Raw genomic sequence first — 57,671 nt, forward strand, 5'->3', positions numbered from 1 at the left:
GCCGGGGCCGTACCGGGCCCCGGCCGGTCAGTGCTCGAAGATGCTCAGGTCGGTGTCCACCACCGGCAGGTTCTCGGGGGCGTCACCGCCCGTGTAGAGGAGCTGGTGGCGGTTGGCCGGCATGAACGTCTCGGTGAAGCGCAACGGGCGCTGTCCCTCGTAGGACACCCGTTCCTGGACGAGCAGGGGGGTGCCGGGGCCCAGCCCGAACGCGTCGGCCTCCTCCTGGGAGGGCATGCGCGCGCCCACGAGGTCCCGGTTCCACTCCTCGTGGAAGCCGAGCGCGCGCAGGGCCCCGGCGATACCGCCCGCCAGGTGCTCCGGGGTCATGAGCGCCGTGTTGTTGGCGATACTGAAGGGGAAGTAGGTGATCTGGGTCTGCCACAGGCCGCCGTCGACGAGGTGTTCGGAGGCGCGGATCACGACGAGCCCGGCGTTCGGGCTCTGCTGTTCGGGGCCGTTGATCAACCGTTTGGCCACACGCGGGCGCATGGTGTCCAGGCTGACCCTGACCCTCTCGTCGACGTCGCCGTGACCGGCCTGCCTCAGGCGGGAGCTGTAGCCCGACTCGAGGCTGCCGGGATCGCCGTCCGCGGTGACCGGTTCCGCCAGGTGGGTGATCGGCTGGTGGTTCGCGACGAACGCGCCCCGCCCGACCTGGATGGCGATCCGGCCCTCGTCCTGGAGGATGCGCATGCCCAGGCGCGCGGTGGCACGGGAGACGTCGAGCTCCTCGGCGAGCTCCTCCTCGCCCGGAAGCCGTTCTCCCGGCCGGTAGGCGCCTCTGGTCAGCGCGTCCCGAAGGTAGTCGGCGACCACGGTCTTCTTCGTCGTGCTCATGGTCTGGTCAGTCCCGGTGGTAGGCCGTGAGGTCGCCGTGCTCGAACTGGTAGCGGATGCTGTGTCCCGCGTGCACGGTGTGCACCAGCCGGATGGGGCGGTCCTGCGAGTAGTCGGTCCGGTTGACGTTCAGCACCGGAACGCCCGGGGGGAGTTCGAGCTGGGAGGCCTCCTGGGGCGTGGGCATCCGGGTCTCCAGCTCGTCCACGTACCCGACCTGTCGGTGGCCGTGCTCCAGGAGCACGGCCAGGGCGCTCTCCACGTCCTCGGGCACCATGAGCGGGGTGGACTGGACCAGGTCCATCGGGTAGTAGGCGGAGCTGATCGAGCCGGAGCGCTCCCCGGAGAAACGGTGCATGCGCCGGACCACCGTCATCTCGCCCTCGGGGACGCGCAGACGGCTGGCGATGTCGGGTGTGGCACCGAGGAGTTGGAGCTCCTCCAGGGTCAGCCCGCTCATGTTGGACTCGTTGAGCCCGTCGGGGCCGCCCTTGGTACGGGTCGCGTAGAAGGTCTCGGGGACCACGTCCTGCACGAAGTGCCCGCGTCCGGGCCTGCTGACGATGAGCCCCTGGTTTCGCAGCATGCCCAGCGCCAGACGGATCGTGTTGCGGGAGGCCTCGAACCGGTCCTCCAGCTGCTTCTCCGAGGGGAGTTGCCCGCCCAGGGGCAGGCTTCGCTCCTGGATCTCCCGTCGCAGCACTCGGGCGATCTGTCGGTATCTGCTTTCTGCCCGCATAAGTCCGCCCTCTGGGGGGTACAAGACCAACAACTTAGCTTGTACCAACAAGCTGAGTGGTACACCAGTCAAACAGGTACAACCGGTTTCATTGAACCCATCTTAGTTGAAGCACGCTCCCGGTACAGGACGGCTCCACCGTCCGGGCACCGGAAACGGAGAACACGAACCCCTCGGGGCCGATCCCGCCCCAACCCCGCACCGCCAGCAGAAACCGGACCTCATGCGACACATCCCGCCGCCCCCTCCAACGACCGGGGGGCCGATCAGGACCTGACCGCCCACCACCACAGAGGACCCGCCATGGAAACCACGTTCGTCATCCTCTCGTTCGCCGGGCTCGCACTCATGGGGCTCGCCACGGGACTCCTCCTCACCGTCTCCATCGGTATCCGGCGCCAGGACAGCCGCGGCAGCTACCGTTCCCTGCGCAGGGGCGGCAACGACAGCGCCCTGGACCGCTCCGGCCGGGCCGTATGCGGCCTGCGCTTCCGCGAGGACCGGAGCGAACTCCCGGACCAGAGCCGCACGCCCACCGCGGTCTGACCCGGACGAGGCCCGGACCCGACGGTCCGCAGCCCCGCCCGACACCGATGAAAGGCCGCGACGGGCCCGGCAGTGCGGCCGGAGAGCCCGCGCGGCGGCGCAGCACGGCCCCGGGGCCTCCGCGGAATCAGCCCTCCAGGGCCTGCAGCAGGTCCGCGACCAGGTCGTCGCCGGACTCGATACCCACGGAGATCCGCACCAGGTCGGCCGGAACCTCCAGCGGGGAGCCCGCTGTCGACGCGTGCGTCATCCGCCCGGGGTGCTCGATGAGGGACTCCACCCCGCCCAGGGACTCCCCCAGGGTGAAGATCCTGGTCCGCTCACACAGCTCCAGAGCGGCCTTCTCCCCGTCGCGCAGAGCGAAGGAGACCATCCCGCCGAAGGAGCGCATCTGCCGCTCGGCGGTCTTGTGGCCCGGGTGGGAGTCCAGCCCGGGGTAGTAGACGCGCCGCACCGCGGGGTGGGCGTCCAGGGCGGCCACGACGCGCTCGGCGTTCTCGCTGTGGCGGTCCATCCGCACCCCCAGGGTCTTGGCCCCGCGCAGGGTCAGCCAGGAGTCGAAGGGACCCGGGACGGCGCCCATGGTGTTCTGGTGGAAGGCCAGCCGCTCCCCCAGTTCGGCGTCGGACACGACCAGCGCTCCCCCGACCACGTCGGAGTGCCCGCCGACGTACTTGGTGGTGGAGTGCACGACCACGTCGGCGCCCAGTGTGAGCGGCTGCTGGAGGTAGGGGGAGGCGAACGTGTTGTCGACGACGTGCAGGGCGCCCGCGTCGTGGGCGACCTGCGCGACCGCCTCGATGTCGGTGATGCCCAGCAGCGGGTTGGTGGGCGTCTCCGTCCACACCACCCTGGTGTTGGGGCGCACGGCCTCACGGACGGCGTCGACGTCGGTCTGGTCGACCGCGTCCCAGCTGACACCCCAGCGCTCGACCACCTTGGAGATCAGGCGGAAGGTGCCCCCGTAGGCGTCACCGGGGATGATGACGTGGTCGCCGGGGGAGAGCACCGTGCGCAGCAGGGTGTCCTCGGCCGCCATTCCGGAGGCGAAGGCCAGGCCTCGCACCCCGGACTCCAGGGCCGCCAGGCACTCCTCCAGCGCGGTGCGCGTGGGGTTGGCGGTGCGGGAGTACTCGTATCCCTGTCGCATCCCGCCCACGCCGTCCTGGGCGTAGGTACTCGTCTGGTAGATCGGCACAACCACGGCACCGGTGCCGGCGTCCGGCTCCTGCCCCGCGTGGATGGCCAGCGTTTCAAACCCGTCGAACTTCATGTGGCCACAATAGTGCCCGTGGACCGCCCCGAACCCGTTGTCAACAGGGAGGTCTCAGGATCCGGACAGGGATCAGGCCGGCGGGAAACGGGTGGACGAACCCGGCTCCGGGGGGTCGGCGGGCACCTCGGGCGGCAGCCCGGCCACGGGGGTGGGGACGCGGGTGGGCGTCCCGGTCTCGCGCAGCGGCGGGTCCCAGCCCAGTTCGGGGTCGTGGGTGCGCACGACCTTGCCGGGGATGCCCGCGATGACCGCGTGGTCGGGGTACGTGCCGGGCCGGACCACGGTCCCGGCGGCGACCACGGAGTTCCTCCCCAGGTGGACGCCGGGCAGGATCACGCTGTTGGCACCGAGCCAGCTGCCGGCGCCGATGCTCACCGGGTCGTCCACCGGCCACTGGAGGCCGACGGGGATCTCGGTGTTGGCGTAGGCGTGGTTCTGGTCGGTGATGTAGACGTAGGGGCCCGTGTAGACGTGGTCGCCGATGTCCACGGACCGGTGGGCGACGATGTGCGACCCCCGACCGATGGCGCAGCCGGAGCCGATCCGCACGACCGTGCCCTCGCCGAGGTCGTAGTCGGGCCCCATCCCGGCCGCCAGGGTCATGTCCCCGCCCAGGACGGTGTGCACGCCGATCTCGATCCACGGCTCCCCGTAGAGCGTGGCCGTGGGGAAGGCGATCGCCGATCCGGCGCCGAAGCGCGCGAACTTCCGGGCGGCCTTGGAGTCGGCTCGGATCTCCGCGTGGCTCCGTGCGTACGACCAGACGGAGCGAATCATCCAGGACAAAAGCCGCGACACGCCTGCACCCACTTATTACCCGGCAGTAACACTGATATCGAACATTAGCAGTGTCCGAGTATGCGGCACCGTGTCCGGTAAGCGAACAGCGGGGCCCGAACGACGCTCGGTACGGGCGCCGTCCGGGCCTCGGGGCGGGCCTCAGCCCGAGAGGTGGGCCAGCAGGTCCTGCCTGGTGAGAATCCCCACCGGCTTGCCGTCGCGCAGCACCACCAGGGCCCCGGAGGTGCGCAGCAGGCGGACGCAGTCGCTGACCGGGGTGCCCGTGCCCACCGTGGCCAACGGCTTGCCCATGTGCGTCTCCACCAGGTCGTCCAGCTCGGCCCGGCCGTCGAAGAGGGCGTCCAGGAGATCGCGCTCGGCGATGGAGCCGACCACCTCGGCCGCCATGACAGGAGGCTCCTCCTTCATCACCGGCAGCTGGGAGACGCCGTACTCGCGCATGATCGCCACGGCGGTGCCGACCGTCTCGTCGGGGTGGCTGTGCACGAAGTCGGGCATCTCGCCCTCCTTGTCCGCGAGGACCTGGCCGGCCGTGGCCTCCTCGGTCTCGGCGGACAGGAAGCCGTAGTCGGCCATCCACTCGTCGTTGAAGATCTTGCCGAGGTAGCCGCGGCCGCCGTCCGGCAGCAGGACCACGATGACGTCGTCGGGTCCCGCGTCCCGGGCCACCCGCAGGGCCGCCTCGACCGCCAGGCCGCAGGAGCCGCCCACCAGGAGGCCCTCCTCCTTGGCCAGGCGGCGGGTCATCAGGAACGAGTCCTTGTCGCTGACCGCCACGATGTCGTCGCAGATCGCCGTGTCGTAGGTGCCGGGCCAGATGTCCTCGCCCACGCCCTCGACCAGGTACGGGCGGCCGCTTCCGCCCGAGTACACCGAACCCTCGGGGTCGGCTCCGACGACCTGCACGCCGCCCTTGGAGACCTCCTTGAGGTACCTGCCGGTACCGCTGATGGTGCCGCCGGTGCCGATACCCGACACGAAGTGGGTGATCCGGCCCTCGGTCTGGTCCCAGATCTCCGGGCCCGTGGAGTGGTAGTGCGACTCCGGGTTGTTCTCGTTCTCGTACTGGTTGGGCTTCCAGGCGCCGGGGATCTCGGCGGCCAGCCGGTCGGAGACCGAGTAGTAGGACTCGGGGTGCTCGGGAGCGACCGTGGTCGGGCAGACCACGACCTCCGCCCCGTAGGCCCGCAGCACCGACAGCTTGTCCGGGCCGACCTTGTCCGGGCAGACGAAGACGCAGCGGTAGCCCTTCTCCTGCGCGACCAGGGCCAGACCGATGCCGGTGTTGCCGGAGGTGGGTTCGACGATCGTGCCGCCCGGCTTGAGCTCACCGCTCTTCTCGGCTGCCTCCACCATCCGCAGCGCGATGCGGTCCTTCACCGAACCGCCCGGGTTGAAGTACTCGACCTTCGCCAGGATCGTGGGGGCCAACCCCTCGGAGACCTTCCGAAGACGGACCAGCGGGGTGTCCCCGACCAGGTCGATGAGTGAGTCGTGTACCCGCAACTTCGCTCCTTCGCATAGTGGCGACCGGGTCTTCGGCCCGCCGGTGTCGCTTCCCCGGTGACACCCGGGGCAGGTGGGACCGGTCCGGTCCCCCACATCCTGACTCTAACCTCACCAACCAGCGTATTCGCCGCGCCAGCAGGCGGTGTGGACCGGTCCGCCCCGTGCCCGGAGGGCTCGTTCTCGGTGTCCTCGGGGCCCCGATTGTCTGCCGCCGGGGTACGTGACCCGGAAGTTCCCCGCCGGTAACGTCGGGTGGGAGTGTTCCGCGGGCGTCCCGGGCGGGCACGGGCCGGCGACGGCCCCGGGAGCGGCCCGGAGGAACCCGGCCCACAGCGGCCCGCCTCCGGGCGGGCCCGACGCTTCGGGGAGTACCGATGCTGCGAGCCGTCCGAGCGCGGCGCATCGCCGCCGCCACCGCGTTCGGCGGGGGCGGACTCACACTCGTGGGCGGGGGCACCGTGGCCCTGCTCTACCTCCAGGCGAAGTTGGCCAAGAACGCGATCGGCCACACCGACTGGCGGCGCCCGCAGGCGGACGGGACCTACGGTGACGGCGAGGGGCCGCCCCTGCGGCTCCTCATGCTGGGCGACTCCACCGCCGCCGGTTTCGCGGTGGCCCAGGCCCGGCAGACCCCCGGGGCCCTCCTCGCCGCCGGGATCGCGGCCGCGGCCGACCGGCCCGTCCGGCTGCGGTGCACCGCCACCCCCGGTGCCACCTCCGCGGACCTGGCGGCACAGGTGGAGCGGTCCGGGGCCGCCATGCCGGGATCGGGCTACGACGTCGCGGTGGTCTTCATCGGCGCCAACGACGTCATCCGCCGGGTCCGCCCCAACGACGCGGTGGCCGCGCTCCGGGACGCCACCCGGGGCCTGGTCGGCCTGGGCACCCCCGTGGTCGTGGCGACCTGTCCCGACCTCGGCACCGTACGCCCCATCGGCTGGCCGCTGCGCTCGGTCGCGCGGCGGGCCTCCCGGCAGCTGGCGGCCGCGCAGACCATCGCGGTGACGGAGGTCGGCGGCCGGACGGTATCGCTGAGCGACATCCTTGCTGAGGATTTTCAGTCAGATCCAGTTTCCATGTTTGGGCCCGACCGTTTTCATCCGTCAGCTCGCGGGTACGCACAGGCCGCGTTCGCCGTGCTGCCCTCCGCCTGCGCGGCCCTGGACCTGCTCCCCGAACTCGACGAGGGCGAACGCACCAGGGGCGTCCTGCCCGTGGACCGCGCCGCGGTGGTAGCCGCGCAAACTCCGGGTACGGAGGTCTCGCGGGCCGCTGACCAGGCACCCGCCGGAGCCCGGGGCAGCTGGGCCGCGCTCGTCCGCGGTCCCTTCCGGCCCCGGGCCGCACGGCGGTCCGCACCCTCCGGCACCACCTCCGACGACGGCACACGCCAGGACTCGCCAAGGCCGACCCCGGGTGGCGCCGGAGAGCACCGGACGGGTTAACTGGTCAGTAACAAGTCTTGCCGTGACCCGAACAAGGACGAAGAACATGCCCGAAGCAGTCATCGTCGCCACCGCGCGCTCCCCGATCGGCCGAGCCTTCAAGGGCTCCCTGAAGGACATGCGCCCGGACGACCTGACCACCCAGATCGTCGGCGCGGCCCTGGCCAAGGTCCCCGGGCTCGACCCGAAGAGCATCGACGACCTCATGCTCGGCTGCGGCCTGCCCGGCGGTGAGCAGGGCTTCAACATGGCCCGCATCGTCGCCGTGCAGCTCGGCCTGGACACCGTCCCGGGCACCACCATCACCCGGTACTGCTCCTCCTCCCTCCAGACCACCCGGATGGCCTACCACGCCATCAAGGCGGGCGAGGGAGACGTGTTCGTCTCCGCGGGTGTGGAGACCGTCAGCCGCTTCATCAACGGCAACAGCGACAACCCGCAGAACCAGAACCCGCTCTTCGCCGACGCCACGGCGCGCACCGAGAAGCGCAAGGAGGGCGGCCAGGGCACCTGGACCGACCCGCGCGAGGACGGCAACCTGCCCGACGCCTACATCGAGATGGGCCAGACCGCGGAGAACGTCGCCGAGATCACCGGCGTCTCCCGCCAGCGCCAGGACGAGTTCGCCGTCCGCTCGCAGAACCTCGCCGAGAAGTCCCTCGACAACGGCTTCTGGGAGCGCGAGATCACCCCGGTGACCCTGCCCGACGGCACCGTGGTCAGCACCGACGACGGCATCCGCCGCGGCACCACCTACGAGAAGGTCTCCCAGCTCAAGCCGGTGTTCCGCCCCGACGGCACCGTCACCGCGGGCAACGCCTGCCCGCTGAACGACGGCGCCTCCGCCCTGGTCATCATGAGCGACACCAAGGCCAAGCAGCTGGGGATCACCCCGCTGGCCCGCATCGTCTCCACCGGTGTGACCGGCCTGAACCCCGAGATCATGGGCCTGGGCCCGGTCGAGGCCTCCAAGCAGGCCCTGGCCCGCGCCAACATGGCGATCGGCGACATCGACCTCGCCGAGATCAACGAGGCCTTCGCCGCCCAGGTGCTGCCCTCCGCCGACCAGCTGGGCATCGACGTCGACAGCCAGCTGAACGTCAACGGCGGCGCCATCGCCGTCGGCCACCCGTTCGGCAGCACCGGTGCCCGCATCACCGGCACACTGATCAACGGCCTCCAGTTCCACGACAAGACCTTCGGTCTGGAGACCATGTGCGTCGGCGGCGGCCAGGGCATGGCCGCCGTCTTCGAGCGCCTCAGCTAGGCGCTCCCCGCCCTCGGGCGGACCGAGCAGGCAGGCGAGGGGTCCCGGGTGCCGCCCGGGGCCCCTTTCTCCGTGTCCGGGCCCGTTCCGGGTGGTTCGCGAACAGTGTTCCCAGCCCGCCGGAACACGTGCGGACCGCCGTGACCGCGATCCGGTTCGGCTACGGAGGGGGCAGGGGGAAACGTTCTCGCACGGGCAAGGTAAAAGCTGGTGACCGGGGCTTGTCCAGAAGGTGATCCTGATGCAGGGTCGCAGGTAAGTGCCACACACCGAACGCACTGCGGAGGTGCCTATGTCGGTAACCCACTCGCCGGAGATCCACGCAAAGCTCATCGAACGCATCCCGGCCGTCACCGGCCGCGGACTCCACGAGTGGTTCGACTCGCTCGACAGGGGCCCCGGACTCCTGCGCACCGCGGACCGGTCGTACTGGCTGGCTGACGAGTACGACCTCACCCACGGCTACGCCCAGGCCATCGTCACCGAGTACGACCGCCGCCGCAGGAACCGCTCCATCCCGGCGCCGCGCCGGGAGACCTCCTGACCGCCGGACTCCCGAACTGACCGACCGCCGACGACGGCGGAGGGGCCGCCCCCGGGAGAACCCGGGCGACGGCCCCTCGTCGCGCGAAGGCGCGCCTGGAAGGCGCGTGTCCGCGAGGCTACTCCGCGAACATCGTCTTGATGATCCAGAGCAGGCGCAGGATCTCGATGTACAGCCAGACCAGGGAGACGGTCAGACCGAAGGCGAACTGCCAGGCGAACTTGTTCGGGATGCCGGCGTTGACGCCCTCCTCGATGCCGCGGAACTCGATGGCCAGGGTCAGGGCGGCCAGGACGACGAACACGATGCCCACGCCCAGGCCCAGCCAGGTGGGCTCGCGCAGACCGATGCCGCCGGCGATGAAGAAGCTGAGCACGAAGTTGACCAGCATCAGCGCGGCCGCGCCGAGCACGGCGTAGGAGACGGCCTTGACGAAACCGTCGGTCACCTTGATGACGCGGAACTTGTACAGCGCGAGCATCACGGCGAACACCGCGACGGTGCCGATCACGGCCTGGGAGACCAGCGAGGTCCCGGCCGAGTCGTCACCCATCTGGATGGAGAGCATGTTGCCGAGCAGGGCCGAGAGGCCGCCGACGAGCAGGCCCTCCAGCCCCGCGTAGACCAGGATGGCGGCCGGGTTGGTGATCTGCTTGAAGGCGATCACCAGACCCATGACGAGCCCGCCGAGCATGCCCAGGATCATCAGGCCCAGGGCCAGGCCCGGGTTGGCCGAGAAGAGGAAGTAGTTGACGACGCCGAAGAGGGCGACGACGCCCAGGGTCATCCCCGTGCGCACGACGACGTCGTCGATGGTCATCGGCTGGTCGCCGGCGGCCTGCTGGGGGTAGCCCTGCTGGGGGTAGGTCTGCTGGCCGTAGGGCTGCGACGGGTACGGCTGTCCGTAACCCTGCTGCCCGTAACCGGGTTGACCGTAGCCCTGCTGGGGACCGGACTGCTGTTGTAGCGCCCGCTTGAGGACGGGGTTGGAACTCCGCATCCGCATGTCTAGTAAAGGCCTTTCACGCGTGGATTGCTGCCCACAAGGTAACGTACGGCGCTGGTCACCGGTTCCGCCGCCCAGGTCACCGTTGCGAAACGGCTTCGGGTCCTCCCCGGCCGCATGTCCCGGCCGTGGCGCCGGTCACGTTCCGCGAAAACGGAAAGGGGCCCGCACCCGTGTCAGGCGGTGCGGACCCCTCACGCTCGGGCCGGGGGCGCGTCCGGCGGACACGCCCCCGGCGGACGACCTCAGTTGCGGGTCATCAGGGAACGCGCGAGGAAGAGCATGTTGGCCGGGCGCTCCGCCAGGCGGCGCATGTAGTAGCCGTACCACTCGTCGCCGTAGGGGACGTAGACGCGCATGCGCTTGCCCTCGGCGGCCAGGCGGACCTGCTCGCCGTCCCGGATGCCGTACAGCATCTGGTACTCGTAGTCGTCCGCGCCGCGGCCGTTGGCGGCGGCCAGTTCACCCGCGATGGTGACCATACGCGGATCGTGCGAGGCGACCATCGGATAGCCCTCGCCCGCCATGAGGACACGCAGCGCCCGCACGTAGGCCTTGTCCACCTCGTGCTTGTCCCGGAAGGCCACGGACTCGGGCTCGTCGTAGGCGCCCTTGCACAGACGCACACGCGAGCCGGCTCCGCTGAGGTCGTGGCAGTCGGCCACGGTGCGGCGCAGGTAGGCCTGGAGCACCGCGCCCACGAACGGGAAGTCCTCGCGCAGCTCGCCCAGGATGCCCAGCGTGGAGTCGACGGTGGTGTGGTCCTCCATGTCGAGGGTCACCGTGGTGCCGACCGCCTTGGCGGCCTCGGCGATCCGGCGCGCGTTGTCCAGGGCGATCTTCTCACCGTCCTGGTTCAGGAACTGGCCCACGGCGGAGAGCTTGACCGACACCTCGACCCGGTCGCCCAAGCCGGCCTCGCCCAGGGCAGCGAGCAGGTCCTGGTAGGCGGTCACCGTGGCGGTGGCCTGTGCCAGGTCCGCGGTGTCCTCACCCAGGAAGTCCAGGGTGGCGTACCTGTCCCTGGCGAGTTCCTCGACGGCCGGAAGAGCCTCGTCCAGGGTGGACCCCGCGACGAAGCGGGAGACCATGGCCCGGGTCATGGGAGTGCGCTCGACGATCTTGCGGCAGGTCGCGGACCTGGCGGCGAGCAGCAGGGGTTTACGAAGCATGGAGACCTCGAAGAAGACGTGCGCGAGCCGGTGGGCTGGCGCGGACGATGGGCGCGACCGGGTGTGCCGACCGCGCCGGTGGGTTCCTCGGGGGGTAGGCGAGCGCCCCTCCGGATCCCGGGGGCGCTCCCCGGGGACCCGCCCCGGGCCCTCGGGCACCGGGGAGCGGGTCCCGCGGTGGCGGCGCACCCCTCAGGACGGAGGAGGGGGCGCCGCCGGTGACTACCCCTGGTGGGGATAGGAGGAGCTCGTCGGCGCGACGAAGGTCTCCTTGATGGCGCGCGGGCTGGCCCAACGGGACAGGTTCTGGGCGGAGCCGGCCTTGTCGTTGGTGCCGGAGGCGCGAGCGCCGCCGAAGGGCTGCTGACCGACGATGGAGCCGGTCGGACGGTCGTTGACGTAGAAGTTGCCGGCGGTGAAGCGCAGGGCCTCGGTCGCCTTGGCCACCGCGGCGCGGTCGTTGGCCAGGACGGCACCGGTCAGGGCGTAGGCGGAGCCCTCGTCGACGACCTTGAGGATCTCGTCGTACTCGTCGTCCTCGTAGACGTGGACGGCGATGATCGGACCGAAGTACTCGGTGCGGAACACGTCGTTGGTCGGGTCCGTGCCCTCGATGATGGTCGGACGCACGAAGTAGCCGACCGAGTCGTCGGCGGTGCCGCCGGCGATGATGTTCAGGGTCGGGTCGGACTTGGCGTCCTCCAGGACCTTGGCCAGCTTGTCGAAGGAGCGGCGGTCGATGACGGCGCCGATGAAGTTCGACAGGTCGGTGACGTCGCCCATGCTCAGGGCCTCGGTCTCGGCGACCAGGTCGTCGCGCATCCTCTCCCAGACGGACCGGGCGACGAAGGCGCGCGAGGCGGCGGAGCACTTCTGGCCCTGGTACTCGAAGGCGCCGCGCACGATGGCGGTGCGCAGGATCTCCGGGTCGGCGGAGGAGTGGGCGACGATGAAGTCCTTGCCGCCGGTCTCACCCACGATGCGCGGGTAGGAGCGGTAGTTGGAGATGTTCTCGCCGACGCTCTTCCACAGGTGCTGGAAGGTCCTGGTCGAACCGGTGAAGTGCACACCGGCCAGCTCCGGGTCGTTCAGGGCGATGTCCGAGACGGCCAGGCCGTCACCGGTGACCATGTTGATGACGCCGGGAGGCATGCCGGCCTCCTCCAGGAGGCGCATGGTCAGCTCGGCCGCGAACTGCTGCGTCGGGGACGGCTTCCACACGACCACGTTGCCCATGAGGGCCGGGGCGGTGGGCAGGTTGCCCGCGATGGCGGTGAAGTTGAAGGGGGTGATCGCGTAGACGAACCCCTCCAGCGGACGCTGCTCCATGCGGTTCCACACGCCGCGGACGCTCAGGGGCTGCTGCTCCATGAGCTGACGGGCGTAGGAGACGTTGAAGCGCCAGAAGTCGATGAGCTCACAGGCCGAGTCGATCTCCGCCTGCTGGACGGTCTTCGACTGGCCGAGCATGGTGGCCGCGTTGATCGTGGCGCGCCAGGGGCCGGCGAGCAGCTCGGCGGCACGGAGGATGATCGCGGCGCGGTCGTCGAAGGACATGGCGCGCCAGGCCGGAGCGGCGGCCTTCGCCGCGGCGATGGCGTCGCGGGCGTCCTGGTGGGTGGCGTTGCGCATGGTGCCCAGGACGGAGGCGTGGTTGTGCGGCTGGACGGCGTCGATCGGCTCGCCGCCGCCCATGCGGCTCTCGCCGTTGATACGCATCGGCAGGTCGATGCTCTCGCGGCCGAGCTCGTCGAGTTTGGCGACGAGCTCGGCGCGCTCGGCGCTCCCGGGCGCGTAGGTGAGAACGGGTTCGTTCACCGGCAGCGGGACGTTGGTCACGGCGTCCATGGGCACCTCCCTGAAAAGAATGTCCCTGAACGAGCAGGGTCTGGCTGATTCAACAGTCCCAGAACAGACCCCGCCAGACCTTGTGGGGCGGACCACTCTTTGCCAGCCTTATTTGTCCGGTAGGACAAAACAAGACACGGCTGGACGATCACGGCCCGACGCCCCGCCCCGGCCGCTCCAGTAGTGTCGGTCCCCGGACACGACCGGTGAGGAACGACGCCATGCCTGTTCAACCAGGATCACAGGACGACGAGGTGGCGGGCCTGCCCCTGCGCCGCCTCCTTCTGGCCCTCGGCGACCCCATCGTGGACGTTGCGGCGGCCCCCGACGGACTTGATGTCCAGGTGAACAATGTCGTCATCATCGACCCCGAGGACCGGGTCGAGGCCCGGGAGGGGGACCTGGTCCTGCTCATCGGGGTCCGGGGCGGGGCCGCCCGGCGCCTGGTGCGCATGCTGGCCGGGCAGGGCGCGGCGGCCGTCGCGGTCAAGGCCGGCGGGTACTCCCCGCCCGAGGAGACGCTGCCGCCCTCCGGTGAACAGCGGAACCGGCCGCCCAGGTCCGGTGCCGCCGACGAGCTGCGGGCCCTGCGTACCGAGGCCCAGGAGAGCGGGGTCGCGCTTTTGGCGGTCCGGCCCGAGGTGCGCTGGGACCAGCTCCAGTCGGTGTGCCAGAGCATCGTGGACGACGCCCGGCTGACCGCCTCCGAGGACCTGGGCGAGGCCACCGGCGACCTGTTCTCCATGGCGCAGACGATCGCGCAGCTCACCGGGGGCCTGGTCAGCATCGAGGACTCCGCGAGCCGGGTGCTGGCCTACTCCAGCGGCGCCGAGGTGGACGAGCTGAGGCGGCTGTCGGTCCTGGGCCGTCAGGGACCCGAGTCCTACCTCGCGCTGCTGCGGCAGTGGGGCGTGTTCACCAAGCTGCGGGCGGGTGAGGAGGTCGTCCGGGTCGAGGAGCACCCCGAGCTCGGTATCCGCCGCCGCCTGGCGGTGGGCATCCACGCCGGACGCCAGCCGTTGGGCGCGATCTGGGTGCAGGAGGGGTCCCAGCCCCTGTCCCGGCACGCGGAGGAGGCCCTGCTGGGCGCCGCCCGCACCACCGCGCTCCAGATGATCCGGCAGCGCACCCAGACCAGCGCCGGGCTGCGGCTGCGCGAGGACCTGCTGTCCAGCCTGTTGGAGGGGCGGATCGACGCGAGCGCGCTCGCCGACACCGTCGAGGTGCACACCGACCGGGCCGCCCTGGTGGTCGCCTTCTCCCTGAGCGGTTCCGCGGTCGAGGCCGCCGAACCGGAGGGCGCCCAGCCCCAGGGGCGGCCCGACCGCCCCGCCCGGGAGCTGCGCCGCCGCCAGCTCATCGACCTGGTGTCCGTGCACACGGCCGCCTACCGGCGCAGTTCACTGGTGACCGAGCTCGGCGGACGCGTGTACGTGCTGCTGCCTGACCTGGCCCGCGGACCGGGCAAGGAGGGGTGGCGGGGGGTCGAGCACTCGGTGCTGGCGCTGACCCGCAAGACGGTGGCGGCCGCACGGGCCGCGCTGGGGTCGCACGTGCAGGCGGCGGTGGGTTCGCTGGTGGAACGGTTGGCGGACGTGCCCGAGTCCCGCGCGGAGGCGGACCGGGTCCTCGACGCCATGGGACGTGACCTGGACCGGGACACCGACTGGGAGGTGGCGACCATCTCCGACGTACGCTCCCGGGTGCTGATCAGCGAAACCCTCGCGCACCTGCGTGCGGATCCGTCCCTGCGCGACCCACGGGTGATCCGTCTGATCGAGTACGACCAGGCGGGCGGCGCGGACCTGGTGCACTCGCTGCTGGCGTACCTGGAGGCCTTCGGTGACGCGCGGGCCGCGGCCGAACGACTGCACATCCACCCGAACACGCTCCGCTACCGGGTACGCCGCGCGGCCGCCGTGAGCGGCATCGACCTGGGCGACCCCGGCGAGCGCCTGTTCACACAGCTCCAACTGCTGATGGAGCAGCACTGACGGGCCGACCGGACGCGGACCCCGTCCCAGCCGCATTAGATGTGGGTCCCTCTATTGGCGGTGATCTTGCAACAACTACTTGACCCCAAGGGCGCCGAACTTGCCCCTGGTAGCAAGATCATCGCGGTTGGGAGGGTTTTGGAAGCAGCGGACACCCTGCCGGACGGGTTTCGGACGCTGCAGGGGTCCCTCAGACCTGTCAGACCCTCCGAACCGGCGGCAAACACCGGCCCCAGGGGTCCCCTGATCGACTCACCTCAGCCAGAGGGGGTGTCCACACCCCTCCGCCCCAGGGGGCGTCCCTGCCTGCCCACCTTCACCCCAGGGGAGTGCTTCCCGCTCACCCGACCCCAGGAGGTCCCCCTACCTGCCCACCTCCACCCCAGGGGGTGTTCTTTGGTTCGAGCGCCGGGGAGGGTTCTGCAAGACGAGGCAAGCCGCCAGCGAGGAACGAGCAAGGCGCAGCCGAGGATGAAGAATCCCTCCGCAAAGGCGCCGAACACGGTCCGAAGCGAAGCGGAGGACCAAAGCAAGCACTAAAAAGTACCCCCGGTCGGACTCGAACCGACACTTGTGACCCTTTTAGGGGGCCTGCCTCTTCCATTGGGCTACGAGGGCACGCCCATCATACCGGCCGGGCCGATTGCCCACTTTGGATCAGCTTGGCCGGATGGGGACACGAAACGACCGGCTTCCAGTGGAAACCGGTCGTTTCGCGGATGTGACGGCGGTTCGGCGGCGGGTGGGCGGCGCCGCGGGCGTCGGATCAGCTGACCCTGCGCAGGTGACCGTTCTCGACCTGGGGCTGGCTGGCCTCCTCGAAGGCCTGGCGCGGCTCGGACATCTCCGGGAGCGCGGCGAAGTCGCGGCGCAGGAAGAAGGCGAGCGTCCAGTCCGAGAGGACCCGCAGCTTGCGGTTGAAGGTGGGCACCGCGAGCAGGTGGTAGGAGCGGTGCGCGTACCAGGCCAGGCGACCGTTCAGCTTGATCTTGCCGAACAGCTGGGCCGCGCCCATGTGCAGGCCGAGCCCGGCCACCGCGCCGAGGTTCTTGTGCCGGTAGGCCTTGAGCTTGCCGTTGCGCAGGGTCGCGATGACGTTGTCGGCGAGCACCGGCGCCTGGCGGACGGCGTTCTGGGCGTTGGGCGGGTAGTAGCCGCCGTTGCCGTCGGGGACCTGGGCGTTGTCGCCGCCGGCGAAGACGTTGTCCGTGCCGTTGACGGTGAGGTACTCGCTGGTGTCGACGTGGCCCTTGGGGCCGAGGGGCAGGTCGCTGGCGGAGACGACCGGGCTGGGCTTGACGCCCGCGGTCCACACCAGGGTGCCGGCCTCGAACTCGCTGCCGTCGCTGAGCTTGATGCGCTGGTCGGTGGCGGATTCGAGGAAGGTCTCGAGCCGCACGTCGATGCCGCGGCGGCGGAGCTGGTTGAGGGCCTTGCCGCCGACCTCGGGGCCGACCTCGGGCAGGATCTTGTCCGCGGCCTCGATGAGGTAGAAGTTCACGTCCTCGAGGTCGATCGAGGGGTGCAGGCGAACCGCGTCGCGGACCATGTCCTCCAGCTCGGCGATGGCCTCGGCACCGGCGAAACCACCGCCGACGAACACGAAGTTCAGCGCCTTGGCGCGGACCTCCCTGTCGTTGGTGGAGTCGGCGATGGCCAGCTGGTTGAGCACGTGGTTGCGCAGGTAGGCCGCCTCTTCGACGGTCTTGATGCCGACGCCCCACTCGGCCAGGCCCGGGATGGGCAGGGTGCGGGAGACCGCTCCGGCCGCCATCACCAGGTAGTCGTAGCGGAGGGTCTCGGGCTCGCCGGCGTTGGGCTCGTAGCGGACCGTGTTGTCGGCGTGGTCGATGCGCACGACGCGGCCGCCCAGCACGCGGACCCGGTTGAAGACCTTGCGCAGCGGGACCACGACGTTGCGCGGGGAGATGTTGCCCGCGGCCGTCTCGGGCAGGAACGGCTGGTAGGTCATGTAGGAGTTCGGGTCGATGACGGTGATACGGGCTTCACCGGATCCGAGCTTCTTCTCCAGCCGCCTCGCGGTGTACATCCCGAGGTAACCGCCGCCGACGATGAGGATGTGCGGAATCTCCGCCTCGTCCCCGCCACCGTGTACCAGCCGGTAGTTCCTGCTCTCGGTCATCGCATTTCCGCCCTAACGGTTGTTCTGTGGCGCCCTTGCCTCAAGGGCCGCGAAGGCTGTCACGGTCTTCGGTCCCCCGCGCCGGTCGGCGCCGGGTCCCCCGAGCCGTGGTTTTGGCCCCGACTCGAAGGCTGCTTGTGCATTCTTTCACAAGCACCTACCGACAGGAAGGTTCACATCCGCCCACCTTCCGACCACTCCCACGTGCACACAAAAGAAGTTTTTGCAGGTCAAAAGGGTTGTGAATGCATTCACAAGGGCCATACGGGTGATGCGTCTCACCTGGGGACCCAGGGCGGACCTCCCCAAAGGGCCCCTCGGGGGTGCCCGAAGTACTCTTTTGGGAGGTTACGCCCTGGTTGACACTAGTTTGACCCGGTTATTCCGGCACGATGAGGCTCCACGCGACACCGTCGAGGATGTCGTGCTCACTCGCCGTGAAGTGGTCCGCTCCGGTGCGCGCGAGAACGCGGGAGAGCACCAGGGCGCCCGCCCCGATGACGTCGACCCGCCCCGGGTGCATCACGCCGATCTCCGCCCGCTCCGCGTGCCGCGAGGTCAGCAGGTCCCCGGTGATCCGCTCCAGCTCCGCGGCCGAGACCCGGGTGTGGTGGATTCGCTCGGAGTCGTACTCGGGCAGGTCCAGCGCGATCCCGGCGACCGTGGTCGCGGTCCCGGCCACGCACACCACCGAACCGGCCTCCCGCAGCGGGACCACCTTCTCCACCTCGTCCAGAGCGGCCTCGATGTCGGCCGTGGCCGCCTCGACCTGCTCCTTCGTCGGCGGGTCGGCACGCAGGTGGCGCTCGGTCATGCGCACACAGCCCACGTTCACCGACAGGGACGCGCGCACCAGCTCCTCGTCCTCGCCCAGACCCCCCAGCACGAACTCCGTGGACCCGCCACCGATGTCGACCACCAGGAAGGGCGGGGTGAAATCGCCGGCCCCTCCCTCCGCGGCCTCGGCCTCCAGTTCCGCGGTGGCGCCCACGAAGGACAGCTCGGCCTCGTCCAGACCAGTGACCACCTCGGGCTCCACGCCCAGAATGCCGCGGACGCCGTCCACGAACTCCTGGCGGTTGCCCGCGTCCCGGGTCGCGCTGGTCGCGACCATCCGCACCCCGTCCGGGCCCAACGGGATCCCGTGCGCCTCGATCGCCTCGGCGTAGCCGCGCAGCGCCTCGAAGGTGCGTTCCAGGGCCTGGGGCGCGAACACACCGGTCTCGTCGACGCCCTCGCCCAGCCGCACGACCTCCATCCGCCGGTCGGCGTCGACCACCTGGACCTCGTCACCGTCCAGGAGGACGACGTCGGCGATCAGGAGCCTGATCGAGTTGGTTCCGCAATCGATCGCCGCGACACCGCTCATGAAACGTCCGTCCCTTCAGCGCCCTCAGGGGCGTTCTCGTCCACGCACACACAGGGGCCCTTCGCCCACCACTCGGGGAGTTCCGCCAGCGCCTCGGCGCCGAACGGGTTGGTCCCCGGCGCGGCCAGCTCGTGGCCGACCAGCGCGTGCAGGCACTTGACCCGGGAGGGCATACCCCCGGTGCTCTGCATACCCTCGGGCAGCGGCTCCAGCCCGTCGGCCCGCGCCTGCTCGGCCCGCTCCTCCAGGTAGGACTCATGAGCCCTGGTGTAGGCGGCCCGGAGATCCGGGTCCCCGCCCAGGCGCTCCTGCATCTGGCGCATCAGGCCGTCGTTCTCCAGACGGCCGATGGCCGAGGCGGCGCGTGGACACGTCAGGTAGTACAGCGTCGGGAAAGGGGTGCCGTCCTCCAGACGCGGGGCGGTCTTCACCACGTCGGGGAGACCGCAGGGGCAGCGGTGCGCGACGGCACGCACCCCGCGCGGCGGGCGGCCCAGTTGGAGTTCGATCGCGGCGAGGTCCCTCTCGGAGGCGGGACCGCCGTCGGTGTGCCCCGGAACGGGCTGATCTGCGGAAGTCATGACCAACACAGCATAGGCCCACCCGTCGCCCTCCACCGCCCTCAACGGACGCCTCCGGCGCAGCCCTTCCCTCACCCGTCGCCCTCCACCGCCCTCAACGGACGCCTCTGGCGCAGCCCTTCCCTCACCCGTCGCCCATCGCCCTCAACGGACGCCTCCGGCACAGCACGCCTGCGGTCGGCAACGGACGGGAGTGGTCCGAACGGGCGGTCAGAGCCCGTCATCGGGTTCGGGGCGGTCCGCCTCCTCGACCGAACGCCACAACTGGGTGAACCACGGTTCGTCGGGGGCAGCCGGGTCGGCCTCGTCCTCGGCCTCCGACTCGGGGCGGATGACGATGTAGGCGGTCTCGCCGGGGTACTGGTAGTGGAGGCGTGCCCGGGCCTCGCGCTCCACGTACTCCTCGTCGCTGAGCGCCTCCTCCCGTTCCTGGAGGTGGGCGACGTTCTCCTGCATACGGGCGCGCTCGTCCTGGAGCTGGGCGATCTGGGAACGCTGCATGACGTACTCCCGCAGCGGATACGCCAGGCTCAGCGCGATCACACAGACGACGAGGGCGAGGATCGCCGCCCGGCTGGTGAGCATGGGCCGCACCCTGGGGGTGCGGCCCTCACCCGCGTTCCTCGTGTCCGCTTTCGCGGCACCGGGGGCGCCGCGCCTGGCAGCGGCCTTCACCGGCCTGTCGGCTTTGGCCGTCTTCTTGGCCTTTGTGGGCTGCTGTTTGGTTTCGCGGGACACTGGGGCAGACTAGCCGCGCTTGGCGAACCTCGGGAAGGCCGACACGCCCGCGTAGACGGCGGCGTCGTCCAGTTCCTCCTCGATACGCAGCAGCTGGTTGTACTTGGCGACACGCTCGCTGCGCGCCGGGGCACCGGTCTTGATCTGCCCGGCGTTGGTGGCCACCGCGATGTCGGCGATGGTCGTGTCCTCGGTCTCACCGGAACGGTGGCTGATCATCGCCGTGTAACCGCTGCGCTGGGCGAGGGAGACCGCGTCCAGGGTCTCGGTGAGGGTGCCGATCTGGTTGACCTTCACCAGGAGCGAGTTCGCGGTGTCGGCGAGGATGCCGCGCTGGAGCCGCTCCGGGTTGGTGACGAACAGGTCGTCGCCGACCAGCTGGACCCGGTCGCCGAGCTGCTCGGTGAGCTTCTTCCAGCCGTCCCAGTCCTCCTCGTCGAGGGGGTCCTCGATGGAGACCAGCGGGTAGGCGTCGACGAGCTCCGCGTAGTAGGCGGCCATCTCCTCGGCGGTGCGGGTCTGGCCCTCGAAGGAGTACACCCCGTCGGAGAACAGCTCGCTGGCGGCCACGTCCAGGGCCAGCGCGATGTCGGTGCCGACCTTGTACCCGGCCTTCTCGATCGCCTCGACGATCAGGTCCAGGGCGGCGCGGTTGCTGTCCAGGTTGGGGGCGAAGCCGCCCTCGTCACCGACACCGGTGCCCAGGCCGTGCGCCTTCAGGACCGACTTGAGGGAGTGGTAGACCTCGGTGCCCCAGCGCAGGGCCTCGGAGAAGGTCGGCGCGCCGACGGGCGCGACCATGAACTCCTGGATGTCGACGTTGCTGTCGGCGTGCGCACCGCCGTTGAGGATGTTCATCATCGGTACGGGCAGGACGTGCGCGTTGGGGCCGCCGATGTAGCGGAACAGGGGCAGCCCGGCCTCCTCGGCGGCGGCCTTGGCCACGGCCAGGGAGGTGCCCAGGATGGCGTTGGCGCCGATCCGGGACTTGTCCGGGGTACCGTCCAGGTCGATGAGCGCACGGTCGATGATGCGCTGCTCGTCGGGCGTGTGGCCGAGCAGCTCGTCGGCGATCTCGTCGTTGACGGCGGTGACCGCCTTGGTCACGCCCTTGCCGCCGTAGCGGTCGCCGCCGTCGCGCAGTTCGACGGCCTCGAACCTTCCGGTGGAGGCACCGCTGGGGACACCCGCGCGGGTAATGGTCCCGTCGTCGAGCAGAACCTCGACCTCGACTGTCGGGTTGCCCCGGGAGTCAAGGATCTCCCGCGCCTGTACTGACTCGATGGACGCCACGATCTCTCCGTCTCTTCGGTGTCTGGGTCCACGCGTTCCGGACCCGGACACGAGACTAGCGACCCGTACCCCGACCGGTGGACCCCGCCCTGCCGGATTGGTCTAGTCCATACCGGACATTCCACTTCCACCGAACGCGGAGGCGGGCCCCGGATCCCTTCGGGGGCGGCCGGGACGCCCCGGACCCGCCCCAAACCGAACCGCCCGGAACCGGCCGTTCCGCTTGAACCCGCCCCGCCCGTGCCTATAGTTCCAACTACGGGCCATGCCCCACCCCCGCACAGAAGCTCCGGCCCTCGCGCGAACGGTAAGAGGACAAGCATGGCCAATCCGCAGACCGACCCGACAGACGGGACCCTGCGCCCGGTGCGCCGAAGACGCGCCGAACTCACCCTCCTCCTGGCCTCGATCGGGGTGACCGCCGCCGCACTGCTCTTCGCCTCCGTGTCCGTCACCGACGGGATCGACTCCCGCGCCGTGGTCTACACGCTGACGCTCGGGGCGGGGGCGCTCGGCCTGCACGTCCTGCTGCGCTTCGTGGCGCCCTACGCGGACCCGGTCCTGCTCCCGGTGGCCACGGCGCTGAGCGGGCTCGGAACCACCATGATCTGGGCTCTCCAGATGACCCGCGACAACGATCCCGGCAACGGCGAGGCCGACCGCCAACTGCTGTGGACCATGATCGGCATGGGGTTGTGCGCGGCCGCGGTGCTGTTCGTACGGCACCCCCGCCGCCTGACCATGTACACCTACCTGATCGCTCTGTGCGCGCTGGTCCTGCTCCTGCTTCCGCTGTCACCGCTGGGCCACAAGGTGCTCGGCGCCCGGCGGTGGATCATGGTCGGCCCCTTCACCATGCAGCCCTCGGAGTTCGCGAAGGTACTGCTGGTGGTCTTCCTGGCCTCCTACCTCGGCCGCCAACGCGACGTCATGGCACTGGTCACCCGGACCTTCCGGGTCGGCGGGGTGAAGGTGTTCAGCGCGCCCCGCGCCCGCGACCTGGCACCGATGGCCGTGGGCTGGGGCATCGCGGTCCTGCTACTGGTCGGCACCAAGGACCTGGGCACCTCCCTGCTGCTGTTCGGCACCTTCCTGGCGGTGCTCTACGCGGCCACCGCGCGCAAGTCCTGGGTGCTCATCGGCCTGCTGGCCTTCTCCGCCGCCGCCTACGTGGCCTACCTGCTGTTCGGGCACGTCCAGAACCGGGTGCGGATCTGGCTGGACGCCTTCGACCCGGAGGTGTACCACAGCAACGGCGGCAGCTTCCAGGTGGTGGAGGGGCTGATCGCCCTGGCCTACGGGGGGCTCCTGGGCACCGGCTTCCACGACGGCGAGATACAGAACCTCTTCGCCGCCGACAGCGACCTGGTCCTGGTCTCGGTCGGCGAGAAGCTCGGCCTGACCGGGCTGCTGGCGGTACTGGCGCTGCTGTTCCTGTTCGCCCAGCGAGCCCTGCGGATCGCGTTGGGCTGCCGGGACGTGTTCCTCAAGCTCACCGCGTTCGGCTACGGCTTCATCACCGCGTTCAACGTGTTCATCGTGCTGGGCGGCGCCACCCTGATCATCCCGCTCACCGGTATGACCACGCCGTTCCTGTCGGCGGGCGGGTCCGCGCTGATGGCCAACTGGCTGATCGTGGGCCTGCTGCTGACCATCAGCGAGACCGCCCGCCGCCCGCAGGAGTCGTTCAGCGCGGGGCTGGCGCCCAGCGACCCCTCCACCGAGGTGATCAACGTGCGCGACCTCCCCGAGAGCGTCCGGGACCGCCGGCAGTCCCCTCCCGCCCCCTGAGGGGCCCGGGAACCGAGGGGCCCGGGGGTCACTCCCCGGTCTTGGCCCAGTACCCGCGCCACTCCCCCTCGGTGAGCTCACGCGGCTCGCGGCCGTCCGCCCGCGCGGCCTCCTCCGCCGCGCGGACCCGGGCGTCGAAACGGCGCGCGGCCGAGCGCAGGTCGGTCTCGGCGTCCCGGCCCTGGTCCCGCTCGGCTGCGACCGCCGCGAACAGCTCCCCGCCCTCGGCCCCGTCGTCACCCACCAGGTCGGCGGGAAAACCGTTGCGCACGGCCCGCTTCTGGAGCTCGTAGGCGAGCAGCACCGCGGGTTGCGCGAAGGGCACCCCGTCCAGCACCGAGGTCTCACCGCTGCCGCCGTTGGCCTTCGCCTTCTCGGCGCGCTCGGCCGCCTTGATGGCCTCCCAGTTCGACCACACCTCGTCGGTTCCGGACACCGCCACCCCGCCGAACACGTGCGGGTGACGCCGGGTCATCTTGTCGATGATGGCGTCGGCGACGTCGTCCACGGTGAAACGCGCCGGATCGCCCTCGGGGCGCTCAGTGCCGATCGCGGCGTGGAAGACCACCTGGAGCAGGACGTCGCCGAGTTCCTCGCGCAGCTGCGGGTAGTCGCCGTCCTCGATGGTCTCCAGGGTCTCGTAGGACTCCTGGATCAGGTACTTGGCCAGGGACTCGTGGGTCTGGGAACTGTCCCAGGGGCACTCCCGGCGCAGCGTCTCCATGACCTCCACCAGGCGCAGCACCCGGTGCCCCGGCGCCGGGGCGCCCCGCCCGTCAGGGGCGGCCGCCCCCTCCGCGGCCTCGACCGCACCGTCCGGGTTCGACGCTTCGCTCATGTCAGTCCTCACTCACGTGCTGGTCGGACACGGGGAGCCAGCCGCCCTCGCGCAGGGCCGCCATCACCCGGGCCACGGACTCGGCGGGGTCCGCGTCCACTGTGTCGACCACCAGGTCGGCGTCGACCGGCTCCTCGTAGGGGTCGGAGATACCGGTGAACTCGGGGATCTCCCCCGCCCGCGCCTTGGCGTACAGGCCCTTGCGGTCGCGGGCCTCGCACTCCTCCAGGGGGGTGGCCACGTGCACCAGGAAGAAGTCCCCGAACTCCTCCACCATGGCACGCACCTCGGCCCGGCCGACGGCGTACGGCGCGATCGGCGCGCACACGGCCACCCCGCCGTGCCGGGTGATCTCCGAGGCCACGTAGCCGATACGGCGGATGTTGAGCTCGCGGTCCTCCCGGGAGAAGGTCAGCCCGCTGGAGAGCATGCGGCGCACCACGTCGCCGTCGAGCAGGGTCACCGTGCGCCCGGAACGGCGGATGCCGTCGCACACCCCCTGGGCGATGGTGGACTTCCCCGAACCCGACAGTCCGGTGAACAGCAGGGTGAGGCCGCGTTCGGTGCGCGCCGGGCGCAGCCGGGCCAGTTCGGCGCCGACCCGGGCCGGGGTGAACCAGGAGGGCAGCTCACGCCCGTGCGCCAGCTCCGCCTCGACCTGCGCGTCGGGCAGCTCCCCGAGCGCGGCCCGGGGGTCGACGTGCGTCCGGGGCTTCCAGAGCGCCTGTTCGGTGTCGTACCGCCAGGGTTCGGGGTCCAGGACGGTCAGCGGCGGTTGGAGCACCATCACCCGTTCGGTCTCGGGCCCCTGCTCCCCGACCTCGGCCAACAGGTGAGTGGCCCCGTAGGCGGCGGCGACGTGGGCGGCCAGGGCGACGTCGCGTTCGGTCCAGGCGCCGCCGAGTTTTCCGGCCGCGCGTGCCTGGGAACGGGGCAGGGTGACCACGACGAACGAGCTGCGGGGCAGCAGCGGTTCGGCGGCCAGTACCGCGGCGGCCAGGCCCTCGTCGTGCAGGCCGGTGTCGATGATGACCAGGATCTCGGTGCGTTCCCCGTCACTGCCCAGGGCCTCGGCCTCGGCGCGGATCTGGTGCAGGGCCCGGTGGTGCAGGGGCCGGTCGGTGACCACAGCGAGTAGGGGCTGGTCAGCGCAGGGTTCGAGGCCGCGCTGGGCGCGCACCTCGGCGGGGGTGGGGCGCAGCTCCCGCAGAACCCCGTACGTGGGCGGACGCAGCAGGCTGACGTCTCCGGCCAGGTGGTGCCGGGTCACCAGGGCACCGCCCTCCCCGGTGCCCTCCCGCGACTCCCAGCTCTCCCGTACCGCCAGCTCCGCCAGGGGGGCTCCCTCCAGGTCGGTGAGGGTGAGGCGTTCCTCCCCCACCAGCTCCTCCGGTACCTCCAGGGTGACCGGAACCGGCCAGGGCCGACCGTCGGGCAACCGCCCCCGGTCCGCCACCGACACCGCCTCCTCCCGGGTCATGAACCCGGGCAGCGGGTAGGCGCCGCTGAGGATGAGCTCCAGGTGGGCGAGACCGTCCGGACCTGGGGCGAAGACCGGAGCGGCCTGTCGGCCGGTGTCCTCGACCGACCCGCTCCCCTGCCTGTGGGAACTCACCACGCGCTTCCTCTCCTCTGGCTGTCCGCCCGGATCCGTCAGCTCGGATCCGGCCGCGAAATGCGTGCGCCCAGCGTATGCCCGACAGGGGGCCCGGCCCGTCGGCACGGCGGCCGATCCGGAATAGAGCCTGTTCGGAACGGGTTCACATGAACACGACCCGCCCGTGTCCCCGGGCCCGAGGACACGGGGACCGTCGCACCGGTTCCGAACCGCCGACCCCGCGAACCCGGCCCGCACCCGACGGGCGGACTGGATAAGCTGAGGGGAGCCGGGTGACCCGGGCCCTTCTGCCACGGCCGCCCGCACCGTCACCGCCCACGTACGGACCGCCCCCAGCGACCCGCGGGGCGGCGGCGACCGTGCCCGCCGCACACACGCGGGTGCCGGTGCCGGGGCACATCACGGAGGGGACCGCGGCTGCAACCGCCTCGCCACCGCACGAACCGCAGGACGCGACGCCTGAACCGGACCACTCCCATTTTCTGGTGCTATGAGCCTCATTGGACTTCTCGCCGACGTCTCCAAGGACCCGGCACTGCACAGCGCGATCGAGACCGCCCGAAGCGGCCGCGATCCCCATCTCGACCTCGTCGCCCCGGCGGCGCTGCGCCCCTTCATGGTGGGGGCGCTGGCCGCCGACGCGCCCGTGGGCGCCGAACGGCCGGTACTCGCCGTCACCGCCACCGAGCGGGAGGCCGCCGACCTGACCGACGCGCTCGGCTCACTGCTGCCCGCGGACTCGGTCGCGCTCTTCCCCGCCTGGGAGACCCTGCCGCACGAACGGCTCTCCCCTCGTTCGGACACCGTGGGCCAGCGCCTGGCGGTGCTGCGCCGCCTGGCGCACCCGGACCCCTCCGACCCGCTCACCAGCCCGCTGCGGGTGGTGGTGGCCCCGGTCCGCAGCGTCCTGCAGCCGTTGGTCGCCGGACTCGGGGACCTGGAACCGGTCCGGATCCGGCCCGGTGACGAGGTCGCCCTGGAGGACGTGGTCAGCGCCCTGACCAACACCGGCTACGCCCGCGTGGACCTGGTGGACAAACGCGGCGACATGGCCGTACGCGGCGGCATCCTGGACGTCTTCCCGCCCACCGAGGAACACCCGCTCCGGTTGGAGTTCTGGGGCGACACCGTCGACGACATCCGCTACTTCCAGGTCGCCGACCAGCGCTCCATCACCCCTGTCGAGGGCGACGGCACCGGCCCGCGCACCAGCGCCGCCTCCGGCCTGTTCGCGCCGCCGTGCCGGGAACTGCTGCTCACCGAAACCGTCCGCGAACGCGCCCGGGCCCTGGCCGCCGAGCACCCCTCCCTGGCCGAGGTCCTCAACAAGATCGCCGACGGCGTGTCGGTCGAGGGCATGGAGGCCTTCGCGCCGGTGCTCGCCGAGCGCATGGAGCCCTTCCTCGCCCACCTGCCCCCGAACGCGATGGTGGTGGGCTGCGACCCCGAGCGGATCCGGGCCCGGGCCGTGGAACTGGAGGCCACCAGCGCCGAGTTCCTGGACGCTTCCTGGATCAACGCCGCGTCCGGCGGAGAGGCCCCCATCGACCTGGGCGAATCCGCCTACATGTCGATCTCCGAGCTGCGTGCGAACGCCGCGGACCTGGGCCTGCCCTGGTGGGGGCTGACACCGTTCAGCTCCGGCGAGGAGAAGGGCCCGGCCGAGGAGGACGACGCGGTCGTGGTGGGCGCGGTGCCCGCCGACTCCTACCGCGGCGACACCGAGCGCGCCCTGGCCGACGTCAAGGGCTGGCTGCACGACAACTGGAGCGTCGTGCTGGTCACCCAGGGGCACGGCCCCGCCGAGCGCCTGGTCGCGATGCTGCGCGACGCCGGGCTGGGCGCGACCCTCACCGACGACCTGGCCGAAGCGCCCAAGGAGGCGATCGCCACCGTCACCACCGGACTGGTCGACCACGGGTTCCTGCTGCGGTCGGTGCACACGGTGGTGCTCACCGAGACCGACCTGGCGGGCCAGAAGTCCTCCACCCGCGACATGCGCAGGATGCCCAGCCGCCGCAAGGGCACGGTCGACCCGCTCCAGCTCAAACCCGGTGACTACGTCGTGCACGAGCAGCACGGCGTGGGCCGGTACCTGGAGATGGTGAGCCGGCAGATCCAGGGCGCCACCCGCGAGTACCTGCTCATCGAGTACGCGCCGTCCAAGCGCGGACAGCCCGGCGACCGCCTGTTCGTGCCGACCGAGCAGCTCGGCGAGGTCACCCGGTACGTGGGCGGTGAGGCGCCGACGCTGTCCAAGATGGGCGGCGCCGAGTGGACCAAGGCGAAGAGCCGGGCCCGCAAGGTCGTCCGCGAGATCGCCGGGGACCTCATCCGGCTGTACTCGGCACGGCAGGCCTCGCCCGGGCACGCCTTCGGCCCGGACACCCCGTGGCAGCACGAGTTGGAGGACGCCTTCCCGTACGTGGAGACGCCCGACCAGCTGGCCGCGATCGACGAGGTCAAGAAGGACATGTCGAAGTCGGTCCCGATGGACCGGCTGATCTGCGGCGACGTGGGTTACGGCAAGACCGAGGTGGCGGTGCGCGCCGCGTTCAAGGCGGTCCAGGACGGCAAACAGGTCGCCCTGCTGGTGCCCACCACCCTGCTGGTCCAGCAGCACCTGTCGACCTTCACCGAGCGTTACGCCTCCTTCCCCGTCACCGTCAAACCGATGTCGCGGTTCCAGACCGACGGCGAGGTCGAGGCGACCCGGGAGGGGCTGCGCACCGGCGAGGTCGACGTGGTCATCGGCACGCACCGGCTGCTGTCGGCCGAGACCCGGTTCAAGGAACTGGGCCTGATCATCATCGACGAGGAGCAGCGCTTCGGCGTCGAGCACAAGGAGGCCCTGAAGCGGCTGCGCACCCAGGTGGACGTGCTGTCGATGTCGGCCACACCCATCCCGCGCACCCTGGAGATGGGTCTGACCGGCATCCGTGAGATGACCACGATCCTCACCCCGCCGGAGGAACGCCACCCGGTGCTCACCTTCGTGGGGCCCTACGAGGAGAAGCAGATCACCGCGGCGATCCGGCGCGAGCTCATGCGCGAGGGCCAGGTGTTCTTCGTGCACAACCGGGTGGCGTCCATCGACAAGGTCGCGGCGTCCATCAAGCGCATGGTGCCCGAGGCCCGGGTGGCGTACGCGCACGGCCAGATGAACGAGCAGCAGCTCGAGAAGGTCATGGTCGACTTCTGGGAGAAGAACTACGACGTCCTGGTCTCCACGACCATCGTCGAGTCCGGCCTGGACGTGCCCAACGCCAACACGCTGATCATCGACCGCGCCGACACCTACGGCCTGTCCCAGCTGCACCAGCTGCGCGGCCGGGTGGGCCGCGGCCGCGACCGCGCCTACGCGTACTTCCTGTACCCGCCGGAGAAGCCGCTGACCGAGACCGCCTACGAGCGGCTGGCGACGGTGGCCCAGCACACCGAGATGGGCGCGGGCATGTACGTGGCGATGAAGGACCTGGAGATCCGGGGCGCGGGCAACATCCTGGGCGCGGAACAGTCCGGGACGATCGCGGGCGTGGGCTTCGACCTGTACGTGCGCATGGTCGGCGAGGCCGTGGCCGAGCTCAAGGGGGACCCGGAGGCGGCCGCCGAGGCCGAGACCAAGGTCGAGCTGCCGATCAACGCGCACATCCCGCACGACTACGTGCCGGGCGAGCGGCTGCGCCTGCAGTCCTACAAGCGGATCGCGAGCGTCGCCAGCGAGGAGGACATCCTCGCCGCCTACGAGGAGCTCACCGACCGGTACGGCACCCCGCCGCAGCCGGTGGACAACCTCATGGCGGTGGCACGGTTCCGGGTGCTGGCCAAGTCCGCCGGGCTGGCGGACGTGGTCATGCAGGGCAACCAGATCCGGTTCTCCCCGGTGGAGCTGCGCGAGTCCCAGGAGCTGCGGCTGCGGCGGATGTACCCCAAGTCCATCCGGAAGGAGGCCACCAGGACCCTCCTGGTCCCGGTCCCCAAGGCCGGCGGGCTGGGCGGCAAGCCGCTGCGCGACCTGGAACTGCTCAAGTGGTGCACCGACCTGGTGAACGCGATCTTCGAGCCGGACAAGCGCCGGGCCCAGCCGAAGGGCGAGTAGCCGGGCGGGGGCCCGGGCGGAGGGCACGGTCTTCGGGCCGTGCCCTCCGCCCGGGGCGCGGCTAGACTGCCCGCCATGTCGAGACAGCGCGCTCCCCGGGCCGACCCGCGCGGACGCGGTTCCCGGTGGGCCGGCGCGGCCTGCCTGCTCCTGGTACCCCCGGGGTCCTTCGGGGCGTACCGGGAACTGACCTCCTCCTTCGTGGACGTCCCGGAGTCGGCCTTCGCGGCGCTGACCGCGCTCCTGGGCGCCGTGCTCGGACTCGCCCTGCTGGCGCCGCCCGCGTGGCTGAAGTGGTGGCCCCTGGGCGTGGCGCCCCTGGCCCTGGGTTTCCTCGGCACCGGGCTGATGCTGCTCTGGGACCCGGCCGCGGCGGTGAACACGGAGTTCGCGAACTCGCGCACGAACACCATCGAGGGCGTCGTACTCACCGGGGTGTTCCTGGTGGTGCTGGGCGCGGGCGGGCTGGCCGCCCTCGTGGCGCCGCTCCTGCCCCGAACGCGCCGCCGCTCCGTCGAACCCCGGCAGCTCCCCGCCCGCGCCCCGGCACCGGGCATGACCCCCAAGCAGCGGCGCCGGGCACGCAAGCACCGTAACCGGGCGGCCGGTTCCCGCTGACCCCTCAGCCGTTCCGGTCCGGCTCCTCCGGCGCCGCCGCCTCGTAGGTGATGCCGTACATCTCCTCCTCGGCCTCCTCGTCGGCCCTGCGGCGCCACCAGCCGCCCCCGGCCCGCTTCTCCGCGCGCCGCTGGGACCGGAGCTCCCGGCGGGCCTCCCTGCGCGCCCGCCACTCGGCGGCCCTGTCCTGTCTGCGGGCCCGCCGTGCCCGCTTCAGCTCGGCCCTGCGCTCGACGATGGTCTGCTCCCGTGGCCGCTGCTGGACCGGCTCCTCCTCGCGGGGGCGCAGCGCCGTGACCGTGGCCAACCCCTTGCCCACCGGCACGTCCTCGGGCAGCTCCACCACCGGCTGGGCGGGTTCGGGACGCTCCGCCCCGGCCTCCTCCCGCCGGGTGACGGCCTCCCGGGACAGCTTGCGCGTGTACCACCAGTTCGCGATCCACGCCGCCACCGCCGCGGCCACACCCACCTCCAGGGCGGCCACGAGGCCGACCTGCCAGGCCGAGGGGCCCATCTCGGTGAGCCGCTGGGCCCCCAGCGACCCGCCCGCCAGTCCGGCCAGCGCCGCGCAGAGCATCCCCGTGGTCACACCGCACACGAAACCCCACAGGGGCGCCGCCTCACTGACCACGTCCGGTGCGCTGCGCTGGGTCAGCACTCCTCCGATCGCGCCCGCCGCGAACGGCACCGCCAGCGCGGCCAGGGACAGCACCGGGGCGGCCCCGTTCTCGGGCAGCGCCGCGAGCATCGGCAGCGAGGGCAACGCGCCCACCGACACCCCGGTCGGCGCGACCTCCGTCCCCCCGCCCATGGCGAAACCGGGCCCGAGCGCGTAACAGACCGCGAAGACCACCGCGTTGGGCAGGTAGGCCAACTGGACGATCAGCAGGAGCGCACCGCCGACCACCCCGGGGGCGAGCACGTGCGTGGCGCCGATCGCCTCGGGCAGACTCACCGCCAGCGCCACCAGGAACAGCACCAGCCCCCCGGCCAACAGGACCCCCGTCGAAACGAGCATGCCCACCAGGAGCGACCGGGAGCGGGCGGGCATCAGGTCGAGGAGGTCGTGGACGGCCACCCCCTTCTCCCGCATGAGCTGGCGGAGCACCCCCAGCCCGCCGGCGAGGAACGCGATCACGAACCCCATCAGGAGGGCGCGCGGCATGCTCGGAACGACCTCGTCGGTCCGCGCGAGCAGCGCGAGCGTGCCGGCGATCGCCGCGTAGGGTCCGGCGATCGCCAGCGCCGCCCGGTAGACGTGGCGCAGGCGCCCGATCTCACAGTTGCGGGCCAGCCAGTGCCCGAACCGGTACAGCACCAGCCCCGGCAGCAGCACCAGCCCCAGCGGAAGCAGGCTGATCTGTCCCTCCGCGATCGAGAAGGACACGTGGTGTCCCACCAACCAGGCCAAGACGGCACCGCGCAGCAGGTCGGCGATGTCCTCGCCGAAGGTGTCGTGGGGGGCGGCGACCCAACCGATCATGGTGAGGGTGACGATCACCGCCAGCCCGATGCCCGCGGCCGAGGCGGCGGCGATCCCCCCGGTGGAGTAGACCGGGCGGGGCGCACCCTGGAACGCGGGGGCGGCGCCGCTGCGGGACGGGCGGCCTCTGGCAGGGGGAGTTCCTGGCGTACTCACCCGACTTATGCTGCCAGGGACCGGAATGCTCCGTGGTATCCCGGCCGCGCGTGTCGTGTCCGCATCGGCCGTGCCCCGGCTCCGTGCGGAACCGGCGGCAAACGCGATACGTCGTAAGATGAGAGCCCGGTCACCCCCGCACGAAGGACACCATATGGGAGAGCTCGAACCCGACCACCGCTACCGTCTGTCCGATGCCGAACGCGACGAGGCGCTCGGAAACCTGCGGTTGGCGTTCGAGGAGGGACGGCTGGACACCGAGGAGCACGAGCGCCGGACGGACGCGGCGCTCCGGGCGGTCAGCAACGCCGGTCTGGTCCCGCTCTTCGAGGACCTGCCGCGCAGACTGGTCCCCGGCGCCGTCACCGCACCCGAACCGGTCGGCCCGGCTCCGGCCGCCGGCTCCCCCGCCGTCCCCGGGCCGCGGGAGGGCGAGGTCGCCGAGAGAGCCTCGGAGTCGTCCGCACCAGCCAAACGCGAAGGCCGCCGCCCCAACATGAACGGCCTGATTTTCCTCGGCGGGTTCTTCTTCATCCTGTGGGGGATCCCCGCGATCGCCAGCGGCAGCGCCGGCGCCCTGATCGGCTGGGCGATCTTCATGGTGGTGTTCATGGTCCCCGCCGTCACCGTCGCCACGGTGCAGGGTCTGCGCCGACGCGCGGAGAACCGCCCCGAGACCGAGGAGTGACCCGGCCGGTCCGTCGGGGCGACCGGACGGCGGCCGACACACGAAACGGCTCCGCCCCGCCTACCGGTGGTCCGGCGGCGGGGCGGAGCCGTTCGCGAACGACAGCCCGGGGGCGTGGTGCCCCTGGGACTAGAAGAGCTCGCGCGCCAGGTTGGCGGTCTCGCTCGGGGTCTTGCCGACCTTGACGCCGGCGGCCTCGAGGGCCTCCTTCTTGGCGGCGGCCGTGCCGGAGGAACCGGAGACGATGGCGCCGGCGTGGCCCATGGTCTTGCCCTCCGGGGCGGTGAAGCCCGCGACGTAGCCGACGACCGGCTTGGTCACGTTCTCCTTGATGAACGCGGCCGCGCGCTCCTCGGCGTCGCCGCCGATCTCACCGATCATCACGATCACGTCGGTGTCCGGGTCGGCCTCGAAGGCCGCCAGGGCGTCGATGTGCGTGGTGCCGATGATCGGGTCGCCACCGATGCCGACGGCGGACGAGAAGCCGATGTCGCGCAGCTCGTACATCATCTGGTAGGTGAGCGTGCCCGACTTCGAGACCAGGCCGATACGGCCGGGCTTGGTGATGTCGGCCGGGATGATGCCGGCGTTGGACTGGCCCGGGGTGATCAGACCGGGGCAGTTCGGGCCGATGATCCGGGTCTTGTTGCCCTTGGAACCGGCGTAGGCCCAGAAGGCGGCGGTGTCGTGGACCGGGATGCCCTCGGTGATCACGACGGCCAGACCGATCTCGGCGTCGATCGCCTCGATGACGGCGTCCTTGGAGAACTTCGGCGGAACGAAGATCACGGTGACGTCGGCGCCGGTGGCGGCCATGCCGTCGGCGACCGAGCCGAAGACCGGGACCTCGGTGCCGTCGAAGTCGACCTTCTGGCCGGCCTTGCGCGGGTTCACGCCACCGACGATGTTGGTGCCCGACGCGAGCATGCGACGGGTGTGCTTGGTGCCCTCAGAGCCGGTCATGCCCTGGACCAGCACCTTGCTGTCCTTGTTCAGGAAGATAGCCATGGTGTTTTCGTCCCCTACTTCGCCGCGAGCTCGGCGGCCTGAGCGGCAGCGCCGTCCATCGTGTCGACCCGTCGAACGGCCGGGTGGGCGCGCTCGTCGAGGATCTGGCGGCCCAGCTCGGCGTTGTTGCCGTCCAGTCGGACGACCAGCGGCTTGCTGACGTCGTCACCGCGCTTCTCCAGCAGCTCCAGCGCCTGCACGATGCCATTGGCCACGGCGTCGCAGGCGGTGATGCCACCGAAGACGTTGACGAACACGCTCTTGACGGCGGGGTCGCCCAGGATGATCTCCAGGCCGTTGGCCATGACCTCGGCCGAGGCACCGCCCCCGATGTCGAGGAAGTTGGCGGGCTTGACCCCGCCGTGGTTCTCACCGGCGTAGGCGACCACGTCCAGCGTCGACATGACCAGACCGGCACCGTTACCGATGATGCCGACCTCGCCGTCGAGCTTGACGTAGTTGAGGCCCTTGGCCTTGGCGGCGACCTCGAGCGGGTCACCCTCCGCGGCGAAGGTCAGGCTCTCCAGGTCCTGGCGGAACTCGGCGTTCTCGTCCAGGGTCACCTTGCCGTCGAGGGCGACGACCCGGCCGTCCTTGGTCAGGATGAGCGGGTTCACCTCCGCGAGGGTGGCGTCCTTGCCGACGAAGGCGTCCCAGAGCTTGGTGATGATCTCCGTGGCACCCGCGACGGCGGCCTCGGGCAGCTTGCCCGCCTTGACGATCTCCGCGGCGACGTCGGCCGGGGCGCCCTTGAGGGCGTCGATCGAGATCTTCGCTACGGCGTCGGGGTTGGTCTCGGCGACCTCCTCGATCTCCACGCCGCCCTCTTTGGAGCAGATGGCGAGGAAGTCGCGGTTGGCGCGGTCGAGCAGGAAGGAGAAGTAGTACTCCTCGGCGATGTCACTCGCCTCCTCGACCAGGACACGGTGGACCGTGTGGCCCTTGATGTCCATGCCGAGGATCTGCTCGGCCTTGGCCTGGGCGTCCTCGGGGTCGTCGGCGACCTTGACGCCGCCGGCCTTACCGCGGCCACCGGTCTTGACCTGGGCCTTCACGACGACGCGGGGCTTGCCCGCGGCGGCGAACTCATCAGCGATGGCACGCGCCTCAGCGGCCGTGCTCGCCACCTTCCCCTGGGGTACGGGAACCCCGTACTCTGCGAAGAGTTGCTTCGCCTGGTATTCGAACAGGTCCACGAGGGTCCGTCCTTGTAACTCGCTGGCTCAAGTGTGTACCGGGGTGGCGTGTCCGGATCGGCGGTGACGTACTGAACAGGTGTCACACGACGCAAACCCCGCTGGGGTTGAGCCGCCTACTCAAGATCGAGATCGCCGCGGCGTTGCCACCCGCGACATGCGAAAGCTTAGTCGCCCGCGGTCCGGCCGCCGGACACCGGGGCGGCGTTGCTCCGGCGGGTCAGGGCCCAAAAGCCGCTCATGCGGCACCGGAACGGCCCCCGCATGGGAATTTATGTGACCAGTGACACCCCGGATAACACCGTTCCCGGGCACTTTCGCCCCGCATCGGACTTCTACCGGGGTGCGACGAACGTCACGGTGCCCTCAGGCCGCGTGCGCGGGCCGGATGTTCTCGCGCACCCACTCCGCGATCTCCGCGGTGGGCGCCCCCGGTGTGAAGATCCTGGCGACACCCATCTCCTCCAGCGCCGCGATGTCGGAGTCGGGGATGATCCCCCCGCCGAACACCCGGATGTCGGTGGCGTCGTTCTCCCGCAGCAGCTCCATGACCCGGCCGAACATGGTCATGTGGGCGCCCGAGAGCACCGACAGCCCGATGGCGTCCGCGTCCTCCTGCAGAGCCGCCGCCACGATCATCTCGGGCGTCTGGCGCAGGCCGGTGTAGATGACCTCCACCCCCGCGTCCCGCAGGACCCGGGCGACGATCTTCACGCCCCGGTCGTGCCCGTCCAGTCCCGGCTTCGCGACGACGACCCGTGCTGCGGCCTCGGCCATGGCGTACCCCTCACTACGTTCCCCCGTACGCACCCGGCGCCCCTTGTGAGGGCCTCCCGGACACCCGGAGTGGAGATGATGAACTCGTGTGAAGAGTAACTCAGGTCACTTGCGGATGCCGGGCGCGGGTGCGGGTATCTTCCCAGACATGGACGACCACGTGACCGGTTTCGAGCAGACCAGCACCGAAGACCTGCGCGAACGCGCCGTGGAGCTGGCACGGCAACGGTGGGACGTACGTTTCTTCTGGCGGCTGTTGGGCCTGATCCCCGCCGCGGAGGCCGTCGCGGGCAACATGGACGCCAGCGAGGCCAGTGTCGCCCAGGCGTCCGGATTCCTCTACGAGGCGCTCTCCTCCGAGAAGGACCCCGAGGTGCAGGAGGCGCTCCGCCCCGTCTACATCCAGTACCTGGAGGAGCACGGCGGGGGCGAGGAACCGGGAGGGGACCGGACACAGGACTGACCCCCTCGACCGCCATGTCCGAAAACCGCCAGCACCGAGGCGCCTCCGTCGGTGAACATGGTGGTTGTGATGGACGACGAACAGCGCTACCGCGCGGTACACAGCAGGGACGCCCGCTTCGACGGGGTCTTCTACACCGCCGTGCGCACCACCGGCATCTACTGCCGCCCCAGCTGTCCGGCGGTGACCCCGCGCAGGGAGAACGTCCGCTTCTACCGGACCGCGGCCGCCGCGCAGGAGTCAGGGTTCCGCGCCTGTAAGCGGTGCCGCCCGGACACCGTGCCCGGGTCCCCCGAATGGAACGTGCGCGCCGACGTTGTGGGCCGGGCCGTCCGGCTCATCCGCGACGGCGCCGTCGACCGGGGCGGCGTGGGCACGCTCGCCGACGCCCTCGGCTACAGCGAGCGCCAGCTGAACCGGCTGCTCAGCGCCGAGGTCGGCGCGGGGCCGCTGGCCCTGGCCCGGACCGAACGCGCACACACCGCCCGCGTCCTCGTGGAGACCACGGACATGCCGATGGCGGACGCCGCCTTCGCGGCCGGGTTCGCGAGTGTGCGGCAGTTCAACGAGACCATGCGCGCGGTGTTCGACCGCTCCCCGTCCCAGATGCGGGCCGCGGCGGGCCGGGGCGGCGGCACGCCCGCCGTCCCGGGCTCGATCGTGCTGCGGCTGCCCTACCGGGGTCGGATCGACCTGGGCGGGATGCTGTCCTTCCTCGGCGACCGCGCCGTCCCGGGGGTGGAGGAGTACTCCGGCGGCGTGTACCGGCGGACGCTGCGGTTGCCGCACGGGCAGGCCGTCGCCGAACTCTCCCCGGGTACCGGACACGTGCTGTGCCGACTGCGACTGACCGAGCCGCGCGACCTGTCCAGCGCCGTGCGCCGCTGCCGGAGCCTGCTGGACCTGGACGCCGACCCGCAGGCGGTCGAGGAGGTGCTCGGCCCGGACCCCGTACTGGGCCCGGTTCTGCGACGGCATCCGGGGGTGCGCGCCCCGGGGCACGTGGACCCGGCGGAGCTGGCGGTCCGGGCTGTCCTGGGTCAGCAGGTCTCGGTCCGGGCCGCGCGTACTCTGGCGGGGCGCCTGGTGACCCGGTTCGGAGAGCGGCTTCGGACGCCGGACGGCGGGCTCACCCATATGTTCCCCACCTCCGAGGCCCTGGCCGCCGCCGACCCCTCCGACCTGTCCATCCCCGTTGCCCGGGGCCGGGCCCTGGTAGCTGTGGCGGAGGCGATCGCCTCCGGACGGGTGGTTCTGGGGCCGGGCTGCGACCGCGACGAGGCGGAGCGGCGCCTGGTGGAACTGCGCGGGATCGGCCCGTGGACCGCCGGATACGTGCGGATGCGCGGCCTCGGGGACCCGGACGTGTTCCTGTCCACCGACCTCGGCGTACGCCAGGCCCTGGACCGGACGGCCGCGGCGAGCCGCGAGACCAGGGCTTGGAGCCCGTGGCGTTCGTACGCCACCCACCTGCTCTGGGCCTCGCTCAACGAAGAACAGCACCGAGAGGAATCAGGATGAACACCGAACTTCCGCTGGGCCTGCCCCGGGAACCAGCCGCCCCGCCGAGGCGCACCGCGACACCGTTCCGCGAACCGCTGCCGGGGCCGACCCGCTACACCACGGTGGACTCCCCGCTGGGTGAGCTGCTGCTGTACGGCGACGGCGAGGCCCTGGGCGGGGTGCTGACCCCGCCCAGGGACGGCGTCGAACGGTCGGTCCCCCAGGACTGGGTGGCCGAGTCGAAACCGTTCACCGAGGCGGCCCGGCAGCTGGCCGCGTACTTCGCCGGGGAGCTCCGGGAGTTCGACCTCCCCCTCGCCCCGGCCGGAACCCCCTGGCAGCTTCGGGTGTGGCTGGCGCTGACCACCATCCCGTACGGGGAGACCGCCGGTTACGGCCAGCTCGCCGGGGAACTGGGCAAGCCGACGGCCTCCCGCGCGGTGGGCACGGCCAACGGCCGGAACCCGATCAGCGTCATCGTCCCCTGCCACCGGGTCATCGGCGCCAACGGAAGCCTGACGGGCTACGCGGGCGGGCTGGAGCGCAAGGAGTACCTGCTGACCCTGGAGCGGGCGGGCCGGGGTGCGTGAACTTCGGGTTACACCCCTTGTCGGGGAATGACCACGTGCTTACTCTGCGGTAGCAACAATCAAAGGTTGTGCTCAGATCCCCGCTCCCCCAGGAGAAGCGTTGACACCTCCCGCCCCCTCCCCCCGACGTGTGTCATTCCTCCCCTTCGCGGTGACCGCCGCGTCAGCACTCCTCGTCTCGGCCACCGCCACCCCCGCTGCCGCCCAGACCCCGACGCAGCCGCTCAGCGCCGCCGACAACGTGGAGGTCCTCGGTATCGACGAGGGCCTCCCGGCCGCCTTCGGCGCGGTCCCCGCCGAGGAGTCCCTGGCCGACTCCGTCATCGAGGACGTCCTCGACATCCGCGCCACCGAACTCCCCACCCTCGAGGCCCAGGACCGCGACGTCCGGGTCGACATCAGGGAGGCCACCGACGAGGCGGCCTTCGGCGTCGCCATCGTCACCGCCCCCGAGGTCGAGGGCGAGGACCCCTACGCCTGGCTGTTCGCCGCGGAACTCGACGGCGCCGTCTGGTCCGTGGGCCTTGAGGGCACCGAGGAGTTCTCCGAGATCCTCGCCGACTCCTCGCTCCTGGACACCGAGGAACGCGAAACCGTCGCCGCGTCCGCCGATCCCGACCGGATCTCCGCCATGGCCTACACCGGCGTCGGTCTGCCGTTCTCGATCGGCACGTCCATGGTGATGACCGGCGGTCCCCACGGTTTCAGCGGCGGCCCCCCGTACAGCTCCGTGGACTTCGCCGGCGGCAACGGCCAGGCCCGTGCGGCCCGGGGCGGCTACGCCTACTCCCTGTGTGACGGCTGGACCCGGGTCATCCACGACAACGGGTACTCCACGGACTACTACCACCTGGAGAACTACCAGTGGTTGCCGGGTAACAACGTCGGCACCGGCCACTACCTCGGCACCCAGGGCAACAGCGTCTGCGCCGGCGGTTCCAGCACCGGGGCCCACATCCACTTCGCCCTGCGCGGTTACACCGACCCGAACGCCGCGGGCTGGTACGTGGCGCTGAACGGCCTGACCCTGGGCGGCTGGACCTTCGTCGAGGGCGCGGCCTACGGCGGCTACGCCTACCGGAACGGCGTCGGTACCGTCTACCCGGGCGGCTGGATGTACAACTACGGCTTCTGAAGCCTCCCCCTGGCCAGCACCCCAGGGGACCCAGGCCCCCACTACCCCGACCCCCTCAACCCCAGGGGGTCGGACGTGCGCTTCCAGCCGACAGCACCCCCAAGGGGTTCAGGCCCCCGCCATGCGCTGTTGTCAGGCGGGCGGTGCAAACCCCCTCAACCCCGGGGGGTCACAGAACGTGCGCCTTGTGTGTCCTCCCCTGGTGGTGGGAGTTGGCCGAAGAGCGGTGGGCGGCGCCCGGCCACAGGGGGTTTTCGCCAGTGGTGGGGACACGTGTCTCCAGAACACGTCAGTAGTCCAGGGGGTTGGCGAGCTAGGGGCCTCGCCCTTTTCCAGACCCAGACGTAGCAAGATCAAACACGTCCCGCGAGGTGCGTAGCGGCCTCCGAGTACGCCCCACACCAACCCCCACAGGGCCCAGCCGGACGAACACCGGGCCCAGACCACCCCAGGGGGGTGTCCCGAACCCCCACCACCAACCGTTTGAAGGCACCACCCGGGCAGAACCCTCCACCACAGCCAGGCGGGGAACCCACCCAGCCCAGGACAGCACCCTCCCCCACCCCCGCTTTTCACATGTTCACAAACCACCACAAAAAACAAGAAGAAGGGGGCCGCCATAACAGCAACCCCCTCCTTCTTCAAGAAAAACCGTGGCAGCGACCTACTCTCCCACCCCACCACAGGGCAGTACCATCAGCGCAAGGAGACTTAACGACCGGGTTCGGAATGAGACCGAGTGTGACCCTCCTGCTACAACCACCACGGAAACCAACAACCACCACAACTCAACCCCAAAGGGGAGTCACGACAGCCAAGCTTCGTGTGAATACAGTGTGCGCGAACATCCAATTATCTGCAGCGGACAAGCCCTCGGCCTATTAGTACCGGTCAGCTCCACCCCTCACAAGGCTTCCACACCCGGCCTATCAACCCTGTCGTCTACAGGGAGCCTTACCCTCTCAAGGAGGCAGGAGACCTCATCTCGAAGCAAGCTTCCCGCTTAGATGCTTTCAGCGGTTATCTCTCCCGAACGTAGCCAACCAGCCATGCCCTTGGCAGGACAACTGGCACACCAGAGGTTCGTCCGTCCCGGTCCTCTCGTACTAGGGACAGCCCTTCTCAAGTCTCCAACGCGCACAGCGGATAGGGACCGAACTGTCTCACGACGTTCTAAACCCAGCTCGCGTGCCGCTTTAATGGGCGAACAGCCCAACCCTTGGGACCAACTCCAGCCCCAGGATGCGACGAGCCGACATCGAGGTGCCAAACCATCCCGTCGATATGGACTCTTGGGGAAGATCAGCCTGTTATCCCCGGGGTACCTTTTAGCCGTTGAGCGACACCGCTTCCACACGCCGGTGCCGGATCACTAGTCCCAGCTTTCGCTCCTGCTCGACACGTCCGTCTCACAGTCAAGCTCCCTTGTGCACTTACACTCAACACCTGATTACCAACCAGGCTGAGGGAACCTTTGGGCGCCTCCGTTACTCTTTGGGAGGCAACCGCCCCAGTTAAACTACCCACCAGACACTGTCCCCGAACCGGATCACGGTCCAAAGTTAGATGCCCGAAACAGTCAGAGTGGTATTTCACCAACGCCTCCACCGCCACTAGCGTGACGACTTCACCGGCTCCCACCTATCCTACACAAACCATCCCAAACACCAATGTCAAGCTATAGTGAAGGTCCCGGGGTCTTTCCGTCCTGCTGCGCGAAACGAGCATCTTTACTCGTAGTGCAATTTCACCGGGCCCATGGTTGAGACAGTGGGGAAGTCGTTACGCCATTCGTGCAGGTCGGAACTTACCCGACAAGGAATTTCGCTACCTTAGGATGGTTATAGTTACCACCGCCGTTTACTGGCGCTTAGATTCCTAGCTTCGCCGGGGCGAACCCCAACTAACCAGTCCTCTTAACGTTCCAGCACCGGGCAGGCGTCAGTCCGTATACAGCGTCTTACGACTTCGCACGGACCTGTGTTTTTAATAAACAGTCGCTTCCCCCCGCTATCTGCGACCCCACCCAGCTCAGGCCGTAAAGACCGTCACCAGACAGGGCTCCCCTTCTCCCAAAGTTACGGGGACAATTTGCCGAGTTCCTTAACCATGGTTCACCCGAACGCCTCGGTATTCTCTACCTGACCACCTGCGTCGGTTTAGGGTACTGGCCACACACGAACTCGCTAGAGGCTTTTCTCGACAGCATGGGATCACTCACTTCACCAAAAACGGCTCGGCATCACGTCTCAGCCCTGATGAGAGGCGGATTTACCTACCCCCCGGCCTACACGCTTACCCCCGGACAACCACCGCCGGGTAGAGCTACCCTCCTGCGTCACCCCATCACTTACCTACTACAAGCTCGGGTCCCAGACCAGATACAAACAATCTCCCGAAGGATTTTGCAAGATCCAGCGTGGTTAGCATCACCTGATTCAGTATTGGACGCTCGTGCACGGGTACGGGAATATCAACCCGTTATCCATCGACTACGCCTGTCGGCCTCGCCTTAGGTCCAGACTCACCCTGGGCGGATTAACCTGCCCCAGGAACCCTTAGTCAATCGGCGGCAACGTTTCTCACGTTGCTTTCGCTACTCATGCCTGCATTCTCACTCGCACACCCTCCACCACACGATCACTCGGCAGCTTCACTGGATGCACGACGCTCCCCTACCAACCCAGCCCTCAAGGGGCTGAACTTCACAGCTTCGGCGGTGTACTTAAGCCCCGCTACATTATCGGCGCAGAACCACTTGACCAGTGAGCTATTACGCACTCTTTAAAGGATGGCTGCTTCTAAGCCAACCTCCTGGTTGTCTGGGCAACTCCACAACCTTTCCCACTTAGCACACGCTTAGGGGCCTTAGCTGATGATCTGGGCTGTTTCCCTCTCGACTACGAAGCTTATCCCCCGCAGTCTCACTGCCACGCTTCACTTCACCGGCATTCGGAGTTTGTCTGACGTCAGTAACCTTGTCGGGCCCATCAGCCAAACAGTAGCTCTACCTCCAGCAAGAAACACGTGACGCTGCACCTAAATGCATTTCGGGGAGAACCAGCTATCACGGAGTTTGATTGGCCTTTCACCCCTACCCACACCTCATCCCCCAGATTTTCAACTCTGGTGGGTTCGGGCCTCCACGAGGTCTTACCCCCGCTTCACCCTGGACATGGGTAGATCACTCCGCTTCGGGTCCACAGCATGCGACTCAACCGCCCTATTCAGACTCGGTTTCCCTACGGCTACCCCACCCGGGTTAACCTTGCCACACACCATGACTCGCAGGCTCATTCTTCAAAAGGCACGCCATCACCAGGAACAAGCCCCAGCTCTGACGGCTTGACAGCACACGGTTTCAGGTACTATTTCACGACCCCTCACCGGGGCACTTTTCACCTTTCCCTCACGGTACTAGTGCACTATCGGTCATCAGGACGTATTTTGGCTTAGCAGGTGGTCCTGCCAGATTCACACGGAATTTCTCGGGCTCCGCGCTACTCGGGAACACACCAACACCTAGACTCTTCCTTCACCTACGGGACTCTCACCCACTCCGGTACCGCTTCCCAACGGATTCAGCTAGAAGAACCATCAGCGCTCCAGGCCGACAGACCTGGAAAGATGCACCCCACAACCCCGCACACGCAACGACTGCCGTCTATCACACGCATACGGTTTAGCCTCTTCCCCGTTCGCTCACCACTACTAGGAGAATCACTGTTGTTTACTCTTCCTACGGGTACTGAGATGTTTCACTTCCCCGCGTCACCACCAACTACCCTATACATTCAGGTAGCGGCAACCCGACACAACTCGGGCTAGGTTTCCCCATTCGGACACCCGCGGATCAAAGCTCGGTTGACAGCTCCCCGCGGCCTATCGTGGCCTCCCACGTCCTTCATCGGCGCCTGATGCCAAGGCATCCACCGTGTGCCACTATCACTTGGCCACTACAGATAATAAGATGCTCGCGCACACTATTCACAAGTCAAAACACCCACCACAAACTCCCCTACCTCACACCACAACCACCAACCCGAAACAACGGGCCCGTGGCGTGGGAGTTACTGGAGGTGGCACTGGGAAACCAACCCACAAGGGATTGCTTCCTCAGATACCCAACAGCGCGCCCCCCGATGCTTCTAGTCACCAGGGGTTAAGTTTCATTTCCTTCAGCCACTCCCGAACACCTGCCAGCCATCAAGACCAGCACGCTCGGGTCCACTTTCGAGTCCGACCAACGATAGGAAAAAGTTGGCCTTCAAAAGACTCCTTAGAAAGGAGGTGATCCAGCCGCACCTTCCGGTACGGCTACCTTGTTACGACTTCGTCCCAATCGCCAGCCCCACCTTCACTCATTCCCTCCCCGAAGGGTTAGGCCACAAGTTTCGGGTGTTGCCGACTTTCATGACGTGACGGGCGGTGTGTACAAGGCCCGGGAACGTATTCACCGCGGCGTTGCTGATCCGCGATTACTAGCGACTCCACCTTCATGGGGTCGAGTTGCAGACCCCAATCCGAACTGAGACCGGCTTTAAGGGATTCGCTCCACCTTACGGTATCGCACGCCCATTGTACCGGCCATTGTAGCATGTTTGCAGCCCAAGACATAAGGGGCATGATGACTTGACGTCGTCCCCACCTTCCTCCGAGTTGACCCCGGCAGTCTCCCATGAGTCCCCACCATTACGTGCTGGCAACATGGAACAAGGGTTGCGCTCGTTGCGGGACTTAACCCAACATCTCACGACACGAGCTGACGACAGCCATGCACCACCTGTCACCCACCAACTAAATGACCCTGTATCTCTACAGGTCCACGGGTGATGTCAAACCTTGGTAAGGTTCTTCGCGTTGCGTCGAATTAAGCAACATGCTCCGCCGCTTGTGCGGGCCCCCGTCAATTCCTTTGAGTTTTAGCCTTGCGGCCGTACTCCCCAGGCGGGGCGCTTAATGCGTTAGCTACGGCGCGGAAACCGTGGAAAGTCCCCACACCTAGCGCCCAACGTTTACGGCATGGACTACCAGGGTATCTAATCCTGTTCGCTCCCCATGCTTTCGCTCCTCAGCGTCAGGTAAGGCCCAGAGACCCGCCTTCGCCACCGGTGTTCCTCCTGATATCTGCGCATTTCACCGCTACACCAGGAATTCCAGTCTCCCCTACCTACCTCTAGCATGCCCGTATCCACTGCAGAACCGGGGTTAAGCCCCGGTCTTTCACAGCAGACGCGACACGCCGCCTACGAGCTCTTTACGCCCAATAATTCCGGACAACGCTCGGACCCTACGTATTACCGCGGCTGCTGGCACGTAGTTAGCCGGTCCTTATTCCCCACCTACCGTCAACCCCGAGAGAACCCGGGGCCTGCGTTGGTGGTAAAAGAGGTTTACAACCCGAAGGCCGTCATCCCCCACGCGGCGTCGCTGCATCAGGCTTTCGCCCATTGTGCAATATTCCCCACTGCTGCCTCCCGCAGGAGTCTGGGCCGTGTCTCAGTCCCAGTGTGGCCGGTCGCCCTCTCAGGCCGGCTACCCGTAATCGCCTTGGTAGGCCTTTACCCCACCAACTAGCTGATAGGCCGCGAGCCCATCCCTGACCGACAAAACTTTCCACACACCACCAGGAGATGGTGTGTCATATCCGGTATTAGACGGCGTTTCCACCGCTTATCCCGGAGTCAGGGGCAGGTTGCTCACGTGTTACTCACCCGTTCGCCGCTCGTGTACCCCGAAGGGCCTTACCGCTCGACTTGCATGTGTTAAGCACGCCGCCAGCGTTCGTCCTGAGCCAGGATCAAACTCTCCATAAAGGTCAAACAACCCTACCCGGCGACCCGGGGGTCTGCCTGGGACGGGTAAACCTAGAAGAAATCCTGACCAACCAACTCGCGTTGGTTAATCAAAGGAACCCTACGCACCGTGGTGCGTCGGGGCCAAAACAAACATGGCTTAAAGAAAATCAAACACGCGCTGTTGAGTTCTCAAGAAACAATCGCTTTTCCCGTACAAGCGCCGTAACTTACGTTGCGGCTGCTCTTCCGTGGAAGGCTTTGTCGCGGTCCGGCCGCTGTTGCGGCTTTCTCGCTGTGTTGTGTCTTTACTTTATCAGGTGTTCCGCGCCCCGCCAAATCGGCGGTTTGTGTCATTCCTGATCGGGGTAAAGCCCGTGTGCTCCGTTTGCCTTTGCGTTTCCGCCGTGTTGGCTTCCACCGGGCTTTTGAAGCGACTCTCCGAAGTTTACATGCCCCGAGCACCGCTCGAACCACCGTGTTTCGGAAGAGGTGGACCGGCCCGCCCGCGGAAGAAACCGCGTTCGTCTCGCTCGGTCTTCCCCAACTCTACCCCCGGGCCGGAGTGCTCGTGACGGGTTCGCTGAAACTCGCCGGTGTCGTGGCTTACACACCGTCCCGTGCCCCCTGGAGGCACGCCTCAGCCCACCGCTGGCCCCGTCGGCGCCACCAGTCCTACCGGCCGCGCCGCCCCGTCCGACCACACCGGACGAGCGGTCAGAGCTTCTCGATGGGCGCGTACTTGACGAGCAGGTCCTTCTCCCCGATGTCGGCCCCGAAGTCGATCCGGGCCTTGGTCCGGTCACCGGCACCGTCGACCAGCTCGACCCGGCCCATCCCGAAGGAGTCGTGGTTGACCAGGTCGCCGACGCTCAGGGTGGGCGCCTCCTTGGCGGTCTTCGCCCTCCCGCCGCCGAACGTGCTCCCGAAACCACCGGAACCACCACCGAAACCGCCGCCCGAGCGACCACCGATGGTGCGGCTGGGCGGAGCCGCGAGAGTGGACTCGGCGCGCCGCCAGTCGACCAGTGACGAGGGGATCTCGTCCAGGAACCGGGAGGCCGGGTTGTAGGAGGGCGTCCCCCAGGCGCTGCGCACCGCGGCCCGGCTGACGTACAGGCGTTCCTGGGCCCGCGTGATGCCCACGTAGGCCAGGCGCCGCTCCTCCTCCAGCTGGGTCTTGTCCCCCAGGGTGCGGGTGTGCGGGAAGACGCCGTCCTCCATGCCGCTGAGGAAGACCGCCGGGAACTCCAGCCCCTTGGCGGCGTGCAGGGTCATCAGCGTGACCACACCGCCCTCGTCGTCCTCGTCGGGGATCTGGTCGGTGTCGGCGACCAGCGCGATGCGCTCCAGGAAGTCGACCAGGGTCGGCTCACCCGGGTCGATGCCCTGGTTCTCCTCACCCTCCAGGTCCGCCTCGTCCTGCAGGAGCGTGGCGAAGGTGTGCTCGAACTCCCGGGCGAGGTCGACGAACTCCTCCAGATTCTCCACCCGGCTCTCGTCCTGGAGGTCCTTGGACTCGGTCAACTCCGACAGATACCCGGTCCTGCTCAGCACCGTCTCGACGATCTCCGCCGGGGTACTGCCCGGGACGGTCTCGGCGAGCTCGTCCAGCAGGGCGGTGAAGTTCCTGATCGCCTTCGCCGAGCGGGTCGCCAGGCCCGGGGCCTCGTCGACACGGCGCAGTGCCCCGGCGAACGAGATCCGCTCCCGGGCCGCCAGCAGCTCGATGGACTCCTCCGCGCGGGCCCCGATGCCGCGCTTGGGCACGTTGAGGATGCGGCGCAGGCTGACCGTGTCCTCCGGGTTGGCCAGTACCCGCAGGTAGGCGAGGATGTCGCGGATCTCCTTGCGCTCGTAGAAGCGCACGCCGCCGACGATCTTGTAGGGCAGCCCGGTCCGGATGAAGACGTCCTCGAACACACGCGACTGCGCGTTGGTCCGGTAGAACACCGCGACCTGCCCCGGTCGTACCACGCCCTCGTCGGTGAGCCGGTCGATCTCCCCGACCACGAACGCGGCCTCGTCGTGCTCGTTGTCGGCGACGTACCCGATGATCTTCGGGCCCTCGCCCTGTTCCGACCACAGGTTCTTGGCCGGGCGCCCCTCGTTGCGGTCGATGACCGTGTTGGCGGCGGAGAGGATGTTCTGGGTGGAGCGGTAGTTCTGCTCCAGCAGGATGGTGCGCGCGTTCGGGAAGTCGCGCTCGAACTCCAGGATGTTGCGGATGGTCGCGCCCCGGAAGGCGTAGATCGACTGGTCTGCGTCGCCCACCACGCACAGTTCGGCGGGCGGGACCACGGTGGTGTCGGAGTCCTCTGCCGCACCGACGAGTTCACGGACGAACACGTACTGGGCGTGGTTGGTGTCCTGGTACTCGTCGACCATGACGTGCCGGAACCGGCGCCGGTAGTACTCGGCGACGTCCGGGAACATCTGGAACAGGTTGACCGTGACCATGATCAGGTCGTCGAAGTCCATGGCGCCGGCCTCGTGGAGTCGGCGCTGGTAGAGCCGGTAGGCCTCGGCGAGCTTCTTCTCCTGCTCGGTCTGGGCCTGCTCGGAGAAGGTGTCGTAGTCGACGAGCTCGTTCTTGAGGTTGGACACCTGGAAGCTGAAGGACCGGGGCGGGAACCGCTTGGGGTCCAGGTCCAGCTCCTTGCACACCAACTGCATGAGGCGCTGGGAGTCCGCGGCGTCGTAGATGGTGAAGCTGCTGGGGTAACCCAGCCGGTGCGCCTCCCGGCGCAGGATGCGCACGCACGCCGAGTGGAAGGTCATCGTCCACATGGTGTTGGCGGCACGGGTGCCGAGAAGGGCCTCGATGCGCTCCTTCATCTCGGCGGCGGCCTTGTTGGTGAAGGTGATCGCGAGGATCTCCCCCGGGCGCACCCCGCGTTCGGCCATCAGGTGGGCGATGCGGTGGGTGAGGACGCGGGTCTTGCCCGAGCCCGCGCCCGCCACGATCAGGAGCGGTGAGCCGGCGTGGGTGACGGCGTCGCGCTGGGGACCGTTCAGACCTTCGAGAAGCTGTTCTTGGGAGGACACGCCTACCAGGTTACGGCCGACCGGCGACGTGCCCGTCCACGTCCGGTGCCGAGTGCGCCTTAGGCTGTTTTCACACCAGTCGAGTCCTTTGCCTCGCTGGTCCGTGTCCTTTATCGGGGGGAGAATGGTCTTGGCTGACCGGGAGTCCATGCGTGTGTTCGTCGACTGCGATCCGGGGATCGACGACGCTGTCGCACTCGCCTACCTGGCCGCGCGGCCGGAGGTGGAAATCGTCGGAATCGGTGCGGTGTTCGGCAACAACGCCGTCGACGTGACCGCCCAGAACGCCCTGCGCCTGCTCGACCTGTACGACCGCCCGGACGTGCCGGTGGCGATGGGCGCCGCCCGGCCGCTGGTGCAGGAGCCGCGCCTGGCCGGGCACGTGCACGGCGGCAACGGCCTGGGCGACGTCAAGCTTCCCGAACCCGTGCGCGCACCGGTACCGGAGACCGCCGCCGAGCTGCTCGTGCGGCTGGTGCGGGAGAACCCGGGCGAGATCGACGTGCTGGCCGTGGGCCCGCTGACCAACCTGGCGCTCGCGCTCGGACTGGAGCCGCGCCTGCCGGCACTGGTCCGGCGGCTGGTGGTGATGGGCGGCGCCGTCGAGGTGCCCGGGAACGTGTCCTCGCACGCCGAGGCCAACATCGCCAACGACCCGGAGGCGGCCGAGGCCGTGTTCGCGGCCGGGTTCGACCTGGACCTCGTCGCGTTGGACATCACCATGAGGACGGTGGCCACCGGCTCCTGGCTGGACCGGCTCAAGGAGGTCCCCGGGACGCGCGCGCAGAAGACGTCCGCGTTCCTGGACTTCTACGCCGAGTTCTACCGGGGCATCTTCGGGGTGCGCCAGTGCGCGATGCACGACCCGCTGGCCGCGGCGGTGCTGGTGGACCCGCACCTGGTCACCGAGGCCTTCGAGGCTCCGCTCCGGGTGGAGCTGACCGGGGCGCTGACCCGCGGCATGACCGTGGCCGACCGGCGGCTGCGCCCCGGGCAGGACGAACGCCGTCCGGCGCGCGTGGTCACCGGGGTGCGTGAGGACGAGTTCCTGGACCGGATGCTCGACTCGTTGCGCTGACCGCCCGCACCGGACCGCGCCGCACAGCCGAAACGGCCGCTCCCGAGGGGGCGGCCGTTCGCGTCTGCGGGGTGCCGGGGCTTCAGACCAGTCGGCGGGCGGTGGCCCAGCGGCTCAGCTCGTGGCGGTTGGACAGCTGGAGCTTGCGCAGCACCGAGGAGACGTGCGTCTCGACCGTCTTGACCGAGATGAACAGCTCCTTGGCGACCTCCTTGTACGCGTAGCCGCGGGCGATGTGCCGCAGGACCTCGCGTTCGCGCTGGGTGAGGCGGTCGAGCTCGGGGTCGACCGGGGGCGCGTCGGTGGCGGAGAAGGCGTCGAGCACGAAACCGGCCAGTCGCGGGGAGAACACGGCGTCCCCGTCGGCGACCCGGACGATGGCGTCGGCCAGTTCCCTGCCGGAGATGGTCTTGGTGACGTAGCCGCGGGCGCCGCCGCGCACCACGCCGATGACGTCCTCGGCCGCGTCGGAGACCGACAGCGCCAGGAACCGGATCTGCGGGTGCCTGGCGAGGACGCGCCGGAGCACCTCCACTCCCCCGCCGCCGGGCAGGTGGACGTCGAGGAGCACGAGGTCGGGGAGGGTCTCTCCGATGACGTGCACCGCGCTGTCCACGTCCCCGGCCTCGCCGATGACGTCGACCGCGTCACCGAGCTCGCCGCGTACCCCGCTGCGGAACAACCGGTGGTCGTCCACGATCACGACGCGGGGTACCGCCGCCTTGTCACTGAGGTTCGTGCTCTCTTCTCCCACACCTGGACCCTACCCACGGAAAACGTCGGGAGGGTAGCGGCCCGCTGTCCGCATCCGGACTCCCCGCCCGGTCGGAGCCGCCTCCGGTGCCGCTCCGTTTCCCGGCGGGCACGGAGGGCCACATCCGCGGAGGACTACATCTGCGGGATGCGCGGCATCCGGAGCTGGACCTCCGTGCCCTCGCCCGGTTCGGTGCGGATGCGGGCCGAACCGCCGTGGCGTTCCATCCGGCCGATGATGGAGCCGCGTACGCCCATCCGGTCCTCGGGGATGTCGCCGAGGTCGAACCCGGCGCCCCGGTCGCGGACGAACACGAGGACCTCTTCCTCCTCGACCTCCCCGAACACCGAGATGCTGTCGCTCCCGGCGTACTTGGAAGCGTTGACCATGGCCTCGCGGGCGGCGCGGAGCATCGCGCTGACGCCGTCGTCGATGGGGGCGTCGCCGACGCACACCACCTCGATCGGCACGCCGTGCTCCTCCTCGACCTCGGCGGCCACCCGTTCCAGCCCGGGGGACACGGTGGTCTCGGCGTCGGCGGGGCGCTGGTAGAGCCAACTGCGCAGGGCCCGTTCCTGGACCCGGGCCAGGCGCTGGACCTCGCGCGGGTCGTCGGCGCGGCGCTGGATGAGGGTGAGGGTGTGCAGCACGGAGTCGTGGATGTGCGCGGCGAGTTCGGCGCGCTCGGCGTTGCGGATGCGCTCGCGGCGTTCGGAGTCGCGTTCGCGGATGAGCCCGATGATCCAGGGGGCGACGATCAGCGAGATCCCGGCGATGAGGGTGAACGCGAAGGTGAGGCCGGCCCGGGCCTCCTGGAGCTGCTGTTGGAAGACCAGGAAGCCGATGACCCCGACGACGACGAGCAGGATGCCCGCGGTGGTGCGCATGATGCTCTTGGGGCGTGAACGGCTGACAGTGCTGTTCATCCACTCGTCGCGTTCGGCGGGGTTGGCCTGTTGCCACAGGATGGTGGCCCCGAGCGCGCCGAAGATGACGAACCACAGCAGGGGGTCGAAGACGCCGCCGAAGACCAGGAAGAGCATGCCCAGCGCGGCGGCGAGGCCGACGTAGGCGATGAGCTGCGAGATGTCGCGGCCCCGGCGCCGAGCGTCCTCGGTCCGCCCGGGGCCCTCCTCGGTCACCTCCTCCTGGGGCACGAGGAAGTACAGGGCCGCGTAGACGGCCACCCCGATACCGCCGACGGCGAGGGCCATGAACGCCAGCCGGACCACGAGCGGGTCCAGGCCCAGATGCCGGGCCAGGCCCGAGGCGACACCGCCGAGGAGTCTGCCGTCGACCGCCCGGGTGAACCGCGGGGTCTCCACGGCTGTCGTTGGCACCGCCCGATCACCGCTCTCGTCTGTGGCGCGTCGGGGTCGTCTCGGCGCGCGTGGGACTGGATGGTTTCCAGCATGCCCTGTGCGACCCCCGTGGGGCATCGGGGGCGTGCCCCTGGTCCTGCCCTGGTGTCCCGGTCAGGGTGTGTTCAGGGTCGTCCCGGATTCCCCCGACGACGCACCGGAGGCCACGATGGTTCCATGAGGAAAGTGTGGTGATCGACTATGACCGACGGTGAGGGGCCGGCGGGGCCCGACGGGGGGGACGGCCCCGTGTCGGGCGCTTCGGCCGCGGACGTCCCCGGCGGGGCCGCCGGCCCCGAGCTGCGCCGCGACGACGAGCGGCGGGCCCTGGCCGGTGTGTGCGCCGGGTTGGGCGCGTACACGCGGGTCGATCCGGTGGTCTGGCGCGCCGCGTTCGTGCTGACGGCGTTCGGCGGCGGTACGGGGCTGGTGCTGTACACCGCGGCGTGGATGCTGATGCGCGACCCGCAGGGCGGGCCGGCGACCTTCGAGCAGATGCTGAACCGGGGCATCCCGCCACACGCGGTACTGAAGCTGTTGACGGCGGGCCTGGCCGGGGCGACCGCGCTCAGCCTGGTGGGCGGGTTCAGCTGGGGGACGATGGTCCTGGCGATCCCGCTGGTCCTGGGTCTGCTGACCGCCCGGAACCGGGGGGTGGACCTGCGCGCCTCGTTGCTGGCGCTCCGCTCGGACCTGGCCGCGCACGAGCCCCCTCCCGCCGGGCCGGTGCCGCAACCGGTACCGGCCTACTACAACCCGGCCCAGCCGTGGGCCTCGGCTCCGCAGGGGCCGGTGGACCTGGCGGTGGTGTCGGAGCGCACGTCACTCGGCGCGGAGGACGCCGGGGACGACGGTGAGGAGGACGGCGAGGAGGACGAGCCCGACGGCGGCGGTGTCGAGGACGGCGGAGGCGGGACCCGCGGCGGCTGCGGCGAGCGGGGCGCGCGGGGGGCCAGGAGCTCCCCCCTCGCCTCGCACGCGCTGTGGACCGTGGTGGCCGTGGCCGTCGTGTGGGCGTTCTCGGCTCCCCACCTGGGTCCGCCCCTGTCCGGGGCGTCGACCGCCGAGCTCCTGTTCGGCCCGGAGTTCGGTGTCTACTTCACGGCGGCCGCGGTGGCGGTGGTCGGACTGTTCTCGCTGGTCGGCACCTGGGTCGGCAACCCGCGCGGGCTGATGTTCCTCGGCTGCCTGGCGGTGACGGCCGCCGTCCTGGTGGCCTCGACCGACGTCACCGGGCTGCGGTACGGCGAGAGGACGTGGCAGCCCGTCACGCTCGCCGAGGCGGGCTCCGAGGACCTGCGGCTGCACGCGGGTGCGGGCACGCTGGACCTGGGCGACCTCGCCGCCGGACTCCCACCGGGGGAGACGGTGGACGTCACGGTCCGGGTGGACGCGGGAGAGCTGGTCCTGGTGGTGCCCGAGGACGCGCGCACCAACGTGACCTCGCGGGTCGGGCTCGGCGCGATCGAGTTCCCCGACCCGGAGGGCGGGAGCGGTGAACGCCACGGTTGGTCCCTCGGCTACGAGGAGACCTTCGAGCCGACGGCTCCCCCGGGGTCCGACGGCGACGGCGGGGGTTCCGGGGAGAGCGCCGGGAACGAAGAGACGGAGGAGTCCGCTGAGGGGTCCGGAGACGATACGGACCAGGACGGGGTGCCCGTGATCAACGTGCGCACCGACGTGGTGGCAGGGAAGGTGGAGGTGCGGCATGGCCAAGCGCAGAACTGACTGGGGTTCGCTCGTCGCGGGGCTGCTGTTCCTCGGGCTCGCGGTCGCCTTCGTCGTCCGGGGCAGCGGTTCGTGGGAGTTCGACGTGATGTGGTTGCTGCCGGTGCTCGCGTTGGGCCTGGGCGTGGCCGGGGTGGCCCGGGCGCTGTTCCGGTCCAGGGCCCGCGAGTCCGGGGGGTCCGCGCCCCCGCCGGAGCGGGACTGACCGCTCCCGCGCCCAGTCCGGCCTACCCCGGTCGGTGCTCGGCGATGGCGGCGAACTCCTCGATGCCCAGGGACTCGCCCCGCGCCCTGGGGTCCACCCCGGCGGCGCGCAGGGCCTCCTCGGCCGCGGGGGCCGAGCCCGCCCAGCCGGCCAGGGCGGCGCGCAGGGTCTTCCGGCGCTGGGCGAAGGCCGCGTCGATCACCCTGAAGACCTCCTCACGGGGGACCTCGGTGCTCGGCTGGGGCAGGCGGACCAGCTCCACCAGCCCGGAGTCGACGTTGGGGGCCGGCCAGAAGACGTTGCGTCCGACCGTCCCGGCGCGGCGCGCGGCCGCGTACCAGGCGACCTTCGCGGAGGGCACGCCGTAGATGCGGCCGCCGGGTGTGGCGGTGATCCGGTCGGCGACCTCGGACTGCACCATGACCAGGACCCGCTCCAGGGTGGGGAGGAGTTCGAGCAGGTGCAGCAGGACGGGCACGGAGACGTTGTAGGGCAGGTTGGCCACGAGCGCGGTGGGCTCGGGCCCGGGGAGCTCGGTGATACGCATGGCGTCGCCGGAGACCACGGTGAGCCGGTCGGCGAGGTCGGGTGCGTGGTCGGCGACGGTCCCGGGCAGTGCCTCGGCCAGTGCCGGATCGATCTCGATCGCCGTGACCCGGCGAACGTGCGGGAGCAGGGCGAGGGTGAGCGAGCCGAGCCCGGGCCCCACCTCGACGACCACGTCGTCGGCGCCCACGCCCGCGACGCGGACGATGCGGCGGACGGTGCCGTGGTCGATGACGAAGTTCTGGCCCAGGGTCTTGGTGGGCCTGACACCGAACCGCTCGGCGAGCGCCCGCACGTTGGCGGGGGTGAGCAGGCGGGAACGGTCGTCGGGTGCGGGTGTCTGTGTCACCCACACATCTTGCCAGCCGCCGCCCACCTGCTCGTCCGCCCCGGTGGGACCGGTCGGCCGGGTGGACCGCCGGGCTCAGTCGAAGAGGTGGACCCCGCAGTGCGGCCACTGGCTCTGCCAGTTCCCGCCGACCGCGTCGTAGAGCTGCTGTGCGCGCCGGGTCTGTTCGGCCGGACTGGCCTCGGAGGGCAGGCCGCTGCCGCCTACGGACGCCCAGGTGCTGGTGCTGAACTGGTAGAGGCCGTAGTAGCCGCCAGCGGAGTTGACCGCCGCGGGGTCGCCGCCGGACTCGCACTCGGCGAGCCCGGCCCAGTCGAGGCCGGCCGCACCGCCTCCGGCCGGAAGGGGGGCGGAGGCGTCCTCCCCGACCTTGGTGCCGACCTCCACCAGACCCTGCACCGGCTCGGTGACGACCTCCTCGGCCAGTTCGTGCTCGACCTCCTCCCCGTGGCGCAGAACCAGGGCGGTGGTCACCTCCTTGAGCCCGTCCTCGGGTTCGGTGACGACCTCGCGTTCACCCTCGGGGAGGTCGGGGTTCTCCCGTTCCACGGTCTGTGCCTCGATGACGACCTCCTCCGTCTCGGGCGTGCCGAGGACGGGCACCACCCGGACGACCATGTCGGGTTCGGCGGGCTCGTCGGGTCCCGGGGAGACGATGTCGTGTTCTCCGGGCTCGATCCCGGCGGAGTCGAGGACGTCCTGGACGGTCCCGCCGGTGGTGCGCGTCTCGGAGCGGACCGTGTCGTACATGACGACCATGCGGGGTGCGCGCTCGGCGCTGACGGAGAGGCCGCCCTCGGGGACGGGGGTGTCCTGGTCCCGGGAGAGCTCGACGCCCTCCGGGTCGAGCCCGATCTGGTGGAGGGCCTCGCCGAGGGTGGCGGCGTTCACCCGGTGGACGTGCTCGTGGCCGTCGAGGTCGACGGTGACCGCACGCGGGGACCGGACGATGACGTGGTCTCCGCTGCTGACGGGTGTGTCGGGGGCGGGTGCGACGGCGTCGTGTTCGCCGAGCTGGATCCCAGCGGAGTCGAGGACGTCCTGGACGGTTCCGCCGAAGGTGCTGACCTGGGTCTGCGTACCGTCGGCGTCCAGGGTGACGTTCTTCTCCACGGCCATGGCGGTGCCGCCGCCCGCCACGACGAGTCCGGCGACCGCGGCCGCCAGGAGGAGGAGCGGGGGCGGGGCCGGACGGGAGCGCCGGTGCCTCCTGGAGCGGCGGGCGCCCCCGTTCCTCCCGTTTTTTGCGGACATGACTTCTGCACCCTTCTGCACGGAAGGACTGATCGTGTGTGGGAATTCCGGGGACGCTCCCGTTGCGGAGCGTTCACGCCCCCGGAGGTGTCGTCGCTGTTCGGGCATGGCGTGAACGGGGAGGGCGAGTGGCCGTTCGGCCATCCGGCAGCTGAACAGGGTCACATTAACACCACCCCTGGAAATGCTTTTGTCTTTGACCGAAAACCATTTACTGACAAAATCCTCAAAGGTGATCTTTTCCCTTTCTCCGCCACCGGCCGGGGGGCGGCCTGGCGGCGGCTGGGCCTACCCTGCACAATGAACCGAACGTCGTTCTAGTAAGCCTGAGCACCGGAGGCACCATGGGACCCCTCAACGGAATCCGCGTCGTCGAGTTCACCGGGATCGGCCCGGCGCCGATGGCCGGGATGCTCCTGGCCGACCTGGGCGCCAGCGTCATCCGGATCGACCGCCCGCGGGCGGCGGAGGCCATGCGCGCCGGCTCCGCCGGGCCGCACATGAGCGAGGGGCGCCCCGTGCTGGGCGTCGACCTCAAGTCGGAGGAGGGGCTGGCCCGCGCCCGCGAACTCGTCTCGCGGGCCGACGTCCTCCTGGAGGGCTTCCGCCCCGGGGTGATGGAACGCCGGGGGCTCGGACCCGACGACTGCCTAGAGCTCAACCCCCGCCTGGTGTACGCGCGCGTGACCGGCTGGGGGCAGGAGGGCCCGCTGGCCCGCACCGCCGGGCACGACATGAACTACGTGTCCGTGAACGGGGCCCTGCACTCGATCGGCCGGGCGGGAGGCCCCCCGGTCCCCCCGATCAACCTGCTCGGCGACTTCGCCGGCGGCACGATGTTCGCGGTCACCGGTGTCCTCGCCGCCCTCCTGGAGCGGCAGGGCTCCGGACGCGGCCAGGTCGTCGACGCCGCCATGGTCGACGGCAGCGCCCTGCTGATGTCGATGGTGCTGGAGGACCGGGCACGCGGTTCGTGGAGCGACGAACGCGGCACCAACTACCTCGACACCGGGGCCCCCTGGTACGACGTCTACGAGTGCGCCGACGGCGGGCACGTGTCCGTCGGCTGCATCGAGCCGCAGTTCTACGCCGCGTTCCTGGAGGGCACCGGGCTGGCCGGCGAGGACCTCCCCGAGCAGTGGGACCAGGCGGGCTGGCCCCGGCTGCGCGAGCGCTTCGGCGAGGTGCTGCGCACGCGCACCCGCGACGAGTGGGGCGCGGTCTTCGAGGGCACCGACGCCTGCGTGATGCCGGTCCTGTCCCCGGGGGAGGCGCCCGACCACCCGCACGTGCGGGCCCGCGGGGCGCTCGTCCGGGAGGGCGGACGCGTCCTGCCCGGCCCGGCCCCGCGGTTCGACCGCACCCCCGGCGGCGTCACCAGGGGCCGCCCCCTGCCCGACGCCGACGAGACCGTGCGGGAGTGGGGCCTCACTCCCAAGTGAGTCTGGCACAGGCAAACCTATTCCTGTACTTTCTTCTCGAACACCCGCTGCCGAGGCTGTGAAAATCGCACGGAAGAGGTTGTCGACCCATGTCCAGATCGGTCCTGGTCACCGGAGGCAACAGGGGTATAGGTCTGGGTATCGCTCGGGGCATGGCCGAAGCCGGCTACAAGGTAGCGGTGAGTCACCGAAGCGGAGACGCTCCCGAAGGGCTGTTCGGGGTCCGCTGCGATGTGACTGACACAGCACAGGTGGAGGCCGCCTTCACACAGGTCGAGGCGGTTCAGGGACCGGTCGGCGTCCTGATCTCCAACGCGGGTATGACCCAGGACGGGTTGCTGGCGCGCATGACCGACGCGAGCTTCTGCGACGTGCTGGACACCAACCTGACCGGAACCTTCCGGGTGGCACGCCGCGCCGTCGGCCGCATGGTCGAGAACCGGTTCGGACGCATCGTCCTCCTCTCTTCGGTCGTGGCCACAAGCGGCGCGGAGGGACAGAGCAACTACGCCGCGTCCAAGTCGGCGATGATCGGGTTCGCCCGGTCCCTCGCACGTGAGGTCGGCGGTCACGGGATCACCGTCAACATGGTGGCACCCGGTTTCATCGAGACGGACATGACCTCGAGCCTCCCCGAGCGGACACGCACGAAGATCCTGGCCGGTGTTCCCGCCGGCCGCCCCGGCCAGGTCGAGGACGTGGTCTCCGCGGTCCGGTTCCTGGCTGACAACCGCTCCGGCTACATCACCGGGGCCGTCCTGCCGGTGGACGGTGGAGCCGGTATGGGCTACTGATCCTGTTGTTTCACCTGTCCGGCTCCTGCACCCCTTCAGTGCCACGGTGCGCTTGACGGTTTCTCCGAGCCCGCAGCACAGGATTATCACACAGGGCGATCGGGCGGCTGCGAATCGACGCGAATATCATCAGAAAGTATTACATAATTTAGCTCAGCCCCCTCGTTCTCCTACTCAAGCTCCATCTGAAAATACATCCATCAGACGATGTGCTGGAAAGCTTTCCCCGGGATACTGGTCAAT

The 57,671-nt window shown here is 69.6% G+C and carries 42 protein-coding genes, 1 tRNA gene and 3 rRNA genes; 18 read left to right on the top strand and 28 right to left on the bottom strand.

The features are described from left to right. Positions 1-27: 27 nt before the first annotated feature. A complete protein-coding gene (locus AC0VYD_RS22095; protein WP_475477315.1) occupies positions 28-840 on the bottom strand; it encodes a GntR family transcriptional regulator in 813 nt (270 codons plus the stop codon). A gap of 7 nt (positions 841-847) precedes the next feature. Continuing rightward, positions 848-1,579, bottom strand: a complete 732-nt coding sequence (locus AC0VYD_RS22100; RefSeq protein WP_473041142.1) for a UTRA domain-containing protein — start codon at positions 1,577-1,579, stop codon at positions 848-850. Positions 1,580-1,882: 303 nt separating this feature from the next. Here AC0VYD_RS22100 and AC0VYD_RS22105 point away from each other — a divergent pair, with 303 nt between their 5' ends. Next, complete coding sequence (locus AC0VYD_RS22105; protein WP_475477316.1) at positions 1,883-2,125, top strand: hypothetical protein; 243 nt, start codon at positions 1,883-1,885, stop codon at positions 2,123-2,125. Between the two features lie 127 nt (positions 2,126-2,252). Here AC0VYD_RS22105 and AC0VYD_RS22110 read toward each other — a convergent pair whose 3' ends face one another. The 3 genes from AC0VYD_RS22110 to AC0VYD_RS22120 form a co-directional block, all read right to left on the bottom strand. Beyond that, positions 2,253-3,398, bottom strand: coding sequence for a cystathionine gamma-synthase (locus AC0VYD_RS22110; protein WP_475477317.1), 1,146 nt, complete (start codon positions 3,396-3,398; stop codon positions 2,253-2,255). Between the two features lie 72 nt (positions 3,399-3,470). Then, positions 3,471-4,199 carry an acyltransferase gene (locus tag AC0VYD_RS22115; protein ID WP_475477318.1) on the bottom strand — a complete coding sequence of 243 codons (729 nt, stop codon included), beginning with the start codon at positions 4,197-4,199 and terminating at the stop codon, positions 3,471-3,473. 141 nt (positions 4,200-4,340) lie between these two features. Next, positions 4,341-5,708, bottom strand: a complete 1,368-nt coding sequence (locus tag AC0VYD_RS22120; protein ID WP_475477319.1) for a cystathionine beta-synthase — start codon at positions 5,706-5,708, stop codon at positions 4,341-4,343. Positions 5,709-6,085: 377 nt separating this feature from the next. Between AC0VYD_RS22120 and AC0VYD_RS22125 the strand changes: the two genes are divergently transcribed. The 3 genes from AC0VYD_RS22125 (at position 6,086) to AC0VYD_RS22135 (ending at position 8,967) form a co-directional block, all read left to right on the top strand. Continuing rightward, positions 6,086-7,156, top strand: a complete 1,071-nt coding sequence (locus AC0VYD_RS22125; RefSeq protein ID WP_475477320.1) for an SGNH/GDSL hydrolase family protein — start codon at positions 6,086-6,088, stop codon at positions 7,154-7,156. Positions 7,157-7,202: 46 nt separating this feature from the next. Further along, positions 7,203-8,423: an acetyl-CoA C-acetyltransferase gene (locus AC0VYD_RS22130; RefSeq protein WP_475477321.1), complete on the top strand. Its 1,221-nt coding sequence runs from the start codon at positions 7,203-7,205 to the stop codon at positions 8,421-8,423. 292 nt (positions 8,424-8,715) lie between these two features. Continuing rightward, positions 8,716-8,967 (top strand): DUF4287 domain-containing protein, encoded by a 252-nt coding sequence (locus AC0VYD_RS22135; protein WP_191273992.1) that lies wholly within the window; start codon positions 8,716-8,718, stop codon positions 8,965-8,967. A 118-nt stretch (positions 8,968-9,085) separates the two neighbouring features. On the opposite strand, the gene AC0VYD_RS22140 is transcribed toward AC0VYD_RS22135, so the two are convergent. The 3 genes from AC0VYD_RS22140 to pruA form a co-directional block, all read right to left on the bottom strand. Then, on the bottom strand, positions 9,086-9,973 hold the full coding sequence (locus AC0VYD_RS22140; protein WP_475477322.1) for a Bax inhibitor-1/YccA family protein: 888 nt from the start codon (positions 9,971-9,973) through the stop codon (positions 9,086-9,088). Between the two features lie 245 nt (positions 9,974-10,218). After that, complete coding sequence (locus AC0VYD_RS22145; RefSeq protein ID WP_475477323.1) at positions 10,219-11,145, bottom strand: proline dehydrogenase family protein; 927 nt, start codon at positions 11,143-11,145, stop codon at positions 10,219-10,221. Between the two features lie 222 nt (positions 11,146-11,367). Next, positions 11,368-12,993, bottom strand: coding sequence for an L-glutamate gamma-semialdehyde dehydrogenase (gene pruA, locus AC0VYD_RS22150; RefSeq protein ID WP_475477324.1), 1,626 nt, complete (start codon positions 12,991-12,993; stop codon positions 11,368-11,370). A 221-nt stretch (positions 12,994-13,214) separates the two neighbouring features. Here pruA and AC0VYD_RS22155 point away from each other — a divergent pair, with 221 nt between their 5' ends. Continuing rightward, a complete protein-coding gene (locus tag AC0VYD_RS22155) occupies positions 13,215-14,987 on the top strand; it encodes a PucR family transcriptional regulator (RefSeq protein ID WP_475477325.1) in 1,773 nt (590 codons plus the stop codon). A gap of 544 nt (positions 14,988-15,531) precedes the next feature. On the opposite strand, the gene AC0VYD_RS22160 is transcribed toward AC0VYD_RS22155, so the two are convergent. The 6 genes from AC0VYD_RS22160 to eno all read right to left on the bottom strand — a co-directional run bounded on the left by AC0VYD_RS22160 (position 15,532) and on the right by eno (position 21,111). Then, positions 15,532-15,605: transfer RNA gene (locus AC0VYD_RS22160), tRNA-Leu, on the bottom strand. Between the two features lie 148 nt (positions 15,606-15,753). Beyond that, positions 15,754-17,130: an NAD(P)/FAD-dependent oxidoreductase gene (locus AC0VYD_RS22165; RefSeq protein ID WP_475477326.1), complete on the bottom strand. Its 1,377-nt coding sequence runs from the start codon at positions 17,128-17,130 to the stop codon at positions 15,754-15,756. A gap of 379 nt (positions 17,131-17,509) precedes the next feature. Next, positions 17,510-18,499 carry a Ppx/GppA phosphatase family protein gene (locus tag AC0VYD_RS22170; RefSeq protein ID WP_475477327.1) on the bottom strand — a complete coding sequence of 330 codons (990 nt, stop codon included), beginning with the start codon at positions 18,497-18,499 and terminating at the stop codon, positions 17,510-17,512. Next, positions 18,496-19,080 (bottom strand): DUF501 domain-containing protein, encoded by a 585-nt coding sequence (locus AC0VYD_RS22175; protein WP_475477328.1) that lies wholly within the window; start codon positions 19,078-19,080, stop codon positions 18,496-18,498. The genes AC0VYD_RS22170 and AC0VYD_RS22175 overlap by 4 nt, the downstream gene beginning before the upstream one ends. 210 nt (positions 19,081-19,290) lie before the next feature. Further along, the gene (locus AC0VYD_RS22180) at positions 19,291-19,665 is read right to left on the bottom strand and encodes an FtsB family cell division protein (protein ID WP_475477329.1); all 375 of its coding nucleotides are present in this window, start codon (positions 19,663-19,665) and stop codon (positions 19,291-19,293) included. A 162-nt stretch (positions 19,666-19,827) separates the two neighbouring features. Next, positions 19,828-21,111, bottom strand: coding sequence for a phosphopyruvate hydratase (gene eno / locus AC0VYD_RS22185; RefSeq protein WP_191273953.1), 1,284 nt, complete (start codon positions 21,109-21,111; stop codon positions 19,828-19,830). A 321-nt stretch (positions 21,112-21,432) separates the two neighbouring features. Here eno and AC0VYD_RS22190 point away from each other — a divergent pair, with 321 nt between their 5' ends. After that, positions 21,433-22,902, top strand: a complete 1,470-nt coding sequence (locus AC0VYD_RS22190; protein WP_475477330.1) for an FtsW/RodA/SpoVE family cell cycle protein — start codon at positions 21,433-21,435, stop codon at positions 22,900-22,902. Between the two features lie 28 nt (positions 22,903-22,930). On the opposite strand, the gene AC0VYD_RS22195 is transcribed toward AC0VYD_RS22190, so the two are convergent. Next, entirely contained in the window at positions 22,931-23,740 is an 810-nt protein-coding gene (locus tag AC0VYD_RS22195; protein ID WP_475477331.1) for a MazG family protein, read from the bottom strand. Between the two features lies 1 nt (position 23,741). Beyond that, entirely contained in the window at positions 23,742-25,358 is a 1,617-nt protein-coding gene (cysC, locus tag AC0VYD_RS22200; RefSeq protein WP_475477332.1) for an adenylyl-sulfate kinase, read from the bottom strand. Between the two features lie 490 nt (positions 25,359-25,848). Between cysC and mfd the strand changes: the two genes are divergently transcribed. Both mfd and AC0VYD_RS22210 read left to right on the top strand, forming a co-directional pair. Beyond that, positions 25,849-29,457 (top strand): transcription-repair coupling factor, encoded by a 3,609-nt coding sequence (mfd, locus tag AC0VYD_RS22205; protein ID WP_475477333.1) that lies wholly within the window; start codon positions 25,849-25,851, stop codon positions 29,455-29,457. A 75-nt stretch (positions 29,458-29,532) separates the two neighbouring features. Further along, a complete protein-coding gene (locus tag AC0VYD_RS22210; protein WP_475477334.1) occupies positions 29,533-30,075 on the top strand; it encodes a hypothetical protein in 543 nt (180 codons plus the stop codon). 4 nt (positions 30,076-30,079) lie between these two features. Here the strand turns inward: AC0VYD_RS22210 and AC0VYD_RS22215 are convergent, their stop codons facing one another. Beyond that, the gene (locus AC0VYD_RS22215; protein WP_475477335.1) at positions 30,080-31,714 is read right to left on the bottom strand and encodes a cell division protein PerM; all 1,635 of its coding nucleotides are present in this window, start codon (positions 31,712-31,714) and stop codon (positions 30,080-30,082) included. A 154-nt stretch (positions 31,715-31,868) separates the two neighbouring features. Between AC0VYD_RS22215 and AC0VYD_RS22220 the strand changes: the two genes are divergently transcribed. Beyond that, positions 31,869-32,402: a DUF1707 domain-containing protein gene (locus AC0VYD_RS22220; RefSeq protein WP_475477336.1), complete on the top strand. Its 534-nt coding sequence runs from the start codon at positions 31,869-31,871 to the stop codon at positions 32,400-32,402. Between the two features lie 129 nt (positions 32,403-32,531). Here AC0VYD_RS22220 and sucD read toward each other — a convergent pair whose 3' ends face one another. The 3 genes from sucD to AC0VYD_RS22235 all read right to left on the bottom strand — a co-directional run bounded on the left by sucD (position 32,532) and on the right by AC0VYD_RS22235 (position 35,383). Then, complete coding sequence (sucD, locus tag AC0VYD_RS22225; RefSeq protein ID WP_475477337.1) at positions 32,532-33,410, bottom strand: succinate--CoA ligase subunit alpha; 879 nt, start codon at positions 33,408-33,410, stop codon at positions 32,532-32,534. Between the two features lie 14 nt (positions 33,411-33,424). Next, positions 33,425-34,606, bottom strand: a complete 1,182-nt coding sequence (gene sucC / locus AC0VYD_RS22230) for an ADP-forming succinate--CoA ligase subunit beta (RefSeq protein ID WP_191273786.1) — start codon at positions 34,604-34,606, stop codon at positions 33,425-33,427. A gap of 366 nt (positions 34,607-34,972) precedes the next feature. Next, positions 34,973-35,383 (bottom strand): cobalamin B12-binding domain-containing protein, encoded by a 411-nt coding sequence (locus AC0VYD_RS22235; protein WP_191273784.1) that lies wholly within the window; start codon positions 35,381-35,383, stop codon positions 34,973-34,975. Between the two features lie 148 nt (positions 35,384-35,531). On the opposite strand from AC0VYD_RS22235, the gene AC0VYD_RS22240 reads away from it, so the two are divergent. The 4 genes from AC0VYD_RS22240 (at position 35,532) to AC0VYD_RS22255 (ending at position 39,074) form a co-directional block, all read left to right on the top strand. After that, entirely contained in the window at positions 35,532-35,846 is a 315-nt protein-coding gene (locus AC0VYD_RS22240; protein ID WP_475477338.1) for a hypothetical protein, read from the top strand. A 69-nt stretch (positions 35,847-35,915) separates the two neighbouring features. Continuing rightward, positions 35,916-37,367, top strand: a complete 1,452-nt coding sequence (locus AC0VYD_RS22245; RefSeq protein WP_475477339.1) for an AlkA N-terminal domain-containing protein — start codon at positions 35,916-35,918, stop codon at positions 37,365-37,367. Further along, positions 37,364-37,939 (top strand): methylated-DNA--[protein]-cysteine S-methyltransferase, encoded by a 576-nt coding sequence (locus AC0VYD_RS22250; RefSeq protein WP_475477340.1) that lies wholly within the window; start codon positions 37,364-37,366, stop codon positions 37,937-37,939. The genes AC0VYD_RS22245 and AC0VYD_RS22250 overlap by 4 nt, the downstream gene beginning before the upstream one ends. Before the next feature lie 100 nt (positions 37,940-38,039). Further along, the gene (locus AC0VYD_RS22255; RefSeq protein WP_475477341.1) at positions 38,040-39,074 is read left to right on the top strand and encodes a M23 family metallopeptidase; all 1,035 of its coding nucleotides are present in this window, start codon (positions 38,040-38,042) and stop codon (positions 39,072-39,074) included. Between the two features lie 651 nt (positions 39,075-39,725). Here AC0VYD_RS22255 and rrf read toward each other — a convergent pair. The 4 genes from rrf to pcrA form a co-directional block, all read right to left on the bottom strand. Continuing rightward, positions 39,726-39,841, bottom strand: a 5S ribosomal RNA gene (rrf, locus tag AC0VYD_RS22260). A 93-nt stretch (positions 39,842-39,934) separates the two neighbouring features. Continuing rightward, a 23S ribosomal RNA gene (locus AC0VYD_RS22265) occupies positions 39,935-43,030 on the bottom strand. Positions 43,031-43,357: 327 nt separating this feature from the next. Beyond that, positions 43,358-44,890, bottom strand: a 16S ribosomal RNA gene (locus AC0VYD_RS22270). The 16S, 23S and 5S rRNA genes sit together here, the layout of an rRNA operon. Positions 44,891-45,586: 696 nt before the next feature. After that, complete coding sequence (gene pcrA / locus AC0VYD_RS22275) at positions 45,587-47,917, bottom strand: DNA helicase PcrA (protein ID WP_475477342.1); 2,331 nt, start codon at positions 47,915-47,917, stop codon at positions 45,587-45,589. A 148-nt stretch (positions 47,918-48,065) separates the two neighbouring features. On the opposite strand from pcrA, the gene AC0VYD_RS22280 reads away from it, so the two are divergent. After that, complete coding sequence (locus AC0VYD_RS22280; RefSeq protein ID WP_475480340.1) at positions 48,066-48,995, top strand: nucleoside hydrolase; 930 nt, start codon at positions 48,066-48,068, stop codon at positions 48,993-48,995. Between the two features lie 82 nt (positions 48,996-49,077). Here AC0VYD_RS22280 and AC0VYD_RS22285 read toward each other — a convergent pair whose 3' ends face one another. Both AC0VYD_RS22285 and AC0VYD_RS22290 read right to left on the bottom strand, forming a co-directional pair. After that, positions 49,078-49,749: a response regulator gene (locus tag AC0VYD_RS22285; protein WP_475477343.1), complete on the bottom strand. Its 672-nt coding sequence runs from the start codon at positions 49,747-49,749 to the stop codon at positions 49,078-49,080. Between the two features lie 134 nt (positions 49,750-49,883). After that, complete coding sequence (locus AC0VYD_RS22290) at positions 49,884-51,089, bottom strand: PspC domain-containing protein (protein WP_473038103.1); 1,206 nt, start codon at positions 51,087-51,089, stop codon at positions 49,884-49,886. Between the two features lie 270 nt (positions 51,090-51,359). On the opposite strand from AC0VYD_RS22290, the gene AC0VYD_RS22295 reads away from it, so the two are divergent. After that, positions 51,360-52,838 (top strand): PspC domain-containing protein, encoded by a 1,479-nt coding sequence (locus tag AC0VYD_RS22295; RefSeq protein WP_475477344.1) that lies wholly within the window; start codon positions 51,360-51,362, stop codon positions 52,836-52,838. Next, on the top strand, positions 52,819-53,043 hold the full coding sequence (locus AC0VYD_RS22300) for a hypothetical protein (protein ID WP_475477345.1): 225 nt from the start codon (positions 52,819-52,821) through the stop codon (positions 53,041-53,043). Before AC0VYD_RS22295 ends, AC0VYD_RS22300 begins: the two co-directional genes overlap by 20 nt. Positions 53,044-53,065: 22 nt before the next feature. On the opposite strand, the gene rsmA is transcribed toward AC0VYD_RS22300, so the two are convergent. Both rsmA and AC0VYD_RS22310 read right to left on the bottom strand, forming a co-directional pair. Further along, positions 53,066-53,944: a 16S rRNA (adenine(1518)-N(6)/adenine(1519)-N(6))-dimethyltransferase RsmA gene (gene rsmA / locus AC0VYD_RS22305; protein ID WP_475477346.1), complete on the bottom strand. Its 879-nt coding sequence runs from the start codon at positions 53,942-53,944 to the stop codon at positions 53,066-53,068. Between the two features lie 69 nt (positions 53,945-54,013). Continuing rightward, entirely contained in the window at positions 54,014-55,192 is a 1,179-nt protein-coding gene (locus tag AC0VYD_RS22310; protein WP_475477347.1) for a ubiquitin-like domain-containing protein, read from the bottom strand. Positions 55,193-55,536: 344 nt separating this feature from the next. On the opposite strand from AC0VYD_RS22310, the gene AC0VYD_RS22315 reads away from it, so the two are divergent. After that, on the top strand, positions 55,537-56,634 hold the full coding sequence (locus AC0VYD_RS22315; RefSeq protein WP_475477348.1) for a CaiB/BaiF CoA transferase family protein: 1,098 nt from the start codon (positions 55,537-55,539) through the stop codon (positions 56,632-56,634). Between the two features lie 89 nt (positions 56,635-56,723). Further along, entirely contained in the window at positions 56,724-57,428 is a 705-nt protein-coding gene (locus tag AC0VYD_RS22320; protein WP_475477349.1) for an SDR family oxidoreductase, read from the top strand. Positions 57,429-57,671: the final 243 nt, after the last annotated feature.

Source organism: Nocardiopsis sp. iso_40 (assembly GCF_056173285.1).

Coding starts and splice junctions, on each gene's coding strand:
- AC0VYD_RS22100 (WP_473041142.1), bottom strand. CDS start 1,579: ATGCGGGCAGAAAGCAGATACCGACAGATCGCCCGAGTGCTGCGACGG.
- AC0VYD_RS22300 (WP_475477345.1), top strand. CDS start 52,819: ATGGCCAAGCGCAGAACTGACTGGGGTTCGCTCGTCGCGGGGCTGCTG.
- AC0VYD_RS22195 (WP_475477331.1), bottom strand. CDS start 23,740: ATGAGCGAAGCGTCGAACCCGGACGGTGCGGTCGAGGCCGCGGAGGGG.
- AC0VYD_RS22110 (WP_475477317.1), bottom strand. CDS start 3,398: ATGAAGTTCGACGGGTTTGAAACGCTGGCCATCCACGCGGGGCAGGAG.
- AC0VYD_RS22280 (WP_475480340.1), top strand. CDS start 48,066: ATGCGTGTGTTCGTCGACTGCGATCCGGGGATCGACGACGCTGTCGCA.
- AC0VYD_RS22190 (WP_475477330.1), top strand. CDS start 21,433: ATGGCCAATCCGCAGACCGACCCGACAGACGGGACCCTGCGCCCGGTG.
- mfd (WP_475477333.1), top strand. CDS start 25,849: ATGAGCCTCATTGGACTTCTCGCCGACGTCTCCAAGGACCCGGCACTG.
- AC0VYD_RS22310 (WP_475477347.1), bottom strand. CDS start 55,192: ATGTCCGCAAAAAACGGGAGGAACGGGGGCGCCCGCCGCTCCAGGAGG.
- AC0VYD_RS22210 (WP_475477334.1), top strand. CDS start 29,533: ATGTCGAGACAGCGCGCTCCCCGGGCCGACCCGCGCGGACGCGGTTCC.
- AC0VYD_RS22140 (WP_475477322.1), bottom strand. CDS start 9,973: ATGCGGATGCGGAGTTCCAACCCCGTCCTCAAGCGGGCGCTACAACAG.
- AC0VYD_RS22315 (WP_475477348.1), top strand. CDS start 55,537: ATGGGACCCCTCAACGGAATCCGCGTCGTCGAGTTCACCGGGATCGGC.
- AC0VYD_RS22220 (WP_475477336.1), top strand. CDS start 31,869: ATGGGAGAGCTCGAACCCGACCACCGCTACCGTCTGTCCGATGCCGAA.
- sucD (WP_475477337.1), bottom strand. CDS start 33,410: ATGGCTATCTTCCTGAACAAGGACAGCAAGGTGCTGGTCCAGGGCATG.
- AC0VYD_RS22170 (WP_475477327.1), bottom strand. CDS start 18,499: ATGAGCGGTGTCGCGGCGATCGATTGCGGAACCAACTCGATCAGGCTC.
- AC0VYD_RS22235 (WP_191273784.1), bottom strand. CDS start 35,383: ATGGCCGAGGCCGCAGCACGGGTCGTCGTCGCGAAGCCGGGACTGGAC.
- AC0VYD_RS22095 (WP_475477315.1), bottom strand. CDS start 840: ATGAGCACGACGAAGAAGACCGTGGTCGCCGACTACCTTCGGGACGCG.
- AC0VYD_RS22155 (WP_475477325.1), top strand. CDS start 13,215: ATGCCTGTTCAACCAGGATCACAGGACGACGAGGTGGCGGGCCTGCCC.
- AC0VYD_RS22245 (WP_475477339.1), top strand. CDS start 35,916: ATGGACGACGAACAGCGCTACCGCGCGGTACACAGCAGGGACGCCCGC.
- AC0VYD_RS22125 (WP_475477320.1), top strand. CDS start 6,086: ATGCTGCGAGCCGTCCGAGCGCGGCGCATCGCCGCCGCCACCGCGTTC.
- AC0VYD_RS22165 (WP_475477326.1), bottom strand. CDS start 17,130: ATGACCGAGAGCAGGAACTACCGGCTGGTACACGGTGGCGGGGACGAG.
- AC0VYD_RS22175 (WP_475477328.1), bottom strand. CDS start 19,080: ATGACTTCCGCAGATCAGCCCGTTCCGGGGCACACCGACGGCGGTCCC.
- pruA (WP_475477324.1), bottom strand. CDS start 12,993: ATGGACGCCGTGACCAACGTCCCGCTGCCGGTGAACGAACCCGTTCTC.
- AC0VYD_RS22130 (WP_475477321.1), top strand. CDS start 7,203: ATGCCCGAAGCAGTCATCGTCGCCACCGCGCGCTCCCCGATCGGCCGA.
- AC0VYD_RS22180 (WP_475477329.1), bottom strand. CDS start 19,665: ATGCTCACCAGCCGGGCGGCGATCCTCGCCCTCGTCGTCTGTGTGATC.
- AC0VYD_RS22240 (WP_475477338.1), top strand. CDS start 35,532: ATGGACGACCACGTGACCGGTTTCGAGCAGACCAGCACCGAAGACCTG.
- AC0VYD_RS22250 (WP_475477340.1), top strand. CDS start 37,364: ATGAACACCGAACTTCCGCTGGGCCTGCCCCGGGAACCAGCCGCCCCG.
- AC0VYD_RS22145 (WP_475477323.1), bottom strand. CDS start 11,145: ATGCTTCGTAAACCCCTGCTGCTCGCCGCCAGGTCCGCGACCTGCCGC.
- AC0VYD_RS22320 (WP_475477349.1), top strand. CDS start 56,724: ATGTCCAGATCGGTCCTGGTCACCGGAGGCAACAGGGGTATAGGTCTG.
- AC0VYD_RS22135 (WP_191273992.1), top strand. CDS start 8,716: ATGTCGGTAACCCACTCGCCGGAGATCCACGCAAAGCTCATCGAACGC.
- AC0VYD_RS22105 (WP_475477316.1), top strand. CDS start 1,883: ATGGAAACCACGTTCGTCATCCTCTCGTTCGCCGGGCTCGCACTCATG.